Annotated in this window: 51 protein-coding genes and 2 pseudogenes (1 of these 53 running past the window's edge); 17 read left to right on the plus strand and 36 right to left on the minus strand. The window is 64.7% G+C overall.

Translation table 11 applies throughout. The features are described 5' to 3' along the window. Positions 1-424: 424 nt before the first annotated feature. Positions 425-1,678: an MFS transporter gene (locus tag J3489_RS30385; RefSeq protein ID WP_207004526.1), complete on the minus strand. Its 1,254-nt coding sequence runs from the start codon at positions 1,676-1,678 to the stop codon at positions 425-427. A 111-nt stretch (positions 1,679-1,789) separates the two neighbouring features. Between J3489_RS30385 and J3489_RS30390 the strand changes: the two genes are divergently transcribed. Continuing rightward, entirely contained in the window at positions 1,790-2,680 is an 891-nt protein-coding gene (locus J3489_RS30390) for a LysR substrate-binding domain-containing protein (RefSeq protein ID WP_207004527.1), read from the plus strand. Positions 2,681-2,716: 36 nt separating this feature from the next. Here J3489_RS30390 and J3489_RS30395 read toward each other — a convergent pair whose 3' ends face one another. The 3 genes and pseudogenes from J3489_RS30395 to J3489_RS38980 all read right to left on the minus strand — a co-directional run. Continuing rightward, positions 2,717-3,745, minus strand: a complete 1,029-nt coding sequence (locus J3489_RS30395; RefSeq protein ID WP_207004528.1) for an aldo/keto reductase — start codon at positions 3,743-3,745, stop codon at positions 2,717-2,719. Positions 3,746-3,899: 154 nt separating this feature from the next. Continuing rightward, positions 3,900-4,658 (minus strand): LysR substrate-binding domain-containing protein, encoded by a 759-nt coding sequence (locus J3489_RS30400; protein ID WP_309491443.1) that lies wholly within the window; start codon positions 4,656-4,658, stop codon positions 3,900-3,902. Between the two features lie 9 nt (positions 4,659-4,667). Further along, a pseudogene (locus J3489_RS38980) lies at positions 4,668-4,724 on the minus strand (helix-turn-helix domain-containing protein); the annotation flags it as partial. Between the two features lie 18 nt (positions 4,725-4,742). Here J3489_RS38980 and J3489_RS30405 point away from each other — a divergent pair. The 5 genes and pseudogenes from J3489_RS30405 (at position 4,743) to J3489_RS30420 (ending at position 9,021) form a co-directional block, all read left to right on the plus strand. After that, positions 4,743-5,693 (plus strand): dioxygenase family protein, encoded by a 951-nt coding sequence (locus tag J3489_RS30405; protein WP_242540422.1) that lies wholly within the window; start codon positions 4,743-4,745, stop codon positions 5,691-5,693. A gap of 41 nt (positions 5,694-5,734) precedes the next feature. After that, positions 5,735-6,361, plus strand: coding sequence for a flavin reductase family protein (locus J3489_RS30410; protein ID WP_255555299.1), 627 nt, complete (start codon positions 5,735-5,737; stop codon positions 6,359-6,361). 105 nt (positions 6,362-6,466) lie between these two features. After that, on the plus strand, positions 6,467-7,591 hold the full coding sequence (locus J3489_RS30415) for a muconate cycloisomerase family protein (RefSeq protein ID WP_207004532.1): 1,125 nt from the start codon (positions 6,467-6,469) through the stop codon (positions 7,589-7,591). Between the two features lie 74 nt (positions 7,592-7,665). After that, positions 7,666-8,043: pseudogene (locus J3489_RS37990) on the plus strand (cupin domain-containing protein); the annotation flags it as partial. Then, positions 8,032-9,021, plus strand: coding sequence for a PDR/VanB family oxidoreductase (locus tag J3489_RS30420; protein WP_242540428.1), 990 nt, complete (start codon positions 8,032-8,034; stop codon positions 9,019-9,021). The pseudogene J3489_RS37990 and the gene J3489_RS30420, both read left to right, overlap by 12 nt. Before the next feature lie 13 nt (positions 9,022-9,034). Here the strand turns inward: J3489_RS30420 and J3489_RS30425 are convergent, their stop codons facing one another. The 7 genes from J3489_RS30425 to J3489_RS30455 form a co-directional block, all read right to left on the minus strand. Further along, a complete protein-coding gene (locus J3489_RS30425; RefSeq protein ID WP_207004534.1) occupies positions 9,035-10,348 on the minus strand; it encodes a hypothetical protein in 1,314 nt (437 codons plus the stop codon). Between the two features lie 7 nt (positions 10,349-10,355). Then, on the minus strand, positions 10,356-11,150 hold the full coding sequence (locus J3489_RS30430; RefSeq protein WP_207004535.1) for an outer membrane lipoprotein-sorting protein: 795 nt from the start codon (positions 11,148-11,150) through the stop codon (positions 10,356-10,358). Between the two features lie 40 nt (positions 11,151-11,190). Beyond that, positions 11,191-12,588, minus strand: a complete 1,398-nt coding sequence (locus J3489_RS30435; RefSeq protein ID WP_207004536.1) for an ABC transporter permease — start codon at positions 12,586-12,588, stop codon at positions 11,191-11,193. Continuing rightward, a complete protein-coding gene (locus tag J3489_RS30440; RefSeq protein WP_374193503.1) occupies positions 12,585-13,292 on the minus strand; it encodes an ABC transporter ATP-binding protein in 708 nt (235 codons plus the stop codon). The genes J3489_RS30435 and J3489_RS30440 overlap by 4 nt, the downstream gene beginning before the upstream one ends. 135 nt (positions 13,293-13,427) lie before the next feature. Continuing rightward, the gene (locus J3489_RS30445) at positions 13,428-13,922 is read right to left on the minus strand and encodes a GNAT family N-acetyltransferase (protein ID WP_207004538.1); all 495 of its coding nucleotides are present in this window, start codon (positions 13,920-13,922) and stop codon (positions 13,428-13,430) included. A gap of 583 nt (positions 13,923-14,505) precedes the next feature. Beyond that, a complete protein-coding gene (locus J3489_RS30450) occupies positions 14,506-15,654 on the minus strand; it encodes a DUF1501 domain-containing protein (protein WP_207004539.1) in 1,149 nt (382 codons plus the stop codon). Between the two features lie 2 nt (positions 15,655-15,656). Further along, the gene (locus tag J3489_RS30455; RefSeq protein ID WP_207004540.1) at positions 15,657-17,081 is read right to left on the minus strand and encodes a DUF1800 domain-containing protein; all 1,425 of its coding nucleotides are present in this window, start codon (positions 17,079-17,081) and stop codon (positions 15,657-15,659) included. Positions 17,082-17,335: 254 nt separating this feature from the next. Between J3489_RS30455 and J3489_RS30460 the strand changes: the two genes are divergently transcribed. Beyond that, positions 17,336-17,632, plus strand: a complete 297-nt coding sequence (locus tag J3489_RS30460; RefSeq protein ID WP_207004541.1) for a type II toxin-antitoxin system Phd/YefM family antitoxin — start codon at positions 17,336-17,338, stop codon at positions 17,630-17,632. Continuing rightward, entirely contained in the window at positions 17,586-17,888 is a 303-nt protein-coding gene (locus J3489_RS30465; protein WP_207004542.1) for a Txe/YoeB family addiction module toxin, read from the plus strand. Before J3489_RS30460 ends, J3489_RS30465 begins: the two co-directional genes overlap by 47 nt. A gap of 52 nt (positions 17,889-17,940) precedes the next feature. Here the strand turns inward: J3489_RS30465 and J3489_RS30470 are convergent, their stop codons facing one another. The 5 genes from J3489_RS30470 to J3489_RS30490 form a co-directional block, all read right to left on the minus strand. After that, a complete protein-coding gene (locus J3489_RS30470; RefSeq protein WP_207004543.1) occupies positions 17,941-18,426 on the minus strand; it encodes a periplasmic heavy metal sensor in 486 nt (161 codons plus the stop codon). Beyond that, entirely contained in the window at positions 18,423-18,860 is a 438-nt protein-coding gene (locus tag J3489_RS30475; RefSeq protein WP_207004544.1) for a hypothetical protein, read from the minus strand. The genes J3489_RS30470 and J3489_RS30475 overlap by 4 nt, the downstream gene beginning before the upstream one ends. Continuing rightward, positions 18,857-19,453, minus strand: a complete 597-nt coding sequence (locus J3489_RS30480; protein WP_207004572.1) for an RNA polymerase sigma factor — start codon at positions 19,451-19,453, stop codon at positions 18,857-18,859. Before J3489_RS30480 ends, J3489_RS30475 begins: the two co-directional genes overlap by 4 nt. Continuing rightward, positions 19,450-19,746, minus strand: coding sequence for a YXWGXW repeat-containing protein (locus J3489_RS30485; RefSeq protein WP_207004545.1), 297 nt, complete (start codon positions 19,744-19,746; stop codon positions 19,450-19,452). The genes J3489_RS30480 and J3489_RS30485 overlap by 4 nt, the downstream gene beginning before the upstream one ends. 108 nt (positions 19,747-19,854) lie before the next feature. Next, on the minus strand, positions 19,855-20,067 hold the full coding sequence (locus tag J3489_RS30490; RefSeq protein WP_137333647.1) for a DUF3820 family protein: 213 nt from the start codon (positions 20,065-20,067) through the stop codon (positions 19,855-19,857). A 215-nt stretch (positions 20,068-20,282) separates the two neighbouring features. On the opposite strand from J3489_RS30490, the gene J3489_RS30495 reads away from it, so the two are divergent. From J3489_RS30495 to J3489_RS30505, 3 genes are all read left to right on the plus strand, one after another. Next, positions 20,283-20,498 (plus strand): DUF3311 domain-containing protein, encoded by a 216-nt coding sequence (locus J3489_RS30495; RefSeq protein WP_207004546.1) that lies wholly within the window; start codon positions 20,283-20,285, stop codon positions 20,496-20,498. Further along, positions 20,495-21,973 carry a sodium:solute symporter family protein gene (locus tag J3489_RS30500; protein ID WP_207004547.1) on the plus strand — a complete coding sequence of 493 codons (1,479 nt, stop codon included), beginning with the start codon at positions 20,495-20,497 and terminating at the stop codon, positions 21,971-21,973. Before J3489_RS30495 ends, J3489_RS30500 begins: the two co-directional genes overlap by 4 nt. Positions 21,974-22,094: 121 nt before the next feature. Continuing rightward, positions 22,095-24,488: a ricin-type beta-trefoil lectin domain protein gene (locus J3489_RS30505; protein ID WP_207004548.1), complete on the plus strand. Its 2,394-nt coding sequence runs from the start codon at positions 22,095-22,097 to the stop codon at positions 24,486-24,488. Positions 24,489-24,495: 7 nt separating this feature from the next. Here the strand turns inward: J3489_RS30505 and J3489_RS30510 are convergent, their stop codons facing one another. Then, a complete protein-coding gene (locus tag J3489_RS30510) occupies positions 24,496-25,587 on the minus strand; it encodes a glycosyltransferase family 4 protein (RefSeq protein ID WP_207004549.1) in 1,092 nt (363 codons plus the stop codon). Between the two features lie 443 nt (positions 25,588-26,030). On the opposite strand from J3489_RS30510, the gene J3489_RS30515 reads away from it, so the two are divergent. Beyond that, the gene (locus J3489_RS30515) at positions 26,031-26,819 is read left to right on the plus strand and encodes a sulfite exporter TauE/SafE family protein (RefSeq protein WP_207004550.1); all 789 of its coding nucleotides are present in this window, start codon (positions 26,031-26,033) and stop codon (positions 26,817-26,819) included. A gap of 24 nt (positions 26,820-26,843) precedes the next feature. On the opposite strand, the gene J3489_RS30520 is transcribed toward J3489_RS30515, so the two are convergent. Together J3489_RS30520 and J3489_RS30525 are read right to left on the minus strand one after the other, a co-directional pair. Continuing rightward, positions 26,844-27,917, minus strand: a complete 1,074-nt coding sequence (locus J3489_RS30520; RefSeq protein ID WP_207004551.1) for a glycosyltransferase family 4 protein — start codon at positions 27,915-27,917, stop codon at positions 26,844-26,846. Further along, positions 27,917-29,164 (minus strand): oligosaccharide flippase family protein, encoded by a 1,248-nt coding sequence (locus J3489_RS30525; protein WP_207004552.1) that lies wholly within the window; start codon positions 29,162-29,164, stop codon positions 27,917-27,919. The genes J3489_RS30520 and J3489_RS30525 overlap by 1 nt, the downstream gene beginning before the upstream one ends. Before the next feature lie 477 nt (positions 29,165-29,641). Here J3489_RS30525 and J3489_RS30530 point away from each other — a divergent pair, with 477 nt between their 5' ends. Beyond that, positions 29,642-30,865, plus strand: a complete 1,224-nt coding sequence (locus tag J3489_RS30530) for a glycosyltransferase (protein WP_207004553.1) — start codon at positions 29,642-29,644, stop codon at positions 30,863-30,865. 563 nt (positions 30,866-31,428) lie between these two features. Here J3489_RS30530 and J3489_RS30535 read toward each other — a convergent pair. Continuing rightward, entirely contained in the window at positions 31,429-32,643 is a 1,215-nt protein-coding gene (locus tag J3489_RS30535; RefSeq protein WP_207004554.1) for an acyltransferase family protein, read from the minus strand. Positions 32,644-33,006: 363 nt separating this feature from the next. On the opposite strand from J3489_RS30535, the gene J3489_RS30540 reads away from it, so the two are divergent. Continuing rightward, complete coding sequence (locus tag J3489_RS30540) at positions 33,007-34,440, plus strand: O-antigen ligase family protein (protein WP_207004555.1); 1,434 nt, start codon at positions 33,007-33,009, stop codon at positions 34,438-34,440. 73 nt (positions 34,441-34,513) lie between these two features. After that, a complete protein-coding gene (locus tag J3489_RS30545) occupies positions 34,514-35,722 on the plus strand; it encodes a glycosyltransferase (RefSeq protein WP_207004556.1) in 1,209 nt (402 codons plus the stop codon). A 16-nt stretch (positions 35,723-35,738) separates the two neighbouring features. On the opposite strand, the gene J3489_RS30550 is transcribed toward J3489_RS30545, so the two are convergent. The 3 genes from J3489_RS30550 to J3489_RS30560 all read right to left on the minus strand — a co-directional run bounded on the left by J3489_RS30550 (position 35,739) and on the right by J3489_RS30560 (position 39,249). Next, complete coding sequence (locus J3489_RS30550) at positions 35,739-37,478, minus strand: FAD-dependent oxidoreductase (RefSeq protein ID WP_207004557.1); 1,740 nt, start codon at positions 37,476-37,478, stop codon at positions 35,739-35,741. 419 nt (positions 37,479-37,897) lie between these two features. Further along, positions 37,898-38,284 carry a hypothetical protein gene (locus J3489_RS30555; protein WP_207004558.1) on the minus strand — a complete coding sequence of 129 codons (387 nt, stop codon included), beginning with the start codon at positions 38,282-38,284 and terminating at the stop codon, positions 37,898-37,900. Positions 38,285-38,607: 323 nt separating this feature from the next. Further along, a complete protein-coding gene (locus J3489_RS30560; protein WP_242540424.1) occupies positions 38,608-39,249 on the minus strand; it encodes an LbetaH domain-containing protein in 642 nt (213 codons plus the stop codon). Between the two features lie 250 nt (positions 39,250-39,499). Here J3489_RS30560 and J3489_RS30565 point away from each other — a divergent pair, with 250 nt between their 5' ends. Next, entirely contained in the window at positions 39,500-40,030 is a 531-nt protein-coding gene (locus tag J3489_RS30565; protein ID WP_207004559.1) for a hypothetical protein, read from the plus strand. Here J3489_RS30565 and J3489_RS30570 read toward each other — a convergent pair. The 10 genes from J3489_RS30570 to J3489_RS30615 form a co-directional block, all read right to left on the minus strand. Continuing rightward, complete coding sequence (locus J3489_RS30570) at positions 39,987-41,234, minus strand: glycosyltransferase WbuB (protein ID WP_207004560.1); 1,248 nt, start codon at positions 41,232-41,234, stop codon at positions 39,987-39,989. The two genes, J3489_RS30565 and J3489_RS30570, sit on opposite strands and share 44 nt — an antisense overlap. Before the next feature lie 20 nt (positions 41,235-41,254). Beyond that, positions 41,255-42,397, minus strand: coding sequence for a glycosyltransferase family 4 protein (locus J3489_RS30575; protein WP_207004561.1), 1,143 nt, complete (start codon positions 42,395-42,397; stop codon positions 41,255-41,257). Between the two features lie 33 nt (positions 42,398-42,430). Continuing rightward, positions 42,431-43,390, minus strand: a complete 960-nt coding sequence (locus J3489_RS30580) for a GDP-L-fucose synthase family protein (protein ID WP_207004562.1) — start codon at positions 43,388-43,390, stop codon at positions 42,431-42,433. A gap of 5 nt (positions 43,391-43,395) precedes the next feature. Then, on the minus strand, positions 43,396-44,514 hold the full coding sequence (gene gmd, locus J3489_RS30585) for a GDP-mannose 4,6-dehydratase (protein ID WP_207004563.1): 1,119 nt from the start codon (positions 44,512-44,514) through the stop codon (positions 43,396-43,398). A 105-nt stretch (positions 44,515-44,619) separates the two neighbouring features. After that, on the minus strand, positions 44,620-46,857 hold the full coding sequence (locus J3489_RS30590) for a polysaccharide biosynthesis tyrosine autokinase (protein ID WP_207004564.1): 2,238 nt from the start codon (positions 46,855-46,857) through the stop codon (positions 44,620-44,622). Positions 46,858-46,903: 46 nt separating this feature from the next. Further along, positions 46,904-48,040, minus strand: coding sequence for a polysaccharide biosynthesis/export family protein (locus J3489_RS30595; RefSeq protein WP_207004565.1), 1,137 nt, complete (start codon positions 48,038-48,040; stop codon positions 46,904-46,906). 56 nt (positions 48,041-48,096) lie between these two features. Then, positions 48,097-49,482, minus strand: a complete 1,386-nt coding sequence (locus tag J3489_RS30600; protein WP_207004566.1) for an undecaprenyl-phosphate glucose phosphotransferase — start codon at positions 49,480-49,482, stop codon at positions 48,097-48,099. A 141-nt stretch (positions 49,483-49,623) separates the two neighbouring features. Next, entirely contained in the window at positions 49,624-51,117 is a 1,494-nt protein-coding gene (locus J3489_RS30605) for a mannose-1-phosphate guanylyltransferase/mannose-6-phosphate isomerase (protein WP_207004573.1), read from the minus strand. Positions 51,118-51,383: 266 nt separating this feature from the next. After that, positions 51,384-52,382, minus strand: coding sequence for a GlxA family transcriptional regulator (locus J3489_RS30610; RefSeq protein ID WP_207004567.1), 999 nt, complete (start codon positions 52,380-52,382; stop codon positions 51,384-51,386). Between the two features lie 1,029 nt (positions 52,383-53,411). After that, positions 53,412-53,828: a hypothetical protein gene (locus tag J3489_RS30615; RefSeq protein ID WP_207004568.1), complete on the minus strand. Its 417-nt coding sequence runs from the start codon at positions 53,826-53,828 to the stop codon at positions 53,412-53,414. A 103-nt stretch (positions 53,829-53,931) separates the two neighbouring features. Here J3489_RS30615 and J3489_RS30620 point away from each other — a divergent pair, with 103 nt between their 5' ends. Beyond that, positions 53,932-55,923 carry a hypothetical protein gene (locus tag J3489_RS30620; protein WP_242540425.1) on the plus strand — a complete coding sequence of 664 codons (1,992 nt, stop codon included), beginning with the start codon at positions 53,932-53,934 and terminating at the stop codon, positions 55,921-55,923. Between the two features lie 36 nt (positions 55,924-55,959). On the opposite strand, the gene J3489_RS30625 is transcribed toward J3489_RS30620, so the two are convergent. The 3 genes in view from J3489_RS30625 to J3489_RS30635 are tightly spaced (at most 44 nt apart) and all read right to left on the minus strand, a layout consistent with a single transcriptional unit that may run on beyond the window. Then, the gene (locus tag J3489_RS30625) at positions 55,960-56,634 is read right to left on the minus strand and encodes a DUF799 domain-containing protein (protein WP_207004569.1); all 675 of its coding nucleotides are present in this window, start codon (positions 56,632-56,634) and stop codon (positions 55,960-55,962) included. 10 nt (positions 56,635-56,644) lie between these two features. Further along, complete coding sequence (locus tag J3489_RS30630) at positions 56,645-57,013, minus strand: DUF4810 domain-containing protein (RefSeq protein ID WP_207004570.1); 369 nt, start codon at positions 57,011-57,013, stop codon at positions 56,645-56,647. A 44-nt stretch (positions 57,014-57,057) separates the two neighbouring features. Continuing rightward, positions 57,058-57,671: the 3' portion of a CsgG/HfaB family protein gene (locus tag J3489_RS30635; protein WP_207004571.1), read on the minus strand. The gene runs 73 nt beyond the window's last position; 614 of the gene's 687 nt are visible here — the last part of the coding sequence; the start codon falls outside the window, past its right edge; it ends in the stop codon at positions 57,058-57,060.

Below are 57,671 nucleotides of genomic sequence, written 5' to 3' on the forward strand. Positions count from 1 at the left end.
GCCCGACGACATCGTCCACCGTCCCGCCGACGAATACGTGCGGCGCTTCGTCGAGCGGCGCGCCAGCGTGCAGTGACGCGGTCCGGCCGCAAGCAAGGCGTCGCCAGCCGGTTGCCGACGGATGCGAAGGCGTTCCTCATTTGAAAGGATGGGCCGGTAGCATGTCGCAACCCGCCGGCTTTCGTTTCGACGATGGCCCGCTCATGCAACTGCACGATTGCGAGTCATCGAATTGGAAACCTACGTCTTGCTTGCCATCGGCTTCGGCCTCGCGCTCCTGATTGCGATCTGGGGCCTCTGGAAACTCAGGTAACGCGCGCCATCAGAATTCGACCCGCGCGAAATCTTCCTTGCCTGTATTTGCCAGATACCACTTATTGGCTATTTTTTTAATCTACCGCAGCCGAAAGCGAGGAATGTTCGCTCACAGCGACGGCTTAGCGGAACCGTTCGCCGCCTCTTGCGCCCGCCGCGCCGGCATGAAATACCACACCGCCCCCGCAATCTGCATCGCGATCAGCACCGCCCATACGCTCTGGTGCGCGAACGCCGGATAGTGCCCTTCGTGCATCGGCCAGAGACCGAGCGCAGCACCGATCGCAACCTGCAACGCAAAGATCGCAAGAAAAATCACGAGCGTGAATGTCGTGTTCACGCGCCCGATCATCCGCGCGGGAAAATTCTCGGCCAGCACCGAATAGGTCAGGATGCCCGTGCCGCCCAGCGCGCCGTACGCGGCCCACAGCACAGGCTCGGGCAGCGGCACGCGAGCAGCGATCAGCGCTTGCACGACGACGAAAAGCGCCATCGTCACGCCGGAGAACAAGGACACGGTCACGCCTCGCCGCTCCAGCTCGCGCGCCAACGCGCCGAAGCCGATATTGCCCGCGATGAACGCGGCACCCAGCACCGACACGAGCGATGCGGCCCACGCCGCGCCATGGCTTGCATCCGCGAGCACGACATCGCGCAGAAAAGCGCCCACCCACAGCGACTGCATCGCGTAGAACACGCTTTGCGTGAGCCCCGAGAAAGTCGCCGCCTTCCAGAACGCGCGGCTGTTCAACACATGCCACGTGCCCTTGAATTGCTCGAGCACGCTGGCCTGCCGGTGCGTGTCGCGCACGGACGGCGCGAAACACCAGACCGCCACGGCAACCGCCGCCGTAAACATCGCGAGAGCGAATGAGAGCGTGCGCCAGCCGGTCAGCGACAGCAGCCACGAGAGCGGCGTGCCGACCGCGACGCCGCCCAGTCCGCCCGCCGCCATCACGAGGCCATTGACGAGCGTGAGCTGCCCCACCGGAAAATGCTGCGCCGTCGCCTTGAACGCGCCGCCAAGACAGACCGACACCCCGACGCCGATCAGAAATCGGCCGATCATCATCGTGCCGAGATCGTGCGCGGCGCCGAACAGCCACACGCCGACCGCGGCGATCAGCATCACGCACGCGGTGACGCGCCGCGCGCCGAAGTGATCGAGCAGCACCCCGCCTGGAATCTGCGCGCCTGCGAAGCCGAGAAAGTACAGACTCGTCAGCGTGCCCAGGTCCGCGGCCGACAAGCCGAGATCGTGCGTCAGGAACGGCGCAAACCCGAGATTCACGCCGCGAAACAGATACGACACGAAATACCCGAGCGAGAAAACGGCGAGCACGCGCCATCTGGTGGAAGTCATGAGGAAACCGGAACCCTGTGGAATGAATCAGTCGAGCCCCGATTATTGGCGATGACGCGCGCGCAGGCCAACGAGAGATATCGAACTGTAATGTGAGTAGAATTTGACGTCATGCCGATCTCACTCCCTCCCCTTCAGGCTCTGCGCGCGCTCGAAGCAGCGGCGCGCCGGCGCAGCTTCAGCCGCGCCGCGGAAGAATTGCATTTGACGCACAGCGCGGTCAGCCACCATCTGCGCGGGCTGGAAGAACAGCTCGGCGTCGAGCTGTTCCGCCGCTCCGGCACGCGCATGATCCCGACGGCCACGGGCGCACAACTGGCCGAGCGCGTGCGGCACAGCCTCGACGACCTGCGCGATGCGCTCGATGCCGCCCGCCGCGGCGCAAGCGGCGTGAGCGGCGCGACGCGGCTCGAATTGAGCGCGATGTCGGACTTCCTGTCGTTCTGGCTGATTCCGCGGCTAGGCGGGTTTTACGATCAGAACCCGCTCATCGATTTATCGCTGCACATGCACGCAGGTGTCGTGCCGCCCGACCCTTACTCGGTCGACATCGGCATCTGGCACCGGCGCGTCGACGAGCCCGGCTTCCAGATCCGCAAGCTGCTCGACGATCAGGTGATCGCCGTCTGCAGTCCGGCGTTGCTCGCGCGCTATCCGGATTTCCGCATCGAGGACCTGCCGCACATGCCCCTTCTGCATTTTGCGCGCCGCTCCTGGCGCGACTTCTTCGAGGCCGCCGGCGTGCAGGCCGACGAGCCCGTTCGCGGACCGGTCTTCGACGACGCCGGCTTGCTGCTGCAAGCAACCGTCAACGGACAAGGATTCGCTACCGCGCGGCTGCAGCTCGCGCGCGCGTATCTGGAGCGAGGCGAACTGGTGCAGCTCGGCCACGTGCGCATCCCCGCCTCGCTCGACTACTTCTTCACATGGCGCGAAGGCCATCCGCGCGAAGCGGCAATCCTGCAGTTCTACCGGTGGATCAAGGGGCAGCTCGAAGGCTAGAGCCTGCTCACGCTGAGAACAGGCCCGGGAGCCCGGTCACACCGGCAACGGGTTGCGCTCGGTGAACCCGCGCTGGTGCCAATACGGATAGGCGGGCACCAACGCGCTCGCTGCATCGAGCTTCGCGACCTGCTCGGCCGTCAGGTTCCAGCCGGCTGCGCCGAGATTCTGGCGCAGTTGCTCTTCATTGCGCGCGCCGATCAGCACCGTCGACACGGTGGGCCGGTGCAGCAGCCAATTGAGCGCGACCTGCGGCACGGTCTTGCCGGTTTCGGCCGCCACTTCTTCAATCGCATCGAGGACGCGGAACAGATAATCGTCCGGCACCGGCGGCCCCATGTCGGCCGTCTTGTGCAAGCGGCTCGTCGCAGGCAGCGGCTGTCCGCGCTTGAGCTTGCCGGTCAGACGCCCCCAGCCGAGCGGACTCCACACGATGGCGCCCAAGCCCTGATCGAGCCCGAGCGGCATCAACTCCCACTCGTAGTCGCGGCCGATCAGCGAGTAGTAAGTCTGGTTCGCCACATAGCGCGGATAGCCGTAACGGTCCGCGACGTCGAGCGATTTCATCAGATGCCAGCCGGAGAAATTCGACACGCCCGTGTAACGGATCTTGCCCGCACGCACGAGATCGTCGAGCGTCGAGAGGACTTCCGCGACCGGCGTCTTGGCGTCGAAGCCGTGCAGTTGAAAAATGTCGATGTAGTCCGTCTGCAGACGCTTCAACGACGCATCGACCGCTTGAATCAAATGGAACCGCGACGAGCCGACGTTGTTAGGCGATTCGTCATCCAACCGGAAAGTGGCCTTCGTCGAGATGATCGCGCGCTCGCGCTTGCCCTTCAGCGCCTCGCCGAGCACGGCTTCCGACGCGCCGCTCGAATAGATGTCCGCGGTGTCGAACATCGTGACGCCCGCATCGAAGCAGATGTCGATGAGACGCCGCGCTTGCGCGACGTCGGTCGCGCCCCACGCCTCGAAAAACTCGCCCTTGCCCCCAAACGTTCCCGTGCCGAAGCTCAGAACCGGAACTTGAAATCCCGATGCACCCAGATACCTGTATTCCATCGAACATTCTCCTTGCGCTGACTTACGAAAAGTCCACGACGGACTCCACGAGAGACAAGGCGTTCAAGTCTACGCTCGTGTTCCGGATCGCGTCGGACGTCGCGCGCTTTTTGCTTGGCACTACAGCCGTAGCCATGTCGGATTTGTGCCGCCGTCAACGCCCGGTCAAGCGGAACGATCGAATTAGGTTTAGGAAGCGCGACAGACTCGGATTGTGCTCATCCCTTCGGTACACACAATACAGACTGCTGGTGGGTTTCGGCTTGACGATCTTCACGAAAGACACCTGAGGCAGATGAATGCTCATGGCTGAGACCGGTACCAGTGCCAAGCCGATCCCGGCGGAGACAAGGGTCAGGCAAGCCATCAAGTCTTCGGTTTCCTTAATGATATAGGGGGTGAAGCCCGCCTGTTCGCAAAACCGTAGCACCTCGTCGGCGAAGCTCGGTCTCGACGTACTGGGGAAGACCACCAATGGTTCATCGCGCAACGCAGCCATCGGCAACAGGGTCCGCTTGGCAATTGGATCCGATGAAGCCACCGCGAGAACGACCGGCTCGCGATACACCTCTTCGCAAGCGATGTCCGGTTCGTTGCGGTAGTGTCTTGCGAATCCAATGTCGAGCCATCCATCGCGCAGGGCGCGAATCTGACGGTCCTTCGGCAGATTGTGAAGATCCACGGTGACGGGCGGCTCCTGCTTTCCAAATTCAGTGACCAATTGCGGCAGCACGCGGAAGATCGCCGAACCGTAGTACGCGATTTCCAGGTGGCCGAACTCGCCCCGAGCCGCCTTGCGGGAACGCTCCACCGCATCGTTCACGACCCGCAACGCCCTTCGCGCTTCTTCCAGGAACGTTGCCCCCGCGTCTGTCAGTTCCACGCCTCTGGGCGTTCGCTCGAATAGCTGCACGCCTACCTCCTCTTCTAGTTGGCCGATCATCCTTGAAAGAGGGGGCTGCGAAATATGAAGACGCATTGAGGCGCGCCGAAAGCTATGTTCTTCCGCGACGGCCACGAAGTAGCGGAGATGCCGGAGTTCCAATTGGGATCCTTGACCTCGAGATGGGCGATACCTTTTAGGTCTTCACAGTTGCGAAAACAGTATTGGAAGATAGCACCGGCTTTCCCTAAAGTCGAGGTGCGTTATGCAGCGACGGGCCATCAAGCGCTCGCCCCAGATCTATCAGAGGAGACTGACATGTCAAACCGTTCCGAAGTCGTGATCCGCGATCTAGTGAAGTCTGTCCGCGAGGTACTGCGGCATCACGACGTGACATTCGAGGAGTACCGCGCCGCTGTGGGCTTCCTGATGAAATATGCAAAAGCCCCGGAGTTCGAAATCCCGCTGACTTGCGACATGCTGTTCAACGCAACCGTCGCGGACATCGAGATGACGCATCGGAAAGGTTCGGTCAGTAATCTCGAAGGGCCCTATTTCCTCGAATCCGCGCCGACGATCACGGACCGCATCAAGACGCGTGATGAGCAGGGCGAGGCGCTGATCATCGAGGGGCGGGTGACGGACTTGTCGGGGAAGCCGGTCGAAGGCGCACAGCTGTACATCTGGCACGCTGATCCGCAAGGGTATTACAGCGGCTACAGCGACGATTATCCGGTCGACCTTTACCGCGGCAAGAAAATCATCGGCCCGACTGGCGAGTTCAGCGTCCGTACCACGATGCCTGCCCCATATACGATCCCGCACGACGGGCCAAGCGGCGAGCTTCTTGGCTTCATGGGGCGCCATCCCTGGAGACCCGCCCACGTGCACTTCAAAGTGCGCGCGCCGGGCTTTATCGAGTTGACTACGCAAGCCTACTTCGCCGGTGACAAGTGGCTTGACAGCGACAGCGTCGAGGGTGTCCGTTCCCCCCTCGTGCACGCCCCGGGAATTCGCGGAGACGCCAAGCTGCTCAAGAAGGACTTTGTGCTCGATCCGGCTTGACAGCCTCCGACGCCACGCAACATCGATCAGAGGGCACGACTATGTTCTACAAGCCAGGAGAGCCGCACGGGCTCCCGCACAACCCACTCATATCGTGCGTTGTGCCGAGACCCATCGGCTGGATTTCGACGTTGGACACTCAAGGGGTCTCCAATCTTGCTCCGTTCAGCCTTTTCAACCTCGTGCGCTATGACCCTCCAGTTGTCATGTTTTCAGCAAACGGTCGACATGGAGACGGGGGAATCAAGGACAGCGTTGTCAATGCCCGCACCACAGGCGAGTTCGTCTACAACATGGCCACGTGGGACGCGCGTCAAGCGTGCAACGAATCGTCAGCGTCGTTCGATCGGGGCGTCAGCGAGTTTGAGGCGTTGAATGTAGAGACGCTGCCATCGAAGCTCGTGCGTCCGAGGCGGGTCAAGAATTCTCCCGTGCAGTTCGAGTGCAAGACATCGCTGGTCATCGAGTTGCCGTCGAGCGGACCGGCCTCGGCTCCGAACACGATCGTCTTTGGTGATGTGGTGGGTATCCACATCGCAGACTGGGCTTTGAAGGACGGAATCATCGACATCCCTGCCATTCGGCCGCTTGCGCGAATGGGATACCTGGATTTCACGTCGGTGGATTCGGTCTTTCCGATGCCCCCAATCGGAGCGGCCAAGGTGTAGGCGGCGGTAGGAGCCCGAGTTGCATCGCGGTCAACACAAGTAAAGGACGAACCCATGCCAATAAGTTCTACTGATGTTTCTCTACCGGATATTCGGGTAACCGACGTGGACAGTGTACTGGTGGATATGCCTGTCAAGCGTCCGCATCAGCATGCCAAGATCGGCATGCGACAGCAGTCGTATCTTCTCGTGCAGGTCAGGACCGATGCCGGCATCGAAGGCATCGGTGAAATAGCCACGGCGGGAGGCCCTTGGTGGAGCGGCGACAGTGTCGAATCGGTCAAGGCGACGATTGACTCGTATCTCGGCCCAGCCCTGATTGGCGAGTCGGCCACCCACGTCGTACGCACCATGCAAAAGCTCGACAAGGTAGCCGCGCTTAACTGGTTCGCGAAGGCCGGCCTCGAAATGGCGCTTTACGACATCGCAGGCAAGGCGCTTTCATGCCCGGTCCACGTCCTGCTGGGCGGCCAAACCCGCAGTAGCGTCCCCGTTACGTGGCCGCTCGGCAGCGGAGATGCCGCGCAGGAAGTCGACGAGGCGATTGCGAGGATCGAGACCGGGTTCAGTCGTTCGTTCAAGATCAAGATGGGATCGCTGCCGGTCGAACAAGACATGCACCGTGCCGTGGAGATCGCACAAAAGCTGCACGATCGGGCCGAGCTGCGCGTGGATCTCAATGCGGCGTGGACAGAGTCCGTCGCGCAGCGCCATCTGCCTGCTCTTGTAGACGCGGGCATTTCCCTAATAGAGCAGCCGATCGAAAGATGGAACGTAGAGGGGCATGCGCGGCTGGCCAGACGCCTGAATGCACCTCTCATGGCCGATGAAAGCCTGGCGACAACGCGTGACGCCGTTTCTATCGCATCTGCCGGAAACGCGTTCCAGGTATTTGCCCTCAAATTGATGAAATCCGGCGGTTTCAACGCGTGCCGGGAGATAGCAGCCATAGCGTCCGCACATGGTATTGGCGTATTCGGCGGCTGCTTCCTGGAGTCTTCGATTGGAACGGCGGCAAACCTGCAACTGGGCGCCGCTCTCGGCGACCTGACATGGGGCAGCGAGTGGATCGGGCCCGCCTGGCTGTCGGACGACCTGGCCGTCGAGCCGGTTCGGTACGAGCAGTTCGAAGCCCGTGTTCCCAACGGCCCTGGCCTCGGTGTGGAACTGGATCGTGACAAGCTCGCGCACTACCGCAGGGACAAACAGCCTCGCGTCGCTATTCGCTGAGCCGGAATAGCCCGATACAAGCGTGTGTTCAGCCCTGCTGAAACAAATCGAAAATCGTTTTTGTAGGAGTAGAAATGAATTCAATCCGGCGAGAGCCGCTGTCGTCTGATCCGGCGACTGCCAAAGCCTCGGTCACATGGCATGTGGACGAAGTGCCCTGGGTTCCCCTAACCGGCGTGTTTGTCGACAAGTCCGGGTACAAGCCCCTTACCGACACGACGTACACCGGCAACGCGTACAGCCTCGAACTGGCGTCGGTCGGCCCCGGCGGATCCTCTCCGACACATGTCGAGCCGCACGCTCACCTGTTTTATGTCCTTTCAGGGCACGGCGAAGTGACCGTCGGCGACGAGGTCACCGAGGTGACGGCTGGCTCGGTCAGTCCCATTTCGGCGGGCGTGCCGCATTCCTTCCGCAATCTCGGCGATTCGGCGCTGGAAATGCTGGTGGTCTATCATCCGCCGCTCGCACGCAACAAGCCCGAAACCACGCAGCTGCGCGCGACGGTTCACGCCATTCGCCACGAGGCACAACGCGTGGTCAGCGTGGAGTTGCGGCCGCAGCCCGGCTCGACCTTTCCCGCATTCGACGCAGGGGCTCACATCGATCTTCATCTCCCCAACGGAATGATTCGCAGCTATTCGCTGTGCAATTCCTCGGACGACAAGGATCGGTATGTGATCGGCGTGCTCAATGTCGAAGAAAGTCGGGGTGGATCGCGTTACGTCCACGAGCAGTTGCGGGTCGGCGCACAGATCGAAATTTCCCGTCCGCGCAGCAATTTTCCGTTGCACGAGAACGCGGTCCATACGGTGCTGATCGCCGGCGGGGTCGGCATCACGCCGATCCTGTCGATGGCGCGACGGCTTTGCGCGCTCGGACGATCGGTGGAATTGCTGTACTGTGCGCGCTCGCGTCGCGAGGCGGCGTTCGTCGAAGAGATCGAGGCGCTTGGACACGAGGTCTCGTGGCATTTCGACGACGAGCAGGGTGAGCGCGTGGACCTCGTGCAATTTCTCGCGACACGTCGCCGCGACGCGCATTTCTATGCGTGCGGCCCGACACCGATGCTCGACGATTTCGAGCGCCATGGCCGCGAACTCGGACTTGCGCACGTGTATCTGGAGCGTTTCGTGGCCCGCGATGCGCCGGGTGAAACGACGAAGCGTTACCGCGTCGAATTGAGCCGCTCGGGACGCAGCCTCGAAGTCGCACCGGGCAAGACACTGCTGCAGACCTTGCTCGACGCCGGCGTCCAAGTGCCGCACAGCTGCACGCAAGGGGTGTGCGGCGCATGTAAGACCCGCGTGCTGTCCGGCGAGCCGGATCATCGCGACTCGGTATTGAGCGCGAGCGAGCGTGAGAGCAATGCGGTGATGACGGTGTGCGTCTCGGGTTGCAAGGGCGAGTCTCTGGTGCTCGATCTCTAGGTTAACGCCGGGTTCAGTAGAAAAAAGTCAGCACGCCCTGCAGCACCTGCTTTTGCGGGGCGTCCCCGTACGGGCTGTGCGACGCGCCGTGATTGGTTTGCCATTGCACCGCGAGGTCCACGCGCGGCCAGTGATAGCGCGCTTCGAGCCACGTGAAGTAGCTGTGGTCGACGAGATCGTAGCGGCCCAACGCCGTCAGATCGAGATGGACCACGAAGGCGTCCTGCCACGTGACGTAGGTGAAGAGCGATTGCCGCGTCGGCAATTCCTGTGCGCTTGCGGCCGCTCCGAGATATTCGCCGAAACTCGCGGGATGGGCGGCAAGCGCATCCCATGTCGCGCGATTGGCGCTGGCGCCGTCGTAGTCGTATTCGAGCGTCACCGAAACTTTGTTCGGAAACGTTCGCGTGAGACCGGTTGCGAGTTTCGAGTGAAAACTTTCCGGGCCCTGCGGTCCGCCGGCAAGCGCGCTGCTGCGCCCGCCCGAATACTCGAGAAAGCCGACGGTGGCGTTGTCGAGCAAAGTCGTTGCGTCCACACCGAATTGCGGCGAGATGCCCGCGCCGCCATAGATGAGCCATTGCGGCGCAAAGCCGCCGAACAGCCGTTGCGTGCCGCTCAGCATGTAGCGCCACGTCTGGTTGGTCGCGCCGAAATCGGGGTTGAACGTCGCGCTGCTCGGCGTCGAGGCGAGCGGCGGCGACACGAGCGCCGTCACCGAGCCGCCGTTCCAGAGCGCCTGGCCGCGCAGCATCACGCTGCCCAAGCGGTTTTCGCGCAGGCTCTCCGGATCGATCGACGTGACGGCGCGCAGCGCGCCTGCCTTGAAAAAATCGGTCGGATTGAATCCCGGCGCGACGCCCTCCCGCAAGTTGATACGGCCCGCGTCGACGATGGCCGACGTATTGGGACGCCAGCTCAGATACGCCTCTTTGAGCGTATCGACAGCGTTATATCGACCGGTGCCGCCGCGCCACCCGGCATCGAACTGGTTCGAGAAAACGGCCCGCCAGCCGGGCGCGAACGCGCCGTCATAGGCGAGCGACGACGAGACACGCAGGGTGTCGTCGAGCAAGACGCTGCCGGTCTGGCTCGCCGCCGTGTAATTGCCCGCCGCGAATTCGAACGCACGCTGCCAATTGCTGCGCGCTGACGGCGCTGCGTTCGCGGTATCGGCGAGCTGCAACGCGCCTTCATCGCTCGCGGCGATCTGCGGCCCATCCGCGTCGCCGGCCGCAAACGCCTGGCCGACTGCGCCGATGCCGATGCCGGCCGCGCCGATCCCCATGCCTGCCGCGACGATGACGGCGGCCAAGCGCTTGCCCATCGCCGCTTCATTCGGGTTTGAAGCGCGCGAGATACGCTCGTTGCAGCCACGCGTCCGGCACGTCGCGCCACGCGAAGTTCGAGTAGCGCATCACCGTCACCCAGTTGGGATCGAGCCCGTCGATGATGACGGTTTCGGTCGGCCGCTCGGCACCGAGTTCCGGCTGGAACTTGCGGTAGTAGGCCACCTTCAAGAGCGCGCCGCTTTCCGTATAGAAGCGCGCCTTGACCGGACGCGAGTTGCTCGCGTCGAGCCACAGGTCGATCGCGTGATAGGTCACGTCGGGCGCGCGCGCGGTGAGCGCGAGCTTGTAGCAGTGCCGCGATTGACGGTCGCCGTCGGTCACGTCCTCCTCGCCTGCGAGCGTCGGGACATAGTCTTTCGCCCAGTTCACGGTGACGACATCGCCGTTCGCCGCCTGCCCCAAAAGGCGCTGTTGCGGCGAGATGCGCACGCTCGCCTGGCTCGACGGATCGTAGAACCACAGGTCGTTGCCGTTCTTCAGCAGCAGCTTGTTGGCGTCGCGCGCGGGCTCGTCGAATTGCACGAGGTTGCGGTATTGGCCGTCGCTCGAATCGGGCTTCGAATAGACGGTCAGCACGTCGACGCCCGTCTGCTGGCCGTTGCGGAATTCGATCAGCGTGTTGGTCAGGCTGAACGACTGGGCGGGGTTGCGAACGGCGTCGCTTTGCTCCAGCAATTGCACCGCGGACGGTGCGGCGTATGCAACGTGAGCGACGTGAGCGGCCAGCGACGCGCACAGCAACGCGCCAGCCGCCTTGATGAACGAATACGATTTCATGATGGCTGTTCCCGCTCTCGATAGAAGACACCCCGAAGCGTCACGCAAAGCGCAGCGCATCGACGATCGGCATCCTCGCCGCGCGCCGCGCCGGCCACCACGCGGAGAACGTCGCGACCACGATCACGCCGAGCGCGTTGCGCACGATCATTCCCGTCTCGCCCCACACGCGGACCGTGAGCGCGACCGGGTCGGTCTGCCCCGGCGGCGTCCAATGGAGGCCGGCGTGATTGACGAGCGCGGCGGCAATCAGCGCGAAGAGCGTGCCGAGCACGGCGCCGCACGTGCCGAGCAGAAAGCCTTCGCACAGGAAGATATTGCGAATGCCCGAGCCGCGCACGCCGATCGCGCGCAGCGTGCCGATTTCCTTCGTGCGCTCCATCACGGCCATGTTCATCGTGTTGCCGACCGTGAACATCACGATCGTCGCGATCATCGCCGCGATGAAGCCGAACACGGCGCCGAACATGCCGGTGATCTGGCCGTACTGCGGGTTGAGCGTCGCGAAGTCGAGCACTTCGAGCGGCTCGCCTTGAAGCGTCGAGTGCAACAGCGCGTTCAGACGGGCGCGGGCTTCGGCGAGCTGCGACGTATGTCTCAACTGCACGACGATCGACGTGACCTCCGGCTTGCCGCCGCCATAGACGAGCTGCTGCGCCTCTTTGAGATGCAGCTGCACGAACATGTCGTCGACGTCCTTCACGGCCTGCTTCTGCGCCTCGACGATGTTCAGTTCGGCGACGTTCGGCGCACCGTAGGCGTTCGAGGTCAAGAGCTCGATGCGCGCGCCGTGCGGCGCGCTCGCCTTCGCATTCGCTTCGAGCGCGGCCAGTCGAGCGAGGTCTGGAGGCGTCGCGGCGCTTGGCGCGTCGACTGCCTGCGCGGCTTCCGGCTCGCGGCAGTCGGGCACCTTCAGCGGCCCGCACAGCCGCAGCACGCGTGCGACGCCCGTGCCGATCAGCGCCGCGTCCGCGCTCGTCGCGGTGAGCGCGAGCGGTTTCGGGTGGTCCGGAAAACCGTAGTCGTTCCACAAGCGCATGCGATTCTGATCCGCGACGACGATGCCGGAACCGAACACGGTGCGCGACACACCCGCCGCGAAATTGCCTGCGATGCCGTTGACCGCGAGCACGGGCGTGACGACGGTGACGAGCCGCGAAAGCTCCGGGTCGCTTTTCACGAGGTCGATGATGTGCGCGTAGTTGGTCAGGCCGTACGACACCGGATCGCCGCTGCCGTAGAGAAAGTAGTTGCGGTGCTGGATCTGCAGATGACCGCCGTGCTGCACGTAGTTGGTCTGCAAGCCGTAGTTGATGTTGCCCGCGTAGCCGCCGAACACGAGCACGGACGCGAGGCCGATCACCATGGCAAACAGCGTCGTCATCGAACGCCGCCGGTTGCGCAGCAGGTTTCGGAACGCCAGGAGCCAGTTTTTCATGGTGCTGCCGCCTCGATGCGTGCAGTGCGGCGAACGTCGACGATGAGCCCGTCGCGGATCACGACGACATCGTCAGCCGAGGCGACCACTTGCGGGTCGTGCGACGAGAACACGAACGACGTCGCGCGCTCGCGCTGCATGCGCCGCATCAGGCTGATGATCGCGGCGCCCGTAGCGCTGTCGAGATTGGCGGTCGGCTCGTCGGCGAGCACGAGCGCGGGCTGCGTGACGAGCGCGCGCGCAATCGCGACGCGCTGCTGCTGTCCGCCGGAAAGCTCGGCGGGCAGACGCGCCGCCTTGTCGCCGACGCCCACTTCGTCGAGCAGCGCGAGCACCGCCTCGCGGCGCTCGGTCTTCGGCACGCCGAGCAGCGTCAGCGGATACTCGACGTTTTCATAGGCCGAGAGCACCGGCAGCAGGTTGAAAGACTGGAACACGAAGCCGATGTGGCGCGCGCGGAAATCGGACAGCGCGTTATCGGACATGGCCGCGAGCGGCTCTCCGGCGACGGCGACGCTGCCGTACGACGCGCGGTCGATGCCGCCGAGCAGGTTGAGCACCGTCGTCTTGCCGCTGCCCGAGGGGCCCGAGAGCACAGTGAAACGGTTGCCGAAGATATCGACCGACGCATGGCGCAAAGCCGGAACAGCGGCGTCGCCGTCGCCATAGATCTTCGTCACGTCGTTCAAGGTGGCGGCAATCACGGGCGCCTCCGTCATCCGATTCGATGAGGCGACTGTAGTGACGAGGCGAGGCGCGCGGGCGGCGTTGCGACGAACGGCCCGCAACGGCGACCAACCGCATTGGCGGGCGACGAAGCAAAGCGGAAATCTGCCACGCTATGCCGCGCTCGCCTCCAGCCCGGCGAGCGGTACGGCTTTCTCATCGAACGGCACGGCGGCCCGGCGCATCTGCTCATAGACGCCGTTCTCGCCGACCGGCACAAACCCGAGCCTGCGATAGAGCGCGCGCACGGGGTTATCGAACTCGACATACAGACACATCGGCATCGCGCGGCGCGCCGCCTCGGCCACGAGCGCGCGCATGAGCCGCGTGCCGATGCCCGCGCGGCGATACGCCGGCAACAGCGCGATATCGATCACGCGCGCGTCGCTGCCGCTCCAGTCGTGATAGAGGCGTCCGACCGGCGTCTCGCCAAGCAGCACGACGTCGAAGCGCCCGTGCGGGTAGTGACGGTGGTAGTACGCGTCCTGCGTCGTGAATTGTCCGGCGAGCAGCGTGTGAATCTCGCCGGCGCTCCAGCCCGCGCCGGCGAACTCGGCCGTGCGCGTGCTCGCGTAGACCGCGTGCAGGAAATGCCGGTCCGCTCCCATCGACGCGCGCAGGCAGACATTTCCGTGCGCACCGTCAATGGAATTACCGGACGCAGTAACGAGAGAACCGATGGAATTGACATTGCAATGGCTCATTGCGATCAGGCGCTATTCGCGCTCGCCAATAGTTATTCGTTGTTTGTATTGTCCGATGTTAGCCGACCGGTTATGACGCTGCAATGATGGCGGCTTAAATCGTTCTGCGGAATGGAATTACCCGTGCGGGGCTTGCAATACAGCTACACCGTAATACTTCGCAACGACGCGCGGATTAGCACCGCGCCCAAGTCACCACGCCACCGAGGCCGACACCCCAAAACAAAAGCCATTTGAAAGAAATCAGAAGGCCGAGAAAACGACGAGCGTACACTTTTTTTACGCCATTGGATAATGCGCGGCGAATAATTATCGGCAAAGGTTTGCGCAAAGGAATGACTTTCCGCTAAAACGTGAAAAGCCTTTATTCCGGGTATAACTCCGGCATAACCTCGAGTTCGGCCGGCGAACGAATTGGTGCAATGGCAATAACCGCTGTTCTTCTCACCACCGTCATAAAAGCGGCGGTATCTTGTATGAGCCCCCGTCAGCCCCTGATCAAACCGTCCATCGGCTTGAAGCCGCTCGTGGGTCCGAACAGCGCCGAAGCCGTGCGTTCCGGATCGAGCCTGAGACTCCCGCTCGCCGCGCTCGCGATCACCGTGTCGAGCGCAATCGTCGGCCTGAGGTCGCGTCCCTGGTACAGGTCGCCCGGCCGCAGCCCCGGCCAGTCCGCCACGACGCGGCCGCCCTTCACCGCGCCGCCGATCAGCATCGCCGCCGCCCCCGTGCCGTGATCGGTGCCCCCCGTGCCGTTCGCGGCGGCCATGCGGCCGAACTCGGTGGCGACGAGCACCGTCGTCTTGTCCCACACCGGCCCGAGGTTGTCGCGCAGCGACGCGAGCATCGCATCGAGCGACTTCAGCTGCGCGGCAAGCCGCGCGTTCTGCGCGCTGTGCGTGTCCCAGCCGCCCGTCTCGATCATCGCGATGCGCGGACCGTCGTCCTTCGCGAGGAAGCTGGCCGCGAGCTTGCCGAGGCTCGCCGGGTCCTGGCGCGCGCCGGCGTCGCCGGCGAGGCCGCGCGCCATCATCGCCTCCTTCCAGAGCGGGCGCAGTTGCGCGTCCTGCTCGTAGAGCTGCGAGACGCGCGCGAGCAGATCGTCGGGCGCTGCGGGCAGCGCCGACGGCGCATACGACGCCACTTCGACCTTGCCGCGCAACGCCATCGGCACGGTCGGCGCGAACGCGATCGCTGGCGCGCGGCTCGCGGGCATGAGCCCGACGAGGCGGTTGAGCCAACCGTCCTTGAGCTGGTAGGGCGCGGCGCCGCCCGTCTCGAGCACGTTTTGTCCGTCGAAATGCGAGCGGTCGCGGTACGGCGAAGCTACGGCGTGCACGAACAGTGCCTGCCCCTGCGAATACATCTTGGCGGTCTCGAGAAGCGCCGGATGCAGCGCGAACGTGCCGTCGAGCTTGGCCGCGGCGGCGGCGTCGATGGCGAGCGCGCCGCGCAGCCCGGCGTAAGCCGGGTCGGCGTACGGGACGACGATGTTGAGGCCGTCCGCGGCGCCGCGCTGGATCACGAAGACGAAGCGCCGGTCCGTCTCGACGCTCGCGAACACGATCTGCGGCGCCACCAGCATCGCGCCGGCGCCGGCTGCCGTGAGGCTCAGGAATTGGCGGCGGGAAGTCATCGTCATCTCCGTTGAAAGTCGGGCGACACGAGCAGGAGCGCGACCGCGGCCGGCACGCTCTCGGCGCGCGAGACCGCGAGCTCGGTCGGCTCGGAGAGCGAGCCGGCCATGAGCTTCTGGCCGAGCGAGCGCGGATCGACGCGGCCGCCGGCGTTGTCGCCGACGCGCGCGGCGAGCCGCTGCGCAAGCTCGACGCGGCGCACGAGCGCGTCGGGCGCGGCCCAGCTCGCGGCGATGTCGTCGTAGCCGGCGGGCGAGCCCGGACGCCACACGGGCTGGCCGAGCTGCGTGAGCATCGGTGCCGCCTGTGCATTGCCCATGTCCTGACGGCCGAGCCCGCGCAGCGACGAGATCGCCCAGTCCCACGGCGTCTTGAACTTCGCGGCGACCGGCGACCACGCCTCCTGCGAATCGACGAGCGCGCGATAGACCGTCGGCAGGTCGCCGCCGCTTTGCTGGAACGCGTCCGCGAGCCGGTCGACCATCGGCTCGGGCGGGTTGTCGGAGGCGAAGTGGCGCGCGAGCTTGCCGGCGATGTGCCGCGCCGTGGCGGGCGACGAAGCGAGGTCGTGCAGGATCGCGCGCGCCTGTCCTTCGCCCGGCTGAGCGTAGGTGCGGCCCAAGAGCGTGCGAAAGCCGGGCTCGTGGAGCTGCGGGCGGAATACGAAGCTGCCCGGCTCGCCTTGCGCGCCGAAGCGCTGCGCGGCGGGCCCGCCTTGCAGCGGCACGATGCTCCAGCCCGTGAGCGCGCGCGCAAACTCGGTCACGTCGTTTTGCGTGTAGCCGGTACGCACGCCGAGCGTATGCAGCTCCATGATTTCGCGCGCGAGGTTCTCGTTGAGGCCGCGCTTGTTATCGGGGTTGCGCGCGGCGGCCCGCAGCGCGGCGGGGCTGTCGGGGCCGATCGAGCGCGCCTGGTCGAGAAAGAGCTGCATCGCCGGATGACGCTCGACCGCAACGAGCATCTCCTCGAAGCGGCCGAGCACATGCGGGCGGATCGCCTCTGCTTCGAACGCGCCCGCGAGCGCGGCGACCTGCGGCTTTTCGGTCGATACCGCGAAGTGATTGGCCCAGAAGTGGACGAGCCGTTCGACGAACGGCGTTGGCGTCGTGAGCGCGCTGTCGACGCGCGCGTTGACTGCGGCGCGGTACGTCTCGAGCACTTCGCCGCGCAGCGCCTTTCGTGCGGCGAGCTTTGCGGTTTGATCGGCGGCCTCGCGCGCTTGCATCTGCTGCTGGCCGAATTGCTGCGCGAGCGCGAGCGAGCCGGGCTGCGCAGTCCACGCGGACGGCGCCGGCTGATAGGCCTCGAATTGCGCGAGCAGCCACGCTTTCGGATCGGCGGGCGGCACGTCGTCGATGCGCGCGCCGAGACCGAAACGGTTCAGCGCAATCGCGGCCGGATTCAGGCCGGGTGAATTAGCCATGCTGCCCTCTGCGAGCCGTGGATACCTTCGTTAAACGCTGGGGGCATGCCATTTCCGTCGCGACGAATCGAAAAAAACTTCCTCATTGGCTCGATGCCAAAGTGGTACAGAACTAGGTACAATTCGCCGTACGCGCCGCTTGCGAATGCAGCCCCCACGAATCCGGTTCGGCGAAAAACGTTGCAGCCCGATCGTCCGTTCGTCGGGCGCGCGAACATAGAACGCCTGTAGACAGGCATGAGAGATAGATCGAAATGAACATCCTGACTTTCAGTGAGGCGCGAGCCGGCTTCAAGCAGGCTCTGGATACGGTGTGCCGCGATCATGAACCGACGATCATCACGCGCCAGCGTGGCGAGCATGTCGTCATGATTTCGCTCGACGACTACAACAGCATGCAGGAGACCCTGCATCTGCTGGGCTCGTCGGCGAACGCCGAGCGGCTGCGCCAGTCCATCGCCGAATTCAAGGCCGGCAAGACCGTCACGAAGGACTTGCTGAACGATGACGCAGCAGAAAAAAGCAAGAAACAAAGCCGCAGCCGTAAATAACTGCAAGGTCGCCTGGACCTCGCACGCGTGGGACGACTACCTGTACTGGCAAGAACACGACCGGGCCATGGTGGAGGAAATCAATGGCCTGATCGAGGAAATCGCGCGCGATCCGTTCAAGGGCACAGGCAAGCCCGAGCCCTTGAAGGGCGATTTGACAGGCTTCTGGTCGCGCCGCATCACCAAATCCGACCGTCTGGTCTATATCGTTCAAGACGGCATCATCTACGTCATGCAGTGCCGGTACCACTACTGATTGCGGCACACGAAAAGCACCGGCAACGGTGCTTTTCGTGATTCATCGCGTATTACCGGCTCGCCGGTTTCGGAGCCTGCGCCTGACGCCATTGCCCGATTTCCTTCAGGCTCTCGGCGAACTTCACGCGCTCTTGCGGCGTGAGCGTCGCGGCGAAATCGGCGACACCCTGCTCGACGCGCGTGCGCAGCGCGATGTCCGCGTTGCGCGTCTTGGCGAGCGCGGCGTCGAGCGCAGCCCGGTCGAACTGCGGCGCGGCGAGCGCGCTCAGGACCTCGCGGCGTCCTTCGCGCCCCTCGCGCGCGGAGTCGCGGCCGTCGCGGCGGGCGTCCTTCAGCGCGTCGACGAACTGCTGCTCGCGATCGTCGCCGAGGTTTTCCGCTGCGAAGCGCAACGCGCGCGGCGGCGGCTGAACCGCCGTCTTCTGCTCGCGATGCGTGGCAAACCACTGATACGCGCCGCCCGCCACGCTGCCCAACAAGAACACGTTCAAGACGAGCGAGCCGATCATCACGGCTTTCCATGAGCGGCCAGTCATTCGCCGCTCCAGTCGGCGGCCGAGCCGCTGAAACTCGTCGCCGGATACGAGGACTCGTGCTCAGGCGGCGGCACGCGCCCCGTCATCGCGAAGAACGACACGGCGAGCGCACCGGCCAGCCCGCCCGCAAGCCCGACGCCCGCGAACGCCGCGCCCGACCACCAGACCCATCGGCGGCTCTTCTTCACGGCGCTGCGGCGCCCGGCCGGCTCGGGCGCGAGCGCGACGACGCGGGCGAAGAGCGCGTCGCTCGGCTGCGGGGCCGGGTCGCTCGCGAGGCACGCATCGAGCCACGCCGAGTCGGCCAGCAGCGCATCGGCCTCCTGCCGGTGCCGCTCGGCCCACGCCTGCGCGCTCTCGCGCTCGGCGGCAGGCCAGCGGCGTGAATCGGCGCCGTAGGCTTCGACGATGGCTTGGAATCTCTCGGGTGTCATGACATTTCCTTGCTGGCAGCGCCGCCCAACTGCGCACGCATGCTGCGGCGCGCGCGGGCCAAAAGGCTCTCGAGAGCGTCGACCGAAATGCCCATCAGCCCGGCCGCCTCGAGATTCGAAAGTTCCTGGTAGTAGGTGAGCACGAGCGCCTCGCGCTGCCGCGCCGGCAGCGCCGCGAGCGCGGCGCGCACTTGCTCGCCGCGCGTGCGCGCTTCGAGCTCGGCATCGGGCGCCGCGCCGGGGTCGGCTTGGTCCGGGATCTCGTCGACCAGGGTCTCGCGATGCGCGCGCAACCGGTCGTAGCAAAGGTTCAGCGCGACACGATGCAGCCACGTGTCGAAACGGGCTTCGCCCTCCCGCCAGTGGGGCGCTTGTTTCCAGGCCCGCATGAAGGCCTCCTGCGCGACATCTTCTGCCTCGTTGCGATCGCCGAGCAGGCGCGCCGCCAGCGCGAGCACACGCGGCAGCTTGCGCGCGACGAGCGTGCGCACCGCTGCCGGGTCCGCCCGGCCGACTCGCGCGATCAGCTCCGCATCGGGGTCGCCGTCTTGTGGGGCCGGCGGGCGTGTTCTCGTGAGGGTCCCTCGCGTCAAGCCCAATGCCCGGGTATCCACCGCCACGTCCCGCCGCGCGGCGCCCAATGCCCCGGCACCCACCGCCCGCCCCGGTGCACCACGCGCCAATGCCCCGACACCCAGACGTAGCGGCCGCGCGACCAGCGCCAATGCCCGGGGTCCCAGACATAGCCCGCGCGCGGCGCCGGCGCGACCTCGACGCGCGGCGGCGGCGGCGCCGTCGGCGCGATGACGACTTGCGCAAACGCGCCGGACGCCGCGAACAACGTCACGGCCGCGGCTATGAGCCGCGTGAGGGGGGACAGTCTCATGCGTGATCTCCGATGGAGCCGGTTGCCGTAAGAGCCTCGTTGTCCGTTGAACGGACGAGGCGGAAAAATCCGTCGCTTGCGTTGAACAAAATTCATTTCCGGCCCGCGTCACTTCTCCCGCAGCGGATCGAGGAGCGGTTTCAGGCCGTTGTGATCGAGCTCGTGCATCAACGCAAGCAGGCTGCCCAGCTCGCCGCGCGGGAAGCCTTCGCGAGCAAACCAATTCAGGTAGTGCCCGGGCAGGTCGGCGATGAGCCGTCCTTTGTATTTGCCGTAAGGCATGACTCTTGTGACCAGCAGCTTCAAGTGTTCGGGGTTCATTTCCAGCCGGTATCCGTTTCGTCGAAATATGGCCTCGTCGCGCGAGGGCATCATCCGCCATGTTCATTCGATAGTGCTACGCAACACTTTCAAATCGCCTTCATGATTATTGACAGCCTTTACGCGCCGAACACTTCCGGCATAGAGTCATTCAGGAGGCTAAGAAAAAACCGGCCGCCCAAGACGTCATCACACGTTCGAGGAGAGACCCCACCATGTTGCTCCGGCTGCTCGCCGCCTTGCCGTTCATCGGCATCCTGCTAGGTGTTCCGTTCGTCAACCAAGTCGAACCTCTTGTTCTCGGCATGCCGCTCGTGCTTGCCTGGATCGTGCTGTGGGTCGTGCTGACGGCGTGCATCATGGCGCTCGTCTACCGGCTCGATCCGGCTAACCGCATAGCCGCCGATCAACCCGAGGAGGCCCGCTCATGAGCAGCGCACTCATCATCATCGCGGCCACCGCGCTCCTTGCGCTCGCCCTCGGCGTGCGCGCCAGGCACGGGCACGACATGAATCTCGAACAGTGGTCGGTGGGCGGACGCAGCTTCGGCACCGTGTTCGTGTTCCTGCTGATGGCAGGCGAGATCTACACGACCTTCACGTTCCTCGGCGGCAGCGGCTTTGCCTACGGCAAGGGCGCGGCCGTCTTCTACATCCTGCCTTACGCGACGCTCGCGTACATCCTCTCGTACTGGCTGCTGCCGCCGATCTGGCGCTACGCGAAGGCGAACCGGCTCGTGTCGCAGCCGCACTTCCTCGCGAGCAAGTACACGAGCCCCGCGCTCGGCGTGCTCGTCGCGCTCGTCGACGTGGCCGCGCTGATTCCGTATCTCGTGCTGCAGTTCAAGGGGCTCGGCATCATCGTGTCGACGACCTCGTATGGCGCGATCCCGTCGACGGTGGCGGTCTGGATCGGCGCGATCGTCGTCACGGCGTACGTGATCGTGTCGGGCGTGCGGGGTTCGGCGTGGAATTCGGTCGTGAAGGACCTGACGATCCTCGCGGTCGTGCTGTTCCTCGGCATCTATCTGCCGATCCACTACTACGGCGGCCTCGGCAACATGTTCCATGCGATCGACACCGCGAAGCCCGGCTTCCTGACGTTTCCCGACAAGGGCACGAGCGTCACCTGGTTCCAGTCGACGGTGCTGCTCACCGCGCTCGGCTTCTTCATGTGGCCGCATACGTTCGGCTCGGTGTTCACCGCCAAGGACGAGCGCATCTTCCGGCGCAACGCGGCCGTGCTGCCGGTCTATCAGCTGATCCTGCTGTTCGTGTTCTTCGTCGGCTTTGCCGCGGTGCTCAAGGTGCCGGGCTTGAAGGGCGGCGATATCGACTTGTCGCTCTTTCGCTTGTCGCTGCAGACGTTCGACCCGTGGTTCGTCGGCGTGGTCGGCGCGGCGGGCGTGCTGACCGCCCTCGTGCCCGGCTCGATGATCCTCATCACGGCGGCCACGCTCATCGCCAACGACGTCTATCGCGGCGCGCTCAACCGCCAGGCCGACGACCGCCAGGTCGCGAAGCTCGCGCGCGTGCTCGTGCCGGTGATCGCGCTCGTGGCGGTCGGGTTCACGTTGAAAGGCGGCGAGACGATCGTCGCGCTGCTCTTGATGGGCTACAGCCTCGTCACCCAGCTCTTCCCTGCCGTGGTGTGCAGCCTCTTTGCGCATAGCCGCGTGACGAAGCAAGGGGCGTTCGCCGGTATCGTCGCGGGCGTGGCGGTCGTCGCGGTGACGACGCTCACGAAGGCGAGCGTCGGGCAATTGTTCCCGTTCCTGCCCGACCGGTTGAAGGACCTCAACATCGGCTTTCTCGCGCTCGCGTTGAACGTGATCGTGCTGGTCGTCGTCAGCACGGTGACTCAGCCGCGCTCGGCGGCCAAGCAGTCGCACGCGCATACGCATTGAGTCCGAAAGGGCGCACGGCCGTCGGCCCTCACGTGTGACGACCGTGCGCTCGCCCACCTACAGCGTCGACGCCCCCCCGGTTAGCGATGGCCCGAACGGCCATCGCCGCTCCGGGGAGCCCATGCGGTTCACGAAGTCTTCACTCGTCGCGCTGCTGCTGTGGGCGCTGGCGAGCCTCACCGCTATCGTCCCGCACACCGCGCAAGCCGCCGGCGAGGACTGCCGCGCCGGCACGCTCGTCACGGTCGTGGCCCACCTCGACGACGACCTCCTCTTCGTGAACCCCGGCATCAGCGAGCACCTCGAAGCGGGCTGGTGCATCGTCACCGTGCACCTGATCGGCGGCGCGGACAGCGGCCCGTTCAGCTACGTGCTCACGCGCGAGAAAGCGATCCAGCAGGCGTATGCGCGCATGACGGGGGTGCCGAACGAGTGGGACGAATCGACCGTCGAGATCGCCGGCAAGCCGGTGCACCAGATGGTCATGAAACGGCTGCCGCGCGTGAAGCTGCTCGAGATGCGCCTGCCGGGCGGCCGGGTGCGCGGCGGCCGCGTGCCGCTCGGCCTCTTGTGGGACGAACGCGCCACGATCGCGAGCTACCCGATGAACGCGGACGGCTCCGGCGGCACCCGCTACGACCGCGCCGAATTGATAGCGACGCTCGGCGAGATGCTGAAGCCCGCGACCGAGATCTACACGCTGAACCCCGACACCGTGCCGTTCATCGAGCACCCCGACCACATCTACTCCGCGCGCATCACGCGCCACGTCGCGCAGACGCTCGGCCTGAACGTGCGGATCCGCTATCACCTCACCTACCCGATGGGCGGCCTGCCGATGAACGTGCCCGCCGCCGAGGTGCAGAAAAAGCGCGACGAGGTGGCGAGCTACTTCACGATCGACGGCAACCAGGGCACGCACGTGTTCGGCGAGTACCAATGGAACGGCAACTGGGTCGCGCGCCGCTATTCGTTCGGAGGACAAACCAATCGTCCGGAGCCGGACTTCGTGCCGCGCAAGCTCAATCTCGTCAACGCCTACACGAGCCAATGCCTGACCTCGGGCGGCGCAGGCGCGCCGCCCTATCTCGCCGCCTGCGACGAAAGCCCCGCGCAGGACTGGCGCTGGCAGCCCGTCATCAGCTACCCCGGCAATCCGCACGACGCGACGCTCGTGAGCGAATCGTCGTGGCGGTGCGTCGCCGAGCGCGGCGGCGGTCTCGTCGAAGAACACTGCGACCCGTCCCAGATCGCGCAACGCTGGACGCCTTGGGACTTCGGTCTCGTCTACACGCCCTTGCGCCACTGTCTCGGCGAGCAAGACGGCAAGCTCGCGGTCGGCGCGTGCGCGCCGCTCACGACCGAATACCGCTGGGCGCCGACGCCGCATTCGCAATGGACCGACCTGCGGCTCGCGGGCGCGATGTACGCGGACGTGACGGGCAGCGGCAAGCCGAGCGCGGTGTTCGTCGAGCGCCGCCGCGACGGCCCGGGCTTCGACGTATGGGTCGCGGAGCTCGCGCCGGGCGCGCACGCCGATCGCTGGTACGCGAACGGCGTGCCGTTCGACTACACGTCGATCCAGCCCAGCTGCGCCGGCGACACGCTTTGCTTCGACAGCACCCGTTTCCTGCTCGCCGACTTCGAAGGCACCGGCCGCGCCGACCTGATGGCGATCGCGCCGCGCAACGGCGGCACGGCGTTCTGGCTCATGCGCAGCACGGGCAAGGGCTTCGAGGCGCCGCGTCTTTGGCATCAGAGCACGTCGGCGCTCATGCCCGCGCTCGCGCAGCAGTACGTCGCGGCCGATTTCAGCGGCCACGGCCGTGCCGGCGTGATGGTCGCGCAACGCCATGCCGCCGGGCTCGATCTTTGGGTGCTGGCGGGCAACGGCATGACGGGCAGCGATCCCGCGTTATGGATGGCGGCATCGGGCCTGTCCACCGGCACGCAATTTCTCGCGGCACGCATCGCCGGCTCGCCGCACATGGGTCTGCTGGCGCTCGAGCGCTCGGCTGCCGGCCTCGCGCTCACGCAGCTCGCGAGCTCAGGCAGCGCGTTCACCGGCGACGCCGGCACGCAGCACTTCAGCGGCTTTCCGGCATCGCTCGCGAAGGTCGCCGCGGGCGACGTGGACGGCGGCGGCGTCGACGATTTGATCGTGCTCTCCGCGCGCAACCCGAGCGCGGCGAATCGCGCCAATATCGACGTCTGGTTCATGAAAGGCGGCCCGCGCTTCGGCGAACCGGCGCGTATCGCGACGCTCGGCGACGTGTCGTGGGCCGACGAGATTCCCGCGCTCGTCGAGCACGCCGGCGACGCGGGGAAAGGTCCGGCCCTCGTGCTCTTCAAACGCGCGAACGCCGTCATCGGCGACACGTATTTCACGGGCGGCGCACCGGGCCTGATCGGCTACCCGGTCTCGCGCGATGCGAAGCTCGGCCCGGCCGGCGACTGGGGCAGCCTGCCCGGTCTCTTCACGGAAACGATGCGGCTCGACCGCCTGCGGCAATGAGGCGGCGTCAGCGCAACCCGACGCGCAAGCCGAGCACTTGCCGCGCGATTGCGAGATAGCGGTCGGCGGTGTCCTGCAGCGTCAGCCCGGTAAGCGGGCGCACCGCGCGCGGCTGCTTCAAGGCTTCGGCGAGCGCGCGGCCGTACAGCTCGGCGTCGGTCGTATCGACGAGCCGCACGCACGGAAAACTGCACGCAAAGCTGAACGCGGGAATTTGGTTCGCGACGACCGGAATCCCCGAGGCCAAAGCCTCCAGAAAACCGACGCTGTGCGCCTCGAAACTCGACGGCATCGCAAACGCACTCGACGCGGACAGAATCTCGGCGACATTCGAACGCGGCCCGGCCACCTCGACGCGCGAACCGATCCCCAGCTCGTCGACGAGCGACACGACCTCCGCGTGGTAGCCGACGTCCTCGATCACGCCGCACAGCAAGAGATGCGCGCCGGGCTCGAAGTCGAGCACGCGCTTGAACGCGCGCACCGTATCGAGGTGGTTCTTCTCGCGGATGTAGCGGCCGATCTGCACGATCTGCTTGCTGTCGCTCGCGGGGCTGCGCGCCGGCGTGCGGCCCATGACGGAGGCAAAGCGCGACGTGTCGACGCCATTGGGCACGACGATCAGCGACGGATGCTCGCCGATCTCTTTCAGGTAGTCGTCGACGTTCTTCTGCGACACGCCGATGACCGCTTTCGCGCGCGACGACAGCAGCCGCTCGGCGCGCTGCAGCACGTTGGACTCCTTGAAGTCGTTCACGCCCGAATGCATGACCCAGACGATCGGCACGGAGAGCGGCAGCACGCGCACATAGAGCGCGGGAATGGTCGAGTGCGCGAAGATGATGTCCGGCTTGAACTGGCGAATCGCGCGATAGAGAAAAAGCAGCCTGCCGAGCCGCGAGCGGGTCCGGGCGGGAAACAAGCACGTGACCCCTTGCGCGGCAAGCTCGCGGCTGACGGGATCGAAGTCGCCATGTGGCGGCAGCAGCGACGCCAGACAGACACTGTGGCCGCTTCGCTGATGGCCGATCGCGATCCCTTTGGCAAGCATTTCCGCGCCGGACAGCCGCGGCGCAAGAACGAGCTGCAGAATTCGCATTACGAGTCCCCGGGGCCCTCCAACTTATCTCCTTCAAGCACGCGCAGTGCCAGTGCGAACCCGTCCGCTCGCACGGCACGCCGGTCAGCCAAGCAAGCAAGCCTGTTGTCGGCGTGAGCAGGTTCTCTAAGGTAACGCCACCTGCATAAAGGGCGCCCGCCATCTGATAGTACAAATCAGCCGCTCAGCCGCGGCGTGCCGCGCCGGTCATGATCAGGTCGCCGAATCGACACAATTTGCGTCGTCGCACCGTAAGAACGCGCACGGAAACGATGTTATTCCTGGGGACACCCCACGTTGCGCTGCGGCACGGCCGCGCTTTTGCGACAATGTCGACCTTTGCCGGCGCGAGGATGTGACGCGACGCAGGAACCGCTCGCGCGGCTGCCGGCCCTCGTTGTTCCCGTTTCGGCCTATTCAGCGCGGCTTTCGCCGGCCGCTTTTTGCGCATGCCTCATATTGATCTGATGTATTCGGTCTCCGGCCTCGGCGTCGGGTTTCTGGTCGGCCTGACCGGCGTCGGCGGCGGTTCGCTGATGACGCCGCTACTCGTGCTGCTGTTCGGCGTGCATCCGGCCACCGCGGTCGGCACCGATCTCTTGTACGCCGCCGCGACCAAGGCCACCGGCACCCTCGTGCACGGCCTCAAGGGCTCCGTGGACTGGCGCGTGACGGGACGCCTCGCCGCGGGCAGCGTGCCGGCCGCGGCCGTCACGCTGTGGATGCTGCATCGCTACGGCATGAACTCGCACGGCGCGACCACGCTGATTCAGACGGTGCTCGGCGTCGCGCTCCTGGTCACCTCGGTCGCGCTCATCTTCCGGCCGCAACTGGCCGCGTTCGCCGCGCGCCATGCGAGCGCGCCCGCCCCGCTGCGCACCGCGCTCCTCACCGCGCTCACGGGCGCGGTGCTCGGCGTGCTCGTGTCGCTGACGTCGGTCGGCGCGGGGGCGATCGGCGTGACCGTGCTGCTGCTGCTCTATCCGGCGCTGCCGACGTCGCGCATCGTCGGCTCCGATATCGCGCATGCGGTGCCGCTCACGCTGATCGCCGGGATGGGACATTGGCTGCTGGGATCGGTCGACTGGTCGCTGCTGCTGTCGCTTTTGGTCGGGTCGATGCCGGGGATTGCGATCGGCAGTCATCTGTCGGCGCGCGCCCCCGATGCGCTGCTGCGCAATCTGCTCGCGGCGACGTTGACGCTGATCGGGGTGAGGCTGGTGATCGGCTGAGGCGCGGGCTTATTTGTCTCGTGCTCAGGACGCCGAACCTGCATGCGTGACCTGGCGCGCCACCGCCAGGTAGCGCTCGGCCGAATCCTGCAGCGTGAGGCCGGTCAGCGTGCGTTCGGCGCGGCGCTGGCCGAGCGCCGTCACGAGCGCGCTTGCGTAGGCCGTCGTGTCGTCGGTGTCGAGCAGTTGCACGTTCGGAAAGTCCTTTGCGAACGCGAACGGCACAATCTCGCTGCCGACCACCGGAATCCCCGACGCCAGCGCTTCGAGAAACGCAATGCTGTGTCCTTCCGAGCGCGACGGCATCGCGAAGACGCTCGCGTCGAAGAGCACCTTCGACACATCGGCGCGCGGCCCATCGACGACGACGCGATCCGCGAGCCCGAGCTTGTTGACGAGGTCGATCACGGCCGCGTGGTACGCGGGATCTTCGACCACGCCGAACAGCAGGAGCCGCGCGTCCCTCACTTCGCGCACGACCCGGCCGAACGCATGCACCGTCTGCAACTGATTCTTGACCGACGTATAGCGTCCGATCTGCACGATCCGGGGCGCACGGATCACGTCGTTGCAGTCGGCCGGGTTTGCGAAGCGCGCCATGTCGACGCCGTTCGGAATCACCGTCATCAGCGGATGCCGGCCGACCGCGGCGATGTAGTCCTCGAGGTTCGCCTGGGAGACACCGATCACCGCGCGCGCCCGCGGCGACAGAACGCGCTCGACGCTGCGGAACAAGTGGCGCTCGAAATCGTTGGTCGCCGAATGCATCACGTAGACGATCGGCACGCCGATCGGCAACGCCCGCGCATAGAACGCGGGGATCGTTGCGTGCGCAAAGATCACGTCGGGCTTTTCGCGGCGAATCACGTGGTACAGATGCCAGAGCCTGCCGACCACCCCGTGATCTTTGCGCGGAAAGCGGCACGGCACGTCGTTTTCCTGCAGATCGCCGCGCAGCGATTGGAAGTCGTTGTGCTCGGGCGCGAGCGACGTGACGCATACGGGGTTGCCCTGCCGCCGCTGATGGATGGCAAGGTCCTTCGCGAGCACCTCGGCGCCGGACAAGCGCGGCGCGAGGACGAGGTGAAGAATCCGCATCACGACACCCTCACGGTCCGATAGAGCATCCACAGAGCGGCCGTGCCGAGGCCGGCCGTCATTCCCCACGCGATCCCCGTCACGCCCCAGTAGTGCGTGGCGGGCGGCACCACGGCGAACAGCACGATCACCTGCATCACCGACGCCTGCGTCGTCGCACGCGCATCGCCGACCGCGCGCAGGTACGAGACGAGCACGGCGATCAGCGCGCCGATCGCCATGTTGACGACAAAGATCTTGAAGAGCGGCACGGCCGACATCCATGCGGGCCCGAGCACGAGCGAGAAGAGCGGCGCGGCGAGCATGCGCAGCACGACCACGATCATCGCGAGCCCGGCGGCGGCAACGATCAGATAGAGCTTGAAGACGCGCGCGGCCGCGTGCGCGTCGTGCCGGTGCTGCGCGGAAAACGTCGGGAACAGGTACTGCGACATCGCGATCGCGGCATCGGCGAGCAGCATTTGCGCGAGACGCGACGACATTTGATAGGCGCCGAGTTGCGTCGGGCCGAGCAGCTTGCCGACGACGATCTTGTCGAACTGATTGAGCACTAGGTTCACGACGCTGCTCGCCCAGATCCAGCGGCTAAAGCCGATATAGTGGCCGATGCCCGACCACGAGAGCTTGAGCGGCGGACGCGGCTGCATCGTGGCCCACGTGAGCGTGCTCTTGATGCTCTCGCCGACCACCATGCCGATCAGCACCGAATACGCACCGGCCCCCGCGAACGCGAGCATGAGGCCGAAGCAGCAATCGGCGAACGCCGCCGAAATCTCCACGCCTGCGATGTGCTGGAAACGCCGCTCGCGCTGCACGACGAAGTAAGTCGGCGAGGCAATGCCGCGAATGAGCGGCAGCGCGGCAGCGAGCTGCAGCAACAGGAGCGAGCCGCCGAGATGGAACTGGCTCTGCATGAGCGGCGCCAAGGCGATGAGCAGCAGCCCGACGAACACGCCGCGCGCGGCGAGCGTCGTCCAGACGGCGCCGAGCTCGGCGCGCGAAGGCGTCTCGCGGCCTTGAATGACGGCTTGCGCCAGCCCGGTATCGGACAACGATTCGGCAATGGCGACCGCCAGCAGCGCGACGCTCACGCTGCCGATCGCGGCCGGCCCGAGAATCCGGCCGATGGCGAGAAACTTGACGGCCACGAGCCCGCGCACGATCACCTGCTGCAGCAGCACCCAGGTGGCGGCGCTCGCGCCGAAGCCCGCGTGCATTGAAAACGCCGGAAGCCTCACAGATCTCACTCAGTCCCCCGTCGCGTATTGACATCGAGTGCGTTGCATGGGGCCGGAGTAAGCGCTGAAGCGCTAACTCCGGCCGACAACGTTATTGAACATACGAAAACAGCCGGACGCTGGTCCTGCGAAGACGCACGCAATAAATTCGTCCGTCAGCCTCTCCGCCCGGCAATGATTGCAAAAGTAACCCGTCCGCTGCAGCTTTGAGCGCCATCTAGTAGGCAATATCCGCACGGCTGTTTGCGGGCGCACTGTCTTTTTTCGCCAGAAAAACGGCGAATTTGGCGGTTCGATCAGTGCCGGGAATGTTAGGGTCTAGCTATGCGCAGAACGTGTGCACGTTCTATGCATCGACAAACCCCGGTTTGACCCCAAGCCCGGCGCTTTGCACTGCAACATTGTCGATCGGAGCGAGCGCTTGAGTGCTGACTCCGATTCCATACAACGTCAGCTCCGCCCGGGCATTCACGTTGAAACGACGCGATGGCTCATGCGACTCAACCCGCGACATCACGCGAATTCGTGTTGATCGTCGAACCCAACTTCACCGGCCACCGGTGGCGCTACGCCGAATGGGCCGCGGATGCGTATACCGAAGCCGGCCACCCGTGCATCGTCGTCACCGAATCGAGCAACGAGGACCATCGCCTCGCACGCAAGATTCTTGCCGCGAACCGGCCCGACCTCGAAATCGCCTTCGTCGATCCGCCCGATCGCGACCGCGGCCTCGGGCTCGACCGCATCGGCTACGTGCGCTATCACCGCTATTTCCACCACGCGTACCGGATCCTGAGCCGCATTCATCCGCTCGCGCTCGTCGTCGTGCCTTACGTCGACTACTTTTTTTACGCCCTGCCGTTCCTCGGTTCGCCGTTCGGCAAGACCCCGTGGGTCGGCATTACGATGCGCGCGACGTTCCATCATCGCAAGGTCGGCGTGAAAGCGCCCGACAGGCCGCTCGTCAACTTGGTCAAGGCGCGGCTCTTCAAGCGCGCGGTGAGATCGGCGGGCATGCGCACGCTCCTGTCGATCGACCCGACCCTGCTTGAGTGGTGCGCGCACCGCGGCAAGCCCAAGCATGGCGCCGCGATCGAATACCTCGCCGACCCGTTTCCCGACGCGACCGCCGAAGACCCGCAGGTGGCGCGAGCGCGGCTCGGGCTCGCCCCGGGGCACTACCTCCTGGTGTACGGCGCGATCACCGAGCGCAAGGGCATACGCGAGCTTGTCGAGGCGCTGATGGCGATGGACGAAGCGCCGACCCTCATCGTCGCCGGCGAGCAGGACATGGAGATCCGCGAGTTTCTTCGGGAGAATGCGCCGCGTATGACCCCGACGCCGCTGATGCTCGATTCGTTCATCAGCAACGAAACGGAGTTCGATCTCTTCTCGGCATGCGACGCGGTGTGGCTCGGTTACAAGGGGCACTACGGAATGAGCGGCGTGCTCGTGCAGGCCTATCGTTTCGGCAAGCCGGTGATTGCGACGGCCGAGGGCCTGATCGGCTGGTTCTGCCAGACAGGCGAATTAGGCCCCGTGGTGCAGAACCTCGCGCCGGACACGATCGCGTCTGCAATCGAGGAAGTGCTGTTCTCGCGGCATCACGGGCGCAACCCGGGCCATTCTGCCCGCGAGCATCTGCTCGAAAGAAACACGCTCTCGCAGTTCAAGCTGACGCTGCAGCAGGCAGTCGGCTGGGCGCCGTGACGGCTTTGCATGGGGCCGGACTCAGTGCTGAAGCTCGTGTTCCTTCCCTAGACAGCGGAATTGCGCGGTGTGGGGCGCGGGCTCCGCGCTCAAACATTCGAATTTCATGGTGTGAGGCTCGCGCTCCAGCCTCAAACAGTCGAACGCCGAGGTCTGAGCTCGCGTTCCACGCTCAAAGCGTGGACAACTCCACGGTCTGAGGCCCGCGTTCCGCCCTCAATGAGTCGAACTCCGAGTCCAGCCTCAAACAGTCGAACGCCGAGGTCTGAGCTCGCGTTCCACGCTCAAAGCGTGGACAACTCCACGGTCTGAGGCCCGCGTTCCGCCCTCAATGAGTCGAACTCCGAGGTCGGAGGCTGACGTTCCGCCCTCAAAGCGTCGAAGTCGTCGATCTGAGGCTCGGACTTCGGCCCTCCAACAGTCGAATGCGCCCGTTTGAGGCTCGCGTTCCGCCTTCAAACATTCGAACTTCACGGTCGGGGGCTCGCGTTTCCATCTTCGGCGTTCGAGTTCGATGGTTTGTGGTTCGATTTCCAGCCTCAGACCCCACTTAACGCACAGCTTCACGAAGGCTGGCCGCCGACGCCGCTGACGGCCGGCACCTCCTCGACCTTTGGCGGATTCTGCGGCGCGCTTTCCGGTTCGGCCGCCGGCTTCGCCGCTTCCACGGCAAGCACTTGCTGCCGCGCCGGGAACATCTTGTTGCGCAAGAGCAGGAACGGGAACTCGACGGCGCGCGTCATCACATAGCCGACGACGATCGCAATCGCGGTCTGCCCGGAGAGCACGATCGCCCACGCGACGAGCGGCGGCACGCCGAGCGCGGCGGTCTTGTGGATCAGGATGTCGCCGGGCGCAAGCGCGATCGAATGCCAGAGGTAGATCCCGTACGAATACACGCCGATCCACGCGATCGCGCGGAACACGAGCGATCGGCGGATCTTGGCCGAGTACTCGAGCATGAACACGATCAGCGCGACGTAGCCGATCGCCTGAATCGTGTAGCCGATGCTTTCGTCGATCGCGAAGTGCTTGGTCGCGAGCGCGAGCCACGCTACGAGCATCGCCAGGAGCGCGAGCAACACGCCCTTGCGCTGCGCGAAACGCCGGTAGGCCTCGGGCTTCATCCAGTAGACCACGGCGAGGATCACGCCCGCGAGCAGGCTATCGATGCGGTATTGCGTGTAGTAGAAGGCCGCATCGAGATTGCCCTCTGCGACGGCCACGCAGCGCGCGATCAACACCGCCACGCAGATCGTGCCGAGCACGCCGAGGATCGTGTTCGCTCGCACGCGCCAGTGCGCGAACAGCAGCAGCAAGGCCGGCAGGAACAGGTAAAAGTGCTCTTCGACCGCGAGGCTCCACGTCTGGTCAAGCGACGTGCCGAAGTAATTCTGCATGTGCGTCAGGTTTTGCCACAGGAAGGTGCTGGCCGGGTGACGCCTCACGAGCACGTGAAAGAGGATCAGCACGTAGTACGCAGGCCAGATCTTGAAGATCCGCCGCACGATGAAGCGGCGCGCGTCGACGCGGCCCGTCTGGGCGTATTGGCGCAACAGCAGCCCGCCGACGAGAAAGCCGCTCAGCGTGAAGAACAGATTCACGCCTTCGCGGCCGTAGTTCTTCAGCGGATATTCGATGACCGGGATGAACCAGTAGCCGGTATCGATCGTATGGAAGTGATAGCCCATCACGGCAATGATGGCAATGCCGCGTATGAAGTCCAGCTCGATCGTCCGATCGCGCACGATCGCTTTCGGGCCCCCGAACAAATTCATTCGCCTTCCCCCTTCGGGATTGCGTGCTTCGCTTGATCCCATTGTTTAAACATCCCCTGCATTCGCATCTTCGTTCGGCCAGTCCGCCTTCGTCCGCCAACATCACGGCAGGTGCCGACATTCAGCGCACATTTAGCAATGCGCGTGCCTGCATGGGTGGGAAAAGCATCTGTCGCAGGACGCCGAATCGTAGTCGTTTCACGCCGCGCCGGGCTGGAACGCTACGTGCTCGCGTTATAGTCGGTTGATAACATCGCGCGTCAAGGCGCCTTCAAAATCACAGGGAGAGGACCGGCTTCTATGGGAGACACCACGTACCGGCACGCGTTTGCCGGAAAGCCCCCCGTTGAACGAGAACCTGCCATGCGCAATAGTTACGCGAACCTCTGGATATGGCTGTTCATATGTCCGCTCGCGATGGACTACAAGGCAGTCGACGATCAATCGAGTCACCTCGCGCAAGTCCTCCTGGCGTTGCCGACGCTCGGCGCGGGCCTCGCGCTCTGGCTGATCGCGCCGCGCTTCGCGGTCAAGTCGAAGCTGCGCGCGTTAGTCACGTTCTCGCTGATCTTGTGCGTGCCTGCGAGCCTGATCACGGAACTGATCCAGGAGAACGATTTCGGCAACTACCTGCGCGTGCAGCTGCCGTTCGCGCTTTTCATGCTCGGCTATCTCGCGTGCTGCCGCCCGTGGCAGGACTCGCGCATCGAGCAGATCGAAAAGTCCATGTTCTGGGCGAACGTCATCTGCCTCGTCTTCACGTTCGTCTACGGGATGGCCACCGGCGGCGGGCTCGAGGACGTGCGCTACCGGATCGTGTCGCCGACGTTTCTCGCGCTGCAAGCGGTGCTGCTGCACGAGTTCGTCATCGCCAAGCGCTTCACGCCGTTTACGCTCGCGCTCTTCATGGGGACCATCGTCGTCGAATTGCTGAGCGTCACGCGCAGTCTCTTGATCGGCACCGCGCTCTTGTTCGCGCTCGCCACCTGGATGAGCGCGCCGTCCCCGCGCTATCTCATGCGCGCAGCGATGCGCGCGCTCGCCACCGGCATCGTCATCGCCGGGATGGCGTTCGCGGGGATGCAGCTGTTTCCCGGCGTCGGCGCGCACTGGACGCAGCGGATCCTCTTCGCGTCGGAAGACACGAAGACCGGCAAGGACCCGACCACGATCACCCGCCTCGCCGAGATGCAAGATCAGTACGACCAGACGATGCAGTCGCCGACGACCATCCTCACCGGCGTCGGCTACGGGCACATGTATCACTACTCGCCGAAGTTCCTGCCCGACCTCGCCGGCCAAATCAGCAAGAAAGACTTCTACGCGATCCATGACTGGGCGGCCGGACACAACTTCTGGGTCTATCAGTTCTTCGCGGGCGGCCTGCTGTTCGGCATTGCGATGCCGCTCGCCGTGCTGTACGCGCTTTACAAGTGCACCGCGACCTACCGGCGCTGGCGCGCAACCGCGCCGGCCGCCCCCTACCTGCCCGTGCTCGGGCGCGCGATCCTCGTGACCGCGGCGCTGCCGGCGACGTCGATCGGCGGCAATCCGCTCGGCCCGCGTTTTTCCGGCCTCGTGTTCGGCGTCTCGCTCGGGCTGATGGTCGCGATGACCATCCAATTGAAGCGCCTCGCGGCCACGCATCCGCACCGCGCGTCGCGCTCGGAGGGGCGGCGCAAACCCCAGCCGCGGCGCGAGCCGCACTTCGCGCCGACGCGCGAAACCACCGCCGGCACGCAAGGGCGGCTCGAACGCGTCGAGCGTATCGGCGAGCGCACCGAACCCACCGTATGACGGTATGAACGCCGCGTGCCGCGCCGTGCGGCACGCGCCACTCAGACGGACAACCGACACGAAGCGTACGCCGATGAAAATCCTGCACTTGCTTGCGACGCTCGATCCGAAAGCCGGCGGCCCGACGGAAGGCGTGCGGCAAAGCGGCCTCGAACTCGCCGCGATGGGGCATCAGGTCGAAGCCGCGTCGCTCGACGCGCCCGATGCGCCGTTCGTCGCGGACTTCCCGTTGCCCGTTACCGCCCTGGGCCCCGCCAACGGCAGCTACGGCTACACGCCGCGTCTCGTGCCTTGGCTGCGCGAAGAAGCACGACGCTTCGACGCCGTGATCGTCAACGGCCTCTGGCAATACCAGAGCTACGGCGCGTGGAAGGCGCTGCACGACCTCGATGTGCGCTACTACGTGTTTCCGCACGGCATGCTCGACCCGTGGTTCAAGCGCACGTATCCGCTCAAGCATCTGAAGAAATGGCTGTATTGGCCGTGGGCCGAATATCGCGTGCTGCGCGATGCGCGCGCCGTGCTCTTTACGGCCGAAGAGGAACGCATTCTCGCGCGGCAATCGTTCTGGCTCTATCGCGCCAACGAGCGCGTGGTCTCGTTCGGCACCGCGTCGCCGCCCACCGACGCCGCGCGCCTGCGCGAGCGCTTCTTGGCCGCGTATCCGGCGCTCAGGCAGCGCCGCTTGCTGCTGTTCCTCGGACGAATCCACCCGAAGAAAGGCTGCGATCTCCTGATCCGGGCGTTCGCGAAGACCGCCGCGCTCGATTCCGGCGCGCACCTCGTCATCGCCGGTCCGGACAGCGTCGGCTGGAGCGCCGCGCTCAAAGCGCTCGCCGATGAACTCGGCATCGCCTCGCGCATCAGCTGGCCGGGCATGCTGCAGGGCGAGTTGAAATGGGGGGCGTTCCACGCGAGCGACGCGTTTCTGCTGCCGTCGCATCAGGAGAACTTCGGCATCGCGGTCGCCGAAGCGCTCGGATGCTCAGTGCCGGTGCTGATCTCCGACAAGGTCAACATCTGGCGCGAAGTCGCCGAGGACGGTGCCGGGCTCGTCGCGGCGGATACGGTCGAAGGCACCGAGGAAACGCTGCGCTGCTGGCTGTCGCTCGATGCCGCCGCGCGCGAGACGATGCGCGCGCAGGCCGCGGCGACGTTCAAGACGCGCTTCACGGTGCAAGCGATGTCGCGCGATCTGATCGACGTGCTGCAAGCGGACGCGGCCGGGTGGCCTGCTGCCGATGCCGCGCCGCTTGCCGCCGTTTCCGCTTCGAAGCCCTGACTGACGAATCCGGACACTATTTCTTGACGGCCTGCGCACTCGCGTGCGCGAGCGACGCCGCCGCGAACGGCAGCGTCTCTACCGCTTTCGATTCCGGCGTACGGCACTCGCCGCCGAGCACGCCGGGGGTCGTGACGACCGCCTCCGGGCTGCCGAGCGTCTGCGCGAGATGCCCCGCCAGGCGCAGCGCGAGCGCGGTGATGGTGATCGTCGGAAAGTTGGCGCCGACCGTCGGAAACACCGAACTGCCCGCGATATGCAGGTTGCTGATGCCGTGCACCTTGCAATTGCGGTCGACGACGCCCTCCTTCGGCGAATCGTGCATCCGCGTGGTCCCCATGTGATGCCACGTGCCTTCGAGCGCTTCGGGCCAGGCGCGGCCCTGCAGCGGGGCGTCGAGCGTCACCTCGGCGACGCCGCCCGCGCGCAGCGCGTCGGCGACCAGCGCGAACGTGCGATCGAAAGTGCGCTGCACCGATTCGTCGAGCCGCCAGTCGACTTTCACGCGCGGCATGCCGAGACGGTCGCGCAGCGCCGACAACGTCACGCGGCTGTCGCGGTTCGGCGCGGCTTCGACGATCGCCTGCATCTTGACGTCGGTGATGAGCGGGCGCGGCTGCAACAGGCGCGTCAAGCCGAAGCCGACCGTATCGACCGGGTGTGCGGCCATCGTCGCGAGATCGTCGCGCAGCTTCCAGCCCGGCTGATCCTTGCGCAGGAGCGCCTGCTTGCAGCGGATCAGCGCTTCGGCGCCGGCGCTGCCTTCGCCGTAGAAGAGCGAGTAGAACCACACGCGCGAGTTGAGCAGACGCTCGCGCTCGAGCACCTCGTGCGTGAGCGCGAACTGCGACGAGATGAACGTGCCGTGTGCGGACACGGCAGCGTTTTGATAGTGATACTTGATGTCGTAGAGCTTGTTGCGCGCCCACGCTTTGGTAAAGCGCACGCTGCCCGACATGAGCCGCGGATGGTCCATGAAGAAACGGCCCACGACGTCGTTGCCGTTGCCGAGCCCCGCCGCCTGCACCTGGTTCGATGCAAGCAGAAGCCGCGCATTCTCGATGCCGCCTGTTGCGAGCACGAAGTGCTTCGCCGTCACCGTCATATGACGGCCGGAGAGCGTGGCGACCTGGATGCGCGTGACCGTCTTCGCGTCGCGGTCGGTATCGATATGCACCGCGTTCGCGTTCAGGAACACGCGCACGTGGGTCGAGCGCTCCAGATCCTCCCGGTAGAGCTTGCCGAAACGCGCAGGGGGGCTGAACTGCGAAATGGTGTCGCGCACGTCGCCCGTGACGAGCGGCACGCGCCGCACGTCGGCGCGGCCGATCTTGCCTTCCCAATAGGCCGGATCGAAATTGTTCGGGCCGAGTTTCAGAAGGCCGTGCGTGCGCACGTAGTACGGCGCGAGCTCGTCGAGACCGAATGGCCAGCCGCTATGCGCGACCCAGTCGCGCTTGTCGAAGTCCCATGGGTCGAGGGGCCGGCACCAGCCGCCCCAGCAATTGCTGCTGCCGCCCAAATAGCGGCTGCGGCTGCCGTCGGCGAACGAGTACGGCAAGCCGACGTTCTCGCCGCGGTAGAGGTCGCGGGTGTCGTCGTCTGCCTTGTAGCCGCCGCTTTCGAGCAAGCACGTGTCGATGCCGAGGCGACCCATTTCCAGCGCGAGCGTGATGCCGGCCACACCTGCCCCGATGATGCAGACCGTGGTTTCGACTTCTATGCCTTCCTCGACACCTCGTGTATCAATGAACATATCCCCAGGCTCCCGTCTTTCTTGCGGCGTTCTTTCCGTATCCCTGCAAACGCTTGTATGCCATCTTCGAACGCCGGTCGCGTCGTCGCCCGCCAACATCCCGGCGACGCCAGCCAAGCAAGGAGGGTTCCCGTGCGGCAGCGCACATCCGGCAAAAGCGTGGTATGGGCGCGGTAAACCATGTGACAGCCCGGCGCAAGTCCTGTGGGACGTGTGTGACGTGGTGCCGGGCTAAACGTCAATAGAACGTTTTCGGGGGGTAATTTATTCAAGGGGACGCATACGACCGCAACTGTTGCAATCGGCCCACACTAATCGAATTGACGCAATTGCGCGGATTCAGGAGCTAACGCCCAGGCTTGATTGCGATCGGGCCAGGCGCTGCTTATCGACGCCGCAGTCGCCGGCCTCTTTCTTTGTTATCGATCGAAGCGCACGATCGGGCAAACCAGCGCCTCGTCGCCCTGCCGGTAGCGCTCAGGCGAGCGATACCACGATGCTGTCCAGTAGTCGGGATAGTCGTGCAGGTACTCCAACATCAACATGCTGTATCGGCACCATTTGCCGGTCTTGGTCAAACGATAAGCCACATGCCGGTCTTTCCCGTCGTCAGTTTTACTCAGCAGTTCGTAGCCGGATCTGCAGTGTCCGAAAGGCGTTTGCCACTCGACGGCTTTATTCGTCACGATCAGCGTTCCCTGGCAACGGTCGCCAGCGCCGACTTCGAATTGCCCATTGAACAGAACGCCGCCCGCGGCTTGTGCGCATAGCAACCAGCCGCCGGCCAGCTTGAGCGCGTGTAACATGGCAATGGTCGTTTTCTGCTGTAGCCTGCGATGCCGCTGAGGTGACGATTGAATTCGTTCACGGCCAACTGGATCTCGCAGTCGTGAATATCCCACGACGCATCATCTGCGGCGCGATCAATACCATCGCGCCAAATGTCGAGCTTGCTCCTGACGCCATGCTTTTCCGGCATGAAATTCCCCTGATTGAGAGTACTAATTATTCGCAGGGGGCAAGCATACGGTAAAAATTAGGCCTGTTCATCTACCTCGCGATCAGCATAATTGATCCAAGGCCGGACACAGCTACGCAAAAACCTCGACAAAGAAAGCAAGCGGCGGCATTACCCCTCGAACCGCTTCCGTATGAACCGGCACGGATTCCCCCCGTACACCCCTTCCGGCGCAAGCGACCGATGCACGACCGACAGCGGCGTAACCACTGCCGAGCGCCCGATCGTCACGCCCATCTGCACGACGCACTTCGAGGTGATCCAGACCCCGTCTTCGATCACGATCGGCTCGACGTGCAGATCCATCGTCGTCGTCATGTCGTGTGAACCGGCGCTCAGAAACGTGCCTTGTGAAATGCAGACGTCGGAGCCGATGCGGATCAGCGCCTGGTTGTAGATCCAGACGTCGACGCCGAACCAGCAGCGATCGCCGACTTCGAGATTCCACGGCGCCTTCACCCGCAACGGATGCGCAAACCGGCAGCCGGCGCCGATCTTCGCGCCGAACAGCCGCAACAGCGCGACGCGCAGCGCGGTACTCGGCACGAGCTTGTTGTTGATGATGCAGGCTTCGACGAAGAACCAGACGGCCTCGATCAGAAAGCCGCGCTTCGCGACATAGTTGCCTTTTCCCGCAAGGCTCAGATCGATGACCTTCGCGGCCTGGCCGCGCCCGGCATCCGGCCCGGGACGCGCGTGCCCCGGGCTCTCGTGCTGCGCACCGGTTTCTCCGTGTTCGATGGTTCGCTCCATTTGCACACCCCCCAGGAACGTTTCTGGCTCGCTCGAGAAGACATACGGTTGTCTTCGCAGTGGCAGAACTGAATGTAGGTGGACAACGCGTCGATTATGGTTCGGCACCTCTCACAACGTCTGCGGCCTCGCCGTCAATGGCCGCATGAGCAAGACTTTTGGCGGCTATGGGCGGCTCGATTGCGGGAGCATGGCTGAGTGCATGGCACACGGGAGGCAACATGAACCACCCCCCAGCGGGAGGCATCAGATGACGATTGATTTCCGGCGCACACGCGTCGCGCTGCTGCTTGCGCTGACGCCGCTCGTGCTGGCGGTCAGCGCGCCTGCGCTGGCACAGCAGAACGCTGCGCAGGCCGGCAATGCGGGCAACGCCAACGCTGCCGCAGCACGCCCGGACGACAACGAAGCGCTCGGCCCGACCGAACAGGACCACGGCGCTGCGATGGACACCGACGCCGCCCGCATGCTCGGCGCCGCGCATCAAGACAACCTGCTAGGCGCACCCGCGCCTTACGGCGACCCGTACCGCTCGCAATTCGAAAACGATTCGAACGGCACGCGGCAGAGCGACTTGATCAACTCCGAAAGCGTGCCGATCAGCGGCGCAGGCGGCAAGGGCAAGCCAGGCGCGGGCGATCCGCCCGCCGTGAAACCGGTGCCGAAGGAAGCGCAGGGCGCGGCCCGCACGCCGAACAACGCAGCGAAGTCGGTGTATCGAGGCTCGGCCGACCCGGTCAACCCCGAAAAACAGCCGCAGATTTACCGCTCGCCGTGGTGATCAGCCGCGCGTCGAGCCGCCCCAGCACGGCGGCCGGCGCGAGCGTCTCTTCGGCGAAGCGGCGCGCCGCGGCGCCCAGCCTGACGCGCCGCAGCGGATCGTCGGCAAGCCCCGTAATCGCCCCTGCCAGCGCCTCGACGTTCTCCGGCGGCACCACTACCCCCCTCGGCGCCACGGCGGCATAGAGCTCGGTTTCCGGCCGCGCCATCGCGATGATCGCGCCGCCGCTTGCGAGCATGCCGGTCAGCTTCGACGGCATCACGAGATCGGCCGCGTCGCCGCGCTGCGGCAACACGTGGATGTCCGCGAGATTGAGCAGTTCATTGAGGCGCTCGGCCGGTTGCAGCGCGATGAACCGGCAGTTCGGCAGCCCATTGCAACGCTTCATCAGTTCGGCCTTCGTCGCGCCGTCGCCGCAGAACACGAAGCTGATGTCGGTCCGCTCGACAAGACGCGCCGCGGCCGCGGCCAGGAACTCGATGCCCTGCTTCGCGCCCATGTTCCCGGAATACAGCACGACCTTGTTGCCGGCCGGAATATCGAGCTCTTGCCGATAGCCGCTTGCGCGGCCGAGCGGATAAATCACTTTCGTATCGACCCAGTTCGGCAACGAAAACGTCTTGTCGGCGTCGACGCCGAGGCGCTGCGCACGCTCGACCATCCGGTTCGAGATCGACGACACCACATCGAAGCGGCGCATCAGCGCGCGCTCGACCGCACGCGCGATGCGAGCCGCCTTCGCGCCTTTGAGCAAGCCGAGATTGAACGCGGCGTCGACTTCGAAATCCTGGATGTGGAGCCAGCTCTTCGCACCGGTCAGGCGGGCGAGCGCCGCGGCAGCCGGCGCGCACATCAGCGCCGGCGCGATCGTCATCACCACGTCCGGGCACCAGAACGCCTGGCGCAACAGCAGCGGCAGGGAGGAGAGCGCAAACGACGCCAGATGCATCATGCGCGTCGCGCCGCTCGGCTGCGCCGGAACCCACAGCGGCGCGCGCCAGACATGCACGCCGCGCACGACTTCGCAGCGATAGCGCAACGGCGAATAATCTTGCGCGACGCGCCACTCGGGGTAGTAAGGCGGCGCGCACACGACGCGCACGTCATGGCCCAGCAGCACCAGCGCCTCGGCCATCTCGGCGGTGTATTTGCCGATTCCCGTGAGTTCTGGCGCGTAGTTCAACCCGTAAATCAGGATCTTCATCGTCGTCGACGGTGCTTGCCTCAATCCACGAGCATCATCGCGCAGCCGCGTGCGATGTTCGCCGCCGCCGACGGCGGGTCGAAGCGCTGGATGACCGACATGCAGCGCTTCGCCGTGCCGCTCGCATCGACGAACGCCTCGGTCGCCTTCAAGAGCGTGCGCTGCAAGCCGGCGATGTCGCCCGCGGTGAACGCGTAGCCGCTCTCGCCTTCGACGACCAGTTCGGGCACGCAGCCGCAGCTCTCGCTGACCACCGCCGGGCAGCCATGGCTCAACGCCTCGTTCACGACGAGTCCCCACGGCTCGCTGTAGCTCGGCAGCACGAGGCAGGTCGCGCCGTAATACTCGCGCGACAGCGGCTCGTCCTGCAGGCTGCCCACGAAATACACGACCTCTTCGAGGCCGAGGCCGGTCACTTTCGCCCGCAGGGCATCGCCCATCGGTCCCGTGCCGACGATGCGCAGCGTCGCTCCAGGCAGCCGGGCGCGAATGCCGGCGAACGCATCGAGCAGCGTGCCGATGCCCTTCTCTTCCGAGAGCCGGCCGACGTACAGAAACACCGGCTTATGGTCGCTGCGATAGTGCACGCGCTCTTCGAGCGCACGCTCGGGCGAGAACGAGCGCGGCATCGCGGCGGCCTGGCACGGAATGAAGATCTTCTCCTTCTTCGCGCCGAGCGACATCAGGTAGTCGCGGCTGCGCTCGCCAAAACCGAAGTAGCCGTCGCACAGCGCGAAGAACACGCGCTTCGGAATCGACGTCATGAGCTTGCGCGGCCGGTCGCGGCCCGTCGAATCGCAGAACACCGCGCGGCGCTTGCCGGTCACGATGCAAGCCGCGAGCATCGCCCAGTACTCGGGCCGGTGATAGCCCGGCAGCACGATGAGATCGGACTTCGCCCTGAGCACCTCCCACGTGAGGCGCGTGATCAACTTCCAGGTGGGCACGTCTTCGTAGCAACCGTCGAAGAGCTTTTGCATCGGATAGCGGTGGTACGAATAATCGACGTCGGAAAAGCCTATCCGGTAGATTTCGGTATCGGCGATCTGCACCATCGAGTACTTGATCGCACCCGAGGCAGAGATGTTGTGCAAAGCCGAAAACACGACCCCCTTGTGACGCGACCACACGACGTTGTGAAAAATCGTGACCGAAGCTGTCATATCCGTTCATCCCTTATGTGTGTCGGTACAACCTTATGCATGCGCAGGCTGGCGGATTGGTTGCGCGCCGTAGCCCGCCGCAAATTCCTGATACGTTTGCCGGATCCCGTCCTCGAGTCCGATCTGAGCGCACCATCCCATTTCCGTCAGCCGCGACACGTCGAGCAGTTTTTGCGGCGTGCCGTCCGGCTTGCCCGTATCGAAGACGAGTTCGCCGCGATAGCCCACGATGCGCTGAATGCATTCGGCGAGCTCGCGTATCGACAGATCCACGCCCACGCCGACGTTGAAAAGCCCCTCCGTCACGTCGCGCTCGAGAATGAAGCGCGTCGCGGCCGCGAGGTCGTCCACGTGCAGAAACTCGCGGCGCGGCGTGCCGGTGCCCCACACCGTGAGCGTCTCGTCGCGGTTCAGCTTCGCCTCGTGGGCCTTCCTGATCAGCGCCGGCAGCACGTGGCTGCTCTTCAAGTCGTAGTTGTCGTTCGGGCCGTAGAGGTTGGTCGGCATCAGCGCGACGTACTTCGTGCCGTACTGCCGGTTGTACGACTCGCAGAGCTTCAGGCCCGCGATCTTGGCGATCGCATACGCGTCGTTGGTCGGCTCGAGCGCGGACGTCAGCAGGTACTCCTCGCGAATCGGCTGCGGACAGGCCTTCGGATAGATGCACGAAGAGCCGAAAAACACGAGCCGCTGCACGCCCGCGCGATACGCCGCGTGGATCACGTTGGTTTCGATCGCGAGGTTCTCGTAGATGAACGAAGCGGGCTGCGACGCGTTCGCGAAGATGCCGCCGACGCGCGCCGCGGCGAGCAGCACCACGTCGACCTTCGCTTCGTCGAAAAAGCGCTCCACGGCGGCCTGATTCGTGAGGTCGAGCTCCGCGTGCGTGCGCGTCACGAGGTTGCGATAGCCGTGCGCCGCGAGCTGGCGCACGAGCGCGGAGCCCACCATGCCGCGATGGCCCGCTACATAGATGCGTGCGTTCGTGTCCATGGCGCTCACTCGTGATGTTCGAGCGCCGTGAAGCCGGCGAGCGTCACGAGCGCGTCGCGCCGTGCGATCTGATAATCGGAGCGCACCATCTCCTTGACGAGCGAGATGAACGGCGTGCGCGGCTGCCAGCCGAGCTTCGCATGCGCCTTCGACGGGTCGCCGAGCAGCGTCTCGACTTCGGTCGGGCGGAAGTAGCGCGGATCGACGCGCACGATCACCTGGCCCGGCATCAGGCGCGTGTCGCGGCTTTCCACCTTCTCGACGATGCCCACTTCGTCGACGCCGCTGCCTTCGAAGCGAATCGTCACACCCAGTTCCGCCGCGGCGTACTGCACGAACTCGCGCACGCTGTACTGCACGCCCGTGGCGATCACGTAGTCCTCGGGCTTCTCCTGCTGAAGCATCAGCCATTGCATCTCGACGTAATCGCGCGCATGTCCCCAGTCGCGCAGCGCGGACAGGTTGCCGAGGTACAGCTCGTCTTGCAGGCCCACCGCCATGCGAGCGACCGCACGCGTGATCTTGCGCGTGACGAAGGTCTCCCCGCGCACGGGCGATTCGTGATTGAACAAGATGCCGTTGCACGCGTAGATCCCATAGGCCTCGCGATAGTTGACGGTCATCCAGTACGCGAAGAGCTTCGCGACCGCATACGGGCTTCGCGGATAGAACGGCGTCGTCTCGCGCTGCGGCACTTCCTGCACGAGACCGTACAGCTCGGAGGTCGACGCCTGATAGAAGCGCGTCTTCTTCTCCAGGCCGAGAATGCGGATCGACTCGAGGATGCGCAGCGCGCCGAGACCGTCGGCATTGGCCGTGTACTCGGGCTCCTCGAACGATACCGCCACATGGCTTTGCGCGGCGAGGTTGTAGATCTCGTCGGGCTCGACGCGCTGGACGATGCGCAGCATGCTCGTCGAGTCGGTCATGTCGCCATGATGCAAAAAGAGCCGCCGGTCGGGCTCGTGCGGATCGCGATACAGGTGATCGATCCGGTCGGTGTTGAAAAGAGACGTGCGACGCTTGATGCCGTGCACTTCGTAGCCCTTGTCCAAGAGCAGTTCGGCGAGATACGAGCCGTCCTGCCCCGTAATGCCGGTGATCAAAGCGACCTTTCGATCCATCGTTCTTTCCCCCAAGGTAAGCCGATAGCCGGGTGCGGGTTGCGCCGCCCGCAGCCTCGGCGTCGTCAATTACGTCCCATACGTCCTATACGTCCTGCTCATCCATTACTCGGAGATGCTGTCGTAGCCGTAGTAGCCGCCGCGATACGCGCCGCCGATCAGCGGCGTCGCTTGCGGCACGTCGGTCAACAGCACGCCCTTCAAGTTCACGCCGCCCGTCTGCAGGCGCTTCACCGTTTCGCTGATCTCGCCGATCGGGTGACGGCCGTAGCGCACCGCGAGCAGCGTCGTGCCCGCGTACTTGCCGATCACCGTCGAGTCCGTCACCGCGAGCACCGGCGGCGTATCGATGATCACGAGGTCGTACTTGCGCGAGAGGTCGTCGAGCATCTCGCGGAAGCGGTCGCTCATCAGCAGTTCGGACGGATGCGTCGGCAGCGCCCCCTTGGCGAGCACGTCGAGGCCCGGCAGCACGTCGTGCTGGATCACCGGCCCCGCATCGCCGCCGCGCAGCACGTCGGAAAGCCCCGGCTGATGGCGCACGCCGAAGTGCGAGTGCACTTCGCCGCGCCGCATGTCGCCGTCGATCACGAGCACGCGCTTGCCCGCCGACGCGACGAGCGCGGCGAGATTGACCGACAGGAACGACTTGCCGGCGTCGGGACGCGAGCCCGTCACCATCACGACGTTGTTGCGCGCATGGTCGAGCGAGAGCTGCAGCGAGGTGCGCAGGCTGCGCACGCCTTCCACCGCGACGTCCTGCGGCGCCTGCGCCGCGAGCACGTGCAGGCCCTGGCGGCGCATCATCACGTTCTGCTGCAGGCGCAGTTGCTGGCCGCTCCTCGGCACGACCCCGAACACCGGCACGCCGATCGCGCTTTCGATCTCGTCCGGACGCTCGACGCCGCCGTAGAGCGACTTGCGGACGAACGCCACCACGATGCCGACGAACAGGCCCGTGCCGAGACTGAAGATCACGACCATGAAGCGCCTCGGCCACACCGGCTGATCGGGAGCTTCGGCGAAGTCGACGACGCGCACGTTGCCCACTTGCCCCGCCTTCACGATGCGCAGCTGCTGCGCGCTGTTGAGCAGGTTCGTGTAGAGCTCGGTATCGACGCGCACGTCACGCAACAAACGCAGCGCGGTCTGTTCGGTATCGGGCAGCGTCGCGACGTTCTTCGTCATCTGGCCTTGCGCGCTTTGCAGCTCGGCGATCTGCGCATCGAGCGCCGCGACCGCCGGGTGACTCGCCGTGAAGCGTTGCGACAGGTCCGCGCGCTGCTGCTGGAGGTCGACGAGCTTGGTCTTGTTGGCGACGATCTGCTGCAGGAGCAGACGGCTTTCTTCGGAGAGGTCGACCGTGCCGTGGTTGTTACGGAACGTGTTGTAGCGCTGCTCCGCGTTGTCGAGCTCCTTGCGCAGTTGCGGCAGCTGCTGATCGAGGAACGCGAGCGTGTGCTCGGCTTCGGCCGAGCGCCGGTCGACGTCCTGCTGGATGAACTGGCGGGCGACGTTGTTGACGATGTTCGCGGTGAGCCTCGGATCGCGGCCATCGAGGCTCACGCTGATGATGCCCGACTGCAGCGTCATCTCCTGCACGAGCATCGACTTTTGCAGCCGCTGGACCGTATCGAGCGTGGAGGCCCGCTGCAATTCGAACTGCGTGCCCGGGCGGCCGGAGATCTGGTCGATATGCACCGTCACCGGCCCGGCGGAGGTCATGCCGGTCACGTCCTGGCCGACCTTGCCGCTCGCGATCGCGATGCCGTCGGGGTTGTTCAGCGTAAAGGCGCCGTTCGGCCCCGACGTCACCGTGAACGTCTTGCCGTACATGTCGCCAGGCGTATCGAAGCGCGACACGGCGATCGTCTCGTTGCCCCACGCGTAGCCCGCGAGGTTCATGAACGGCGGCAGCGTGAAGCCCCACCTGCCGTTCACGAGATTGCCGACGAACCCGCCCACCACGGGCAGATACTTCGGCGACGCCGAGATGTCGAGATGGAGCCGCTTCACCGTTTCCTCGGTGACGAGCCGCGACTTCAGCAGCTCGATTTCCGCGGCCGTCGTCGCCTTCGTCGCGAACATGCCGGCAAGCGGCTCGATCTGCTGCCGGTTGTTGTTATTGTTGTTGTCGTTGCCCGCGTCCTCGACCTGGATCATCACGTCCGCGCGGTACACCGCCGGCGCAAGGAACGCGTAGGCGAGCCCCAGCGTCAGCACCGCGAGCGTGATGAACAGGATCGTGCGCCAGCTCGTCACGATTGCCGCCAGGTAGTCGGCAAGTCGTAGCTCGTCGCCGGCCGCCACGTCCGTGTAGCGGTTGTCGAAGTTCATTGCCATGTCAGTCACTCACTCCAGTCTCGTCACGTCATGCGCGCCGTTGCGCTCACTTCGTCACGATGGCCGCGGTCAACCCTGCGTTGATCGCAGGCAGGAACAGGTTCAGCACGCGGTTGAATTTGACGAGCGCGCCGTTGTCGACGTAGACGACATCCTTCGGCTGCAGATAGAACTGGTTCGCGAGCACCATCGAAACCGGCGAAGTCGCGTCCAGGTGATAGATCTGCGGGTTCTCGCCGGTCGAATCGCGAATCACGAACAGCTGCTTCGCCTCCGCCGTATTCGGGTTCAGGCTGCCGGCCTGCGACAGCGCTTCGGCAAGCGTCAGCGTGCCGTTGCGCATCGGCATGATGGTGGCCGGCTTGTTCACTTCGCCCATCAGGTAGACGCCGTGCTCGTCGCGCGAGCTCACCCGCACGAGGTCGCCGCTCTTCAGCACGACGTCGTTCGGGCTATGACCGGTGCGGATCAACTCGGCGACGTTGATCGGATACGTCTTGTCGCCGCGCACCAGCTCCACCTGGCTCTGGTCGGCATTGGCCGTATAGCCGCCCGCGCGGCCGACCGCCTGCGTGAGCGTCATCGGAATGTCGTTCATCGTGAGCGAGCCGGGCAGACGCACTTCGCCGTCCACATAAACCGTGCCCGAGCGGAACGACGCCACGCGCACCGTCACTTCCGGGCTCTTGTAAACCTTGCTGATGCGCGAGACGATCACGTGCCGGATCTGCTCGACGTTCTGCCCGGCCACGTGCACCGAGCCCGCGTACGGGAACTGGATGTTGCCTTGCTCGTCGACGAGAAAGCCCGCCACTGCATCGCTCGTTGCCGTCGACTGGTTCGGCTGCCCGAGCGCCGCCGCCAGCTCGGGGTGATCCCAGACGGTGATCTGCAGCACGTCGCCCGGGCCGATCTGGTAAGGGCCTGCCTTGCCGAACAGGCTCTGCGTTTCCGTGGAGACTTGCTGCATCGACGAGGCCTTCATCTGATGGATCAAATTGAGATTGATGTCGGTGATCGGCACCGGCACGCCCTGCTCCTTCTCCGCGCTGTATTCGCCGCCGCTTTGCGCGACCGTGGGCGGCGTGATCATCCGCTGCCCTGGCACGATCGAACATGCCGACAGGACTCCGGTAATCGTGATCAACATCAACAGGCGATTGCGCATATTCAAGAAGCTCATGGTCCGTTCCTCCTGCCCGCTCTTGTTAGGTTCTTCATTTGGCTCACGTCCACGCGTCAATACGCGTTGCTGTGCACCAAACCCTTGACGATGGTCGCCGCGATGATCCGCATGTCGAGTGCGAACGACCAGTTCCCCAGGTAGTACAAATCGTGCGCGACACGCCGCTCCATCTTTTCGATGCGGTCGGTTTCGCCTCGATACCCGTTGATTTGTGCCCAGCCCGTAATGCCGGGTTTGATGCGATAGCGGTGGATGTACCCGGCAACCACCTTTTGGTAGAGATCGTCGTGCTCGAGCGCGTGAGGCCGCGGCCCCACCACCGACATGTCGCCGCGCAGCACGTTGTAGAACTGCGGCAGCTCGTCGAGGCTCGTGCGGCGCAGGAACGCGCCGAGCTTCGTGATGCGCGGATCGTTGCGCGTCGCCTGCTTGACGACGCCCTTTTGTTCCATGTGCAGGCGCATCGAACGGAACTTGTAGATCGTGAAGACGCGGCCGTCGGCGCCCTTGCGCTTCTGCTTGAAGAACACCGGCCCGGGCGACGAGAGCTTCACCGCGATCGCGATCGCAAGGAGCAGCGGCGCAAGTCCGAGCAGCGCGGCCAGCGCGAACACGCGATCGAACAGGTCCTTCTTGAAGAGCGCGGACGGCGACAGCGGCGACGCGACGAGATTGATCGCCGGCACGCCGATCAGGTCGATGACCCCGCTGTTGTCGAACAACGCGATGCTGCGCACGTCCGGCATGAAGCGGATGTTGACGAGGTCGTTGCGGAACTCGCCGACGAGCCTGAAGATGATGCGTTCTTCGGAGAGCGGCAGCGCGAGCCACAATTCGTGCACGTCGTTGCTGCGGATATAGCTCGCGAAGGCTTCGAGCTCGTCGAAGGCGTTCACGCGCGGATTGCCCTGCAAGTGCTGTTCCGGATGCGTGTTGAAGACCGCCGTCGCGCGAAAGCCGGTGCCCGGTGCGCGTTCGATGCGGCGCAGGATCGCATCGCAATGCGCGCCGCACCCGACGATCGCCACCTGGTGCAGATTCAAGCCGGCGTTGCGCAAGCGCGCGAGCACGCCATGCGTGACGAGCCGGTACGAAATCAACAGGCCGGCCGCCATCGCGGTCCAATAAGCGAACCACAGGCGCGAGACCATGTCGATCTGCCGCACCGAGAACATCGCCATCATCGCGCACGCCTGCACGACCAGAAACGCAAGCGACACCTGTCCCGCGAGCACGAGCTTCGAGCGGCCGCGCCACGATTCGTAGACGCCGAACACCGGGAACAGCACCAGTGCGAACGCCGCCGAGAAAATCACGAACGCGGCGTAAAAGCCGCTCTTCTCCCAATCCTCGAAGCGAATCTGCGACGCCACAGCCGCGCCCGTGATGATGAGCGCTACGTCGACCATCCTCGCCAAAAAACTTTGCAAGTCACGCATATTCTTACCCCGCACTTTCCGTCTTTCACTGCTTGAGCGGTACGACCGCCGCGACGTTATCGATGCGATGCTGCGAGCCGCGCCCACCGGCGCGCTTGCGCGCAGCCGGTGTCGATTTCCTCTGACTCGTACGGCGGCGGACTACTTGACCGCTTCCTTGCCGCAACGCCCATACGTGTCGTCGAAACGCACGATGTCGTCTTCACCCAGATACGCTCCCGACTGGACTTCGATGATTTCGAGCGGCACCTTCCCCGGGTTTTCGAGGCGGTGACGCGTGCCGAGCGGAATGAAGGTGGACTCGTTTTCACTCAGCAAGAACTGCTCCTCGCCACGCGTGACGAGCGCCGTGCCGCGCACGACGATCCAATGTTCGGCGCGGTGGTGATGCAGTTGCAGCGAGAGGCGCGCACCGGGCGTAACGACGATGCGCTTCACCTGAAAGCGCTCGCCGCGATCGATCGAATCGTAGAAACCCCACGGACGGCGCACCTTGCGATGCGTATCCGCCTCGGGCGCGTGCTGCGCCTTGATGCGCGCCACCAGCCCCTTCACGTCCTGCACATGCGAGCGGTCCGCGACGAGCACGGCATCGGCCGTCTCGACGACGACGACATTCGTCGTACCAACGCAGGCGACGAGCCGTCCGTCCGAGTGCGCGTAGGTCGACGTCGCGCCTTCGAACACGACGCGTCCGCGCGCGACGTTGCCGCAATCGTCCTTTTCGAGCGCATCCCACACGGCGTCCCACGAGCCGAGATCGGACCAGCCCGCGACGAGCGGCACGACCACGCCTTCGCACGGCGCCTCGGCGCCGCCCAGGCGTTCCATCACCGCGTAGTCGATCGAATTTGACGGCGCATGCGTGAACGCTTCGGCATCGGGCTTGAAAATCTTGCCGTCCGCTTCGCCTTGCACAATGGCGGCGAGACAGGCGGCGTGCATGTCGGGCTGCAGGCGCTGCAACGCGTCGAGCCACACCGACGCCCGCACGATGAAGATCCCGCTGTTCCACCAGTACGTGCCCGCGGTGACGTATTGCGCCGCCAGCTCCGCGGCGGGCTTTTCGACGAAGCGGTCGATCAGGTGCGCGCCGTCTTCGAGCGCCGCGCCGATGCGGATATAGCCGAAGCCGGTGTCGGGGCGCGTCGGCGGCACGCCGAGCGTCGCAATCGCGCCGCGCTCGGCATGGCGCGCGGCAATCTCGATCGCGCGCTGCAACGCAGGCACGTCGGCGATCGAATGGTCTGAGGGCATCGCGACGAGAATCGCGTCGTCGCCCGCGGCGCACGCGAGCGCGGCGGCCAGCGTCAGCGCGGGCGCGGTATCGCGCCGCGCAGGCTCGACGATCAGGCGCGCTTCGACACCGCTCGCGCGCAACTGCTCGACGATGACGAAACGGTGCTCGTCGCCGCACACGATCATCGGCGACGGCGCCACCTGCCAGCCGTCGGGAAAGCCTTCCATGCGCCGCACGGTGGCTTGCAACAGCGAATCCGAGCCGATCACGTCGATCAACTGCTTCGGATAGTGCTCGCGCGACATCGGCCACAGCCGGGTGCCGGAGCCGCCCGCGAGCACGACCGGCAAGAGCCGCGTGCAAGGCGTGGCGGCAAGCGCGGCCATATCGGCCATGTCGGACGAATGAGCCAACGCATCCGGCGGCGACACGACAGGTGCAGCCTGGGTCGGCGCGGCCGCGGGCGCGATTCCGTGCCCATGGCCGCCGCTGTCGTGCTGTTGTTCGTGAAACGCCATATCGTTACTCCCCTATACGTGCATCTCGTAGATCTGAGCCGGCGCCCGGCTTCGCGCCGAGCGGCAATCAACGTATCGCGGCCCTCGTTCGGGACCGCTGCAGCGCGTTCGAGCCGAACGCGTCGAAAGAGACGGGACGGGCGCTAACCGCCGGCTTCGCGGCGGCTTTGAATGCGGAACTCGGTCGGCGAGATCATCATCCGCTTGCGAAAGATCTTCGCGAGCCGGTCGCCGTTGCCCATGCCGCTGCGTCGCGCGATCTTGTCGACGGGCAATTCGGAGTCGGTCAATAGACTGCAGGTAATCGCAAGACGCGCCTGCAACAGGTAGTCCGAGGGCGTAATGCCCAGCTCGAGCTTGAAGCGGCGCAGGAAGTTGCGCTCGCTCATCGCGGCGACTTGTGCCGCATCCGCAATCGAAATCGGCCGTTCGCAGTTGTCCTGCAACCAGCGTGCCGCGGCGCGAATCTTGTCGCCCGCGCTCGCCGCCCCGGCATCGCCGAGCAGCGGCACGAGCCTCGCGCTCGAGCCCGGCATCAACCGTTCGGCCACCCCGCGCGCGACATCGAGGCCGAGGTCGCGCTTGACCATCGTGAGGGCGCTTTTCATCGATTCGAGACGATCGCCCGTATCGGCCGCGTGTTCTTCGTGGCCCGCGTGGATCATGTAAGAACTGAAATGACGCTGCATCTCGTAGCTGCCGATGCCGGCGGCATCGAGCAGCACGCAGCCTTCGGCGATCGAGCGCACGGAGGTCGTCTTCGTATGCACGCGGCGCAGCCAGCCGATCAGCCGTTCGTCGTTGGCCGCGGCGCGCGCACCCTTGCCGCCGGCGACGAACAAAGCATCGAACCCCATGTAATGGCGTGCGTCGAGCCCATCGGTCCAGACCCGCACCGACGACGAGCAGGTCACATTGCCGCCATCGGCGGAGAGAAAGCACACGTCATAAACCCAGTCGTCGTTCGCGCCTGCCGACGCGAGTTCGTTGGCGACATGGAATACTTCGGCGACGAGCCCCGCTCCCAAGAGAGAGAAACCGTCGAAGAGCAGGATTGCGATCCGGCGCGTCACACACTTCGTGCTTTTGTTCGAAGCATGTAACCAGCCCATTAGTGCGGGCTCGATACTCGCATAAGGCATGGCCTTCCCCTCGAATTGTTGGAAACGCTATTGGCCGATCTAGCAATCTATTTGCAGTGCATCATAGTTACCTTAAATACCCTTTGCGGACTCGCTGACGGAAATCAGCGAGATGTTGGCGGAATAAATCCGCACATTCCGCGTCGATTTTGGCAAACACTTATTTCGCACGACGCATAAGCCAGACAAATCGGGTAATTCCAGTTCTATGACGCAAAAACCGTGCATTAATTAGCTAAAAATCGCCAATCAAACCTGGCAAAAAATATGCCAAGACCGATCGACCCAATACGGCAGCCGACCCCCTTTTTTTGATTACCACCTATTATTCATACGAGAACCGGCTGCTCACTGGAGCCGGCTCGTTTGTCGATATCGCGTGCTCAAGCAAAACGAACGAAGACGCGAAATATTGAGAGCGCGAGGAGACCCCGGGTACAGCATTTGCCACCTCGCGAGCGGCGCACCGGAGGGACGAATTTCGCTGCGCCGGCGCCATTTTGCGCGCCTCGAACGACATCGCTCGCCTCCAGCCGGGCATTTGCCCGTCAACTGCTTTCGTTTGATTCCAAACACAGCAGTTGCTGAATGCAAGGTAAACCCGAACTGAAAAAGCGAGTGTTGCTCAGCCCACATTGAATCGCAGGTCGAATGCCTATCTGCGCCGACCCCATATGAATCGAATTCCGATATTTGTCTTTTGTATTACGATAAGCGATGACATATGGCGCAGCAGTGTTACTGAATTGACTCATTTCTCTTAACGCATATTTCCTAATAAATAAGATTCAGCGTTTTATAATATCAATGCCATTTTTTCGCGAATTAATATGATGAATGGCCGCCAATAAGCAAGATCGTGCGATCTCTTTTACTATCGTTAATTGTGCGCCGCACCGGAATCGCAATTTCCCAATGCCGGAAAATACCGGCTTTCGTCATTCAAATCGTCGCCGCAACGTTTCAAAACGGAAACGTCAGCACTGCGAGGCAATGGGGGCCAGCACCACCAGGCTTCCGAGACAGGCATCACGGCCCGAACGGCGAAAGTTCGCAGGTCTTACCGAAAAAGTTGGCGAGAATCGGCTGGCGGAAAAAGCCGGTCCGCGCGGATGCGATCGCCGCAAACCCAGGCAGGCACAGGCTTTGCGCGAACCCTGTTCGAATCCGCCAAAAAAATTGCGCCAAAATACTAAATTGAATGCTCCCGGATTTTGCCGAAGCCCGGTAGTCTCTCGCCTGCGATTCGACCGGAATCAGGGTGTCGTCCGATGTTTTGCAGGCGCACGCCCTATCCTTCGCTCGTCTTTTCTGCTGATCCGTTGCGCCGTGGCCACGGTCCGCCGCGCCGGAAATCTCGCTTGGCTCGACCGCCTGGCATCGCGCTACGGCTAAACGCCCGCCACGATGCATGCCGGCCTTGGGCGACCTCGCTGCCCGGTCCAAGCACGCGCCAACCCTTTTCACCGTCGCCGCTTGGCGACGCGCGCATCGTCGTTGTCGCGATGCGCAGCGCCAGCTTTTGCCTGGCGCTCAAACACAACATGCGATGAACACAATTTCTCCATTTCTAAAGGCATTCAACGCAAGAAACCTTGCGCGCACAGCTCGCGCGCGCGGCACCGGGGTCTTGCTGATCGCATCGGCGGCAACGCTTGCCGCATGCGGCGGCGGCGGCGGTTCTGGCGGTGCCGGCGGTGCCGGCGGCTCCGCCGACAGCGCGAACGGACAGTCGGCGCCGAAGTCGATGACCTGCGGGACGCCGTCCGCAGCAGCGAGCGCGGCAAGCTCGAGCAATCTGATTCAAGCCGACACCCCGGGCAGCGACGGCACGCGCCTCTTTGCGGTCAACAGCCCCTTCAACATCGCGCTCACGACCCAGGCGACGCAAAGCGATACGCTCAACTGGCAAGTGCTCGACAACTGGAACGTCGTGCGCGCGAGCGGCTCGTTCCCGGTGCAAAGCGGCGCGCATACGGTGACGCTCTCGTGCTCGTCGTCGCTTGCAGGCTACTTCGCGATCTCCGCGACGCTCGCCAACGAAGGCGGCCAGCTCAATTCGATGGGCACGCGCCCGCAAGGCATCGCGACCTTCGGCATCCTGCCCGACGTGTCCGGCACGCTGCCCGCCGTGTCCTACGCGCGCGAAGACCAGTACCGCTTCGGCGGCCAGGGCACGGCATTCCTGCCGGCCGGCGGCACCGACGGCTACCGGCCGCTGTACACGGACCTCGGCCTGTCGTGGGCGAACGACAATCGCAACTGGTACATGGAAGAGCCGAACGGCCCGAACACCTTCGTGCCGGGCACCAACACGCTCGCGTCGTACTTCCAGAAGGGCGACATCATGCGCCTCATCCAGCTCGACGGCATTCCGGGCTGGGCGAGCCCGACGGGCTCGATGACCGAGAGCTACGCGCCGGCCTCCGAAGCCGCGATGCAGAACTACATGAGCCGCGTCGGCACGGACTCCGCACAAATCCGCGCGGCCTACTTCCCGAACCAGTCGAAGAATTACTACCAGGTGACCTGGGAGCCGGACGGCGGCGGACCGACCCAATGGCTCGACACGCAGGCCAATTTCGTCGCGATGTATCAGGCGGTCTACAACGGCATTCACTCGACCGACCCGAACGCCGTCGTGATGGGCGTGACCGACTCGCTCGTGCGCACCAACACGCAGTGGCTGCAGACCTACGCGCCGCTCGGCCTCGCGGAGTACCTCGACGGCCTGACGATCCACGGCTACTACGACGCGGGCACGTACCCGTCGCATCCGCCCGAGCGCCTCGCCACCGACCCGAGCCCGGCCAACGCCGCCAACGCGCTGCCCGCCTCGATGCGCGAGCTGCGCAACGCGATGAACACGTACCTGAAGCCGGGCGCGAAGCTGTTCGTGACGGAAACCGGCATCAGCTACGACTCCGGCACGTCGTATGGCGCGAACTACCCGACGCAGAACGAGCTGTTCGCGCACGGCGCGGTGGTCGCGCGCACGCACCTGATCCTGCTCGGCGAAGGCGCCGACATGACTTACGTGTTCTACGCGTCCGATCCGCCCGTCTCGCCGCCCGGCTACGGCATCTTCTTCGACCTCGCCGATGCGCAGGGCGCCTACGGCTCGAGCAACATCAGCCCGAAGCCGGCCGCGATGGAAGTCGCCGCGATGACGCGCATCATCGACGGCACGCACACGCTGGGCTATCTCAACAACGTGCCGACCGGCGTCTACGCGTACGCGTTCCAGCGCTTGAACGGCGGCAAGATCGTCACCGCGCTATGGACCCACAACAACGCCAACTGGAGCCAGAGCAGCGGCTACAGCGCGACCTATAGCGCGCCGTACACGCTGACGGTCGACTCGCCGGGCGCGTCCGGAACCGTGACCGTGCTCGACGTGATGGGCAACGCGTCGACGCTGCCCTACAGCAACGGCCAGGTGGCGCTCACGCTGACGGAGTCGCCGATCTACGTCGTGTCGGCGAACGCGTCGGTGATGCAGGCGAACGTGACGAGGCCTGTCGGATATACCGGGCAATGAGCCGGCGCGGACTCACCGCCCGCGCGCCCTTTCCTTTTAGTCGGTTCCATATTTCGGCGAATGCGGACCATACAGCAACCCGTTGGGCGGTCCGCCGGACAACAAGCGCTGGCTCGCAAGCCCGGCTACTTTGACGCTCTCGTCGGACAACGTTTGCGCGACCTGCTTGACCGCCGCCTGCACGAGCATGCCGACGAGTCCGAATCCACTGGCGTCGAAGTTGCCGCCCAGTTCCTTGCCTGTCGCGCGCGCTGTTCCCTGCCAGAGCACGTCGCCCGCTTTCAGATCGACGAGCTTGGCCGACACGGCAACGACCGTCGTGCTATCGAGCACCGCATACACCGAGCCGTACTGCGTGACCTTCACGTACAACGCCGCGTCGGCGCCGAAGATGTCATGAAGCTTGGCGGGCGCGACCTCCTGAATGTCGGTCGGCGTGGTGAGGCCGTTCTGCTTGAACGTCTCCTCCATGGGCCCGACGGGAATCACGTAATAGCCGGATTCGGCGAGCGGCAGCGTCACCTGTGAAAGCACGCCATGTGTCGCCTTGACGTCCGACGTTTCGTTCACGGGCGGCAGCGCGAGTATCGAACGCGGCTGGCTCTTCTTGAACGCCGTGTAGTCGGGGCGCTGGGCCGGACCGGCGCACGCAGCGAGCAGCCCCGACATGGCAACGGCCGACAGCGATTTCAGGGAAATAAGTTTGAACATGGCGAGGCTCTTATTGTTGTTTGGACTTCTTCAGCAGGAAGTCCATATAGGTTGACGATTCCGGGAACGATTGCTTTTCGGCCTGAAACTCCGCTACGGCCTGCTGATCGTTTCCGACGCTCGCGTACAGCATCCCGAGATGCGCATGGAAACCCGGCGGGGGCCGATTGCCCTTCGCGCGAATCTGCTGCAGGGCCTTTTCCAGCGCATCGATCTGCTGCTGCGTCCCCGTTTGCCCCTTGAAGTACTCATAGACCTGGGGTTGGTAGCCATCCCATTGATACAGCGGCGGAGTCGTGTTGGCCGCGCATCCAGTCAACAAGGCGCCTGCGGCGACGAGCGGCAGCCAGGTGCCTTTCTTGGAAATCGTGATCTTCATGTTGTTTGTGATTGAACGATGGGAGGTAGCGTGTCCGGTCGAATTCACTTCGCCGTATTCAGCGCGCCCGCGTCGACCTGCTCGACGAGATGGTTGACCGCCTCCTGGATTGCCAGATCCAGCACCTTGCCGTTCAACGTGGAGTCATAGCTAGCCGTGCCGCCAAAGCCGATGATCTCCCGGTTCGACAGGCTGAATTCGCCCGCGCCTTGACTCGACAGCACCACTTCGGAGGTCGTCGTGTCGACGATGTTGAGATTGACCTTTGCGTAGGCCACCTGCTGCTTGCCGCGCCCGAGGATGCCGAATAATTGGTGGTCGCCCACTTCCTTGCGCCCGAATTCGGTGACGTCGCCCGTCACGATGAAATTCGCGCCCTTTACTGCCTGGGCTCTTTTCTGAAAGCCGGCTTCCTGTTTGATCTCTTCCAGATTGTCGCGATCCAGTACATTGAAACGGCGGCTTTGCTGCAAACGGGTGATCAGAATCGTCTTCGCCTGTCCGCCGAGGCGGTCGATTCCGTCCGAGAAAATGCCGCGCATATAGCTCGAACGATTGTCGAATTTCCCTACCGCAATTTCCATAGGCTTACCCGCGATCGGCGTTTGCGCACTGCTGACCACGGGCACGGGCAATGTGCGCGACGATTCCGTCGCAC

The sequence above is a fragment of the Trinickia mobilis genome (genome assembly GCF_017315705.1).
Classification (GTDB): domain Bacteria; phylum Pseudomonadota; class Gammaproteobacteria; order Burkholderiales; family Burkholderiaceae; genus Trinickia_A; species Trinickia_A mobilis.

Bases quoted from the DNA above. Each gene is read 5' to 3' on its own strand.
- J3489_RS30445 (WP_207004538.1), bottom strand. From the start codon at position 13,922: ATGGGAGCGGACCGGCATTTCCTGCACGCGGTCTACGCGAGCACGCGC.
- J3489_RS30405 (WP_242540422.1), top strand. From the start codon at position 4,743: ATGTTCTTCCGCGACGGCCACGAAGTAGCGGAGATGCCGGAGTTCCAA.
- J3489_RS30630 (WP_207004570.1), bottom strand. From the start codon at position 57,013: ATGAAGATCACGATTTCCAAGAAAGGCACCTGGCTGCCGCTCGTCGCC.
- J3489_RS30465 (WP_207004542.1), top strand. From the start codon at position 17,586: ATGACGCAGCAGAAAAAAGCAAGAAACAAAGCCGCAGCCGTAAATAAC.
- J3489_RS30600 (WP_207004566.1), bottom strand. From the start codon at position 49,482: ATGCGTGACTTGCAAAGTTTTTTGGCGAGGATGGTCGACGTAGCGCTC.
- J3489_RS30500 (WP_207004547.1), top strand. From the start codon at position 20,495: ATGAGCAGCGCACTCATCATCATCGCGGCCACCGCGCTCCTTGCGCTC.
- J3489_RS30435 (WP_207004536.1), bottom strand. From the start codon at position 12,588: ATGAAAAACTGGCTCCTGGCGTTCCGAAACCTGCTGCGCAACCGGCGG.
- J3489_RS30545 (WP_207004556.1), top strand. From the start codon at position 34,514: ATGAAAATCCTGCACTTGCTTGCGACGCTCGATCCGAAAGCCGGCGGC.
- J3489_RS30550 (WP_207004557.1), bottom strand. From the start codon at position 37,478: ATGTTCATTGATACACGAGGTGTCGAGGAAGGCATAGAAGTCGAAACC.
- J3489_RS30625 (WP_207004569.1), bottom strand. From the start codon at position 56,634: ATGTTCAAACTTATTTCCCTGAAATCGCTGTCGGCCGTTGCCATGTCG.
- J3489_RS30475 (WP_207004544.1), bottom strand. From the start codon at position 18,860: ATGACACCCGAGAGATTCCAAGCCATCGTCGAAGCCTACGGCGCCGAT.
- J3489_RS30620 (WP_242540425.1), top strand. From the start codon at position 53,932: ATGAACACAATTTCTCCATTTCTAAAGGCATTCAACGCAAGAAACCTT.
- J3489_RS30455 (WP_207004540.1), bottom strand. From the start codon at position 17,081: ATGGCTAATTCACCCGGCCTGAATCCGGCCGCGATTGCGCTGAACCGT.
- J3489_RS30495 (WP_207004546.1), top strand. From the start codon at position 20,283: ATGTTGCTCCGGCTGCTCGCCGCCTTGCCGTTCATCGGCATCCTGCTA.
- J3489_RS30605 (WP_207004573.1), bottom strand. From the start codon at position 51,117: ATGGCCGATATGGCCGCGCTTGCCGCCACGCCTTGCACGCGGCTCTTG.
- J3489_RS30420 (WP_242540428.1), top strand. From the start codon at position 8,032: ATGCTGGTGGTCTATCATCCGCCGCTCGCACGCAACAAGCCCGAAACC.
- gmd (WP_207004563.1), bottom strand. From the start codon at position 44,514: ATGGATCGAAAGGTCGCTTTGATCACCGGCATTACGGGGCAGGACGGC.
- J3489_RS30460 (WP_207004541.1), top strand. From the start codon at position 17,336: ATGAACATCCTGACTTTCAGTGAGGCGCGAGCCGGCTTCAAGCAGGCT.
- J3489_RS30505 (WP_207004548.1), top strand. From the start codon at position 22,095: ATGCGGTTCACGAAGTCTTCACTCGTCGCGCTGCTGCTGTGGGCGCTG.
- J3489_RS30580 (WP_207004562.1), bottom strand. From the start codon at position 43,390: ATGGACACGAACGCACGCATCTATGTAGCGGGCCATCGCGGCATGGTG.
- J3489_RS30575 (WP_207004561.1), bottom strand. From the start codon at position 42,397: ATGACAGCTTCGGTCACGATTTTTCACAACGTCGTGTGGTCGCGTCAC.
- J3489_RS30520 (WP_207004551.1), bottom strand. From the start codon at position 27,917: ATGCGGATTCTTCACCTCGTCCTCGCGCCGCGCTTGTCCGGCGCCGAG.
- J3489_RS30570 (WP_207004560.1), bottom strand. From the start codon at position 41,234: ATGAAGATCCTGATTTACGGGTTGAACTACGCGCCAGAACTCACGGGA.
- J3489_RS30510 (WP_207004549.1), bottom strand. From the start codon at position 25,587: ATGCGAATTCTGCAGCTCGTTCTTGCGCCGCGGCTGTCCGGCGCGGAA.
- J3489_RS30540 (WP_207004555.1), top strand. From the start codon at position 33,007: ATGCGCAATAGTTACGCGAACCTCTGGATATGGCTGTTCATATGTCCG.
- J3489_RS30490 (WP_137333647.1), bottom strand. From the start codon at position 20,067: ATGAACCCCGAACACTTGAAGCTGCTGGTCACAAGAGTCATGCCTTAC.
- J3489_RS30430 (WP_207004535.1), bottom strand. From the start codon at position 11,150: ATGAAATCGTATTCGTTCATCAAGGCGGCTGGCGCGTTGCTGTGCGCG.
- J3489_RS30385 (WP_207004526.1), bottom strand. From the start codon at position 1,678: ATGACTTCCACCAGATGGCGCGTGCTCGCCGTTTTCTCGCTCGGGTAT.
- J3489_RS30535 (WP_207004554.1), bottom strand. From the start codon at position 32,643: ATGAATTTGTTCGGGGGCCCGAAAGCGATCGTGCGCGATCGGACGATC.
- J3489_RS30390 (WP_207004527.1), top strand. From the start codon at position 1,790: ATGCCGATCTCACTCCCTCCCCTTCAGGCTCTGCGCGCGCTCGAAGCA.
- J3489_RS30395 (WP_207004528.1), bottom strand. From the start codon at position 3,745: ATGGAATACAGGTATCTGGGTGCATCGGGATTTCAAGTTCCGGTTCTG.
- J3489_RS30590 (WP_207004564.1), bottom strand. From the start codon at position 46,857: ATGGCAATGAACTTCGACAACCGCTACACGGACGTGGCGGCCGGCGAC.
- J3489_RS30565 (WP_207004559.1), top strand. From the start codon at position 39,500: ATGACGATTGATTTCCGGCGCACACGCGTCGCGCTGCTGCTTGCGCTG.
- J3489_RS30410 (WP_255555299.1), top strand. From the start codon at position 5,735: ATGTTCTACAAGCCAGGAGAGCCGCACGGGCTCCCGCACAACCCACTC.
- J3489_RS30425 (WP_207004534.1), bottom strand. From the start codon at position 10,348: ATGGGCAAGCGCTTGGCCGCCGTCATCGTCGCGGCAGGCATGGGGATC.
- J3489_RS30470 (WP_207004543.1), bottom strand. From the start codon at position 18,426: ATGACTGGCCGCTCATGGAAAGCCGTGATGATCGGCTCGCTCGTCTTG.
- J3489_RS30595 (WP_207004565.1), bottom strand. From the start codon at position 48,040: ATGAGCTTCTTGAATATGCGCAATCGCCTGTTGATGTTGATCACGATT.
- J3489_RS30485 (WP_207004545.1), bottom strand. From the start codon at position 19,746: ATGAGACTGTCCCCCCTCACGCGGCTCATAGCCGCGGCCGTGACGTTG.
- J3489_RS30555 (WP_207004558.1), bottom strand. From the start codon at position 38,284: ATGTTACACGCGCTCAAGCTGGCCGGCGGCTGGTTGCTATGCGCACAA.
- J3489_RS30530 (WP_207004553.1), top strand. From the start codon at position 29,642: ATGGCTCATGCGACTCAACCCGCGACATCACGCGAATTCGTGTTGATC.
- J3489_RS30560 (WP_242540424.1), bottom strand. From the start codon at position 39,249: ATGGAGCGAACCATCGAACACGGAGAAACCGGTGCGCAGCACGAGAGC.
- J3489_RS30610 (WP_207004567.1), bottom strand. From the start codon at position 52,382: ATGCCTTATGCGAGTATCGAGCCCGCACTAATGGGCTGGTTACATGCT.
- J3489_RS30450 (WP_207004539.1), bottom strand. From the start codon at position 15,654: ATGACTTCCCGCCGCCAATTCCTGAGCCTCACGGCAGCCGGCGCCGGC.